This is a genomic window from Phycicoccus ginsengisoli, from assembly GCF_054779295.1.
The window spans coordinates 338013-395320 of record NZ_BAAGYN010000003.1; the positions used below are offsets into that span (position 1 = coordinate 338013).

Annotated in this window: 45 protein-coding genes, 2 tRNA genes and 1 riboswitch (2 of these 48 cut by a window edge); of the genes, 23 read left to right on the plus strand and 24 right to left on the minus strand. The window is 73.4% G+C overall.

Going from position 1 to position 57308, the window contains the following annotated elements:
- A protein-coding gene (locus ACYVDO_RS06760; RefSeq protein WP_460934040.1) for a hypothetical protein crosses the window boundary here: on the plus strand, positions 1 to 6 show its end. 231 nt of this gene lie to the left of the window's left edge; only the last 6 of its 237 coding nucleotides appear in the window; its start codon lies beyond the left edge, outside the window; the stop codon is at positions 4 to 6.
- A 133-nt stretch (positions 7 to 139) separates the two neighbouring features.
- Here ACYVDO_RS06760 and ACYVDO_RS06765 read toward each other — a convergent pair whose 3' ends face one another.
- The 4 genes from ACYVDO_RS06765 to ACYVDO_RS06780 form a co-directional block, all read right to left on the minus strand.
- Positions 140 to 337 (minus strand): hypothetical protein, encoded by a 198-nt coding sequence (locus ACYVDO_RS06765; protein WP_460934042.1) that lies wholly within the window; start codon positions 335 to 337, stop codon positions 140 to 142.
- 164 nt (positions 338 to 501) lie between these two features.
- Positions 502 to 1479, minus strand: coding sequence for a pirin family protein (locus ACYVDO_RS06770; protein ID WP_460934044.1), 978 nt, complete (start codon positions 1477 to 1479; stop codon positions 502 to 504).
- Positions 1480 to 1615: 136 nt separating this feature from the next.
- Positions 1616 to 2227 carry a hypothetical protein gene (locus ACYVDO_RS06775; protein ID WP_460934046.1) on the minus strand — a complete coding sequence of 204 codons (612 nt, stop codon included), beginning with the start codon at positions 2225 to 2227 and terminating at the stop codon, positions 1616 to 1618.
- 134 nt (positions 2228 to 2361) lie between these two features.
- On the minus strand, positions 2362 to 2859 hold the full coding sequence (locus tag ACYVDO_RS06780; RefSeq protein ID WP_460934048.1) for a MarR family winged helix-turn-helix transcriptional regulator: 498 nt from the start codon (positions 2857 to 2859) through the stop codon (positions 2362 to 2364).
- Positions 2860 to 2882: 23 nt separating this feature from the next.
- Between ACYVDO_RS06780 and ACYVDO_RS06785 the strand changes: the two genes are divergently transcribed.
- Complete coding sequence (locus ACYVDO_RS06785) at positions 2883 to 5084, plus strand: MMPL family transporter (RefSeq protein ID WP_460934050.1); 2202 nt, start codon at positions 2883 to 2885, stop codon at positions 5082 to 5084.
- 144 nt (positions 5085 to 5228) lie between these two features.
- On the opposite strand, the gene ACYVDO_RS06790 is transcribed toward ACYVDO_RS06785, so the two are convergent.
- The 5 genes from ACYVDO_RS06790 to ACYVDO_RS06810 all read right to left on the minus strand — a co-directional run bounded on the left by ACYVDO_RS06790 (position 5229) and on the right by ACYVDO_RS06810 (position 10958).
- Positions 5229 to 6848, minus strand: coding sequence for an AMP-binding protein (locus tag ACYVDO_RS06790; RefSeq protein ID WP_460934052.1), 1620 nt, complete (start codon positions 6846 to 6848; stop codon positions 5229 to 5231).
- A 43-nt stretch (positions 6849 to 6891) separates the two neighbouring features.
- Positions 6892 to 7719, minus strand: coding sequence for an SDR family oxidoreductase (locus tag ACYVDO_RS06795; RefSeq protein WP_460934054.1), 828 nt, complete (start codon positions 7717 to 7719; stop codon positions 6892 to 6894).
- Positions 7720 to 7871: 152 nt separating this feature from the next.
- Complete coding sequence (locus tag ACYVDO_RS06800; protein ID WP_460934056.1) at positions 7872 to 8762, minus strand: ABC transporter permease; 891 nt, start codon at positions 8760 to 8762, stop codon at positions 7872 to 7874.
- Positions 8749 to 9744: an ABC transporter ATP-binding protein gene (locus ACYVDO_RS06805; protein WP_460934283.1), complete on the minus strand. Its 996-nt coding sequence runs from the start codon at positions 9742 to 9744 to the stop codon at positions 8749 to 8751. Before ACYVDO_RS06805 ends, ACYVDO_RS06800 begins: the two co-directional genes overlap by 14 nt.
- 5 nt (positions 9745 to 9749) lie before the next feature.
- On the minus strand, positions 9750 to 10958 hold the full coding sequence (locus ACYVDO_RS06810; protein ID WP_460934058.1) for a LolA family protein: 1209 nt from the start codon (positions 10956 to 10958) through the stop codon (positions 9750 to 9752).
- 105 nt (positions 10959 to 11063) lie between these two features.
- Between ACYVDO_RS06810 and ACYVDO_RS06815 the strand changes: the two genes are divergently transcribed.
- Together ACYVDO_RS06815 and ACYVDO_RS06820 are read left to right on the plus strand one after the other, a co-directional pair.
- Entirely contained in the window at positions 11064 to 11720 is a 657-nt protein-coding gene (locus tag ACYVDO_RS06815) for a response regulator transcription factor (RefSeq protein ID WP_460934060.1), read from the plus strand.
- A gap of 52 nt (positions 11721 to 11772) precedes the next feature.
- The gene (locus tag ACYVDO_RS06820; protein WP_460934062.1) at positions 11773 to 13212 is read left to right on the plus strand and encodes a sensor histidine kinase; all 1440 of its coding nucleotides are present in this window, start codon (positions 11773 to 11775) and stop codon (positions 13210 to 13212) included.
- 29 nt (positions 13213 to 13241) lie between these two features.
- On the opposite strand, the gene ACYVDO_RS06825 is transcribed toward ACYVDO_RS06820, so the two are convergent.
- The 5 genes from ACYVDO_RS06825 to ACYVDO_RS06845 all read right to left on the minus strand — a co-directional run bounded on the left by ACYVDO_RS06825 (position 13242) and on the right by ACYVDO_RS06845 (position 19097).
- The gene (locus ACYVDO_RS06825; protein ID WP_460934064.1) at positions 13242 to 14942 is read right to left on the minus strand and encodes an MDR family MFS transporter; all 1701 of its coding nucleotides are present in this window, start codon (positions 14940 to 14942) and stop codon (positions 13242 to 13244) included.
- Positions 14942 to 15490 carry a MarR family winged helix-turn-helix transcriptional regulator gene (locus ACYVDO_RS06830; protein WP_460934066.1) on the minus strand — a complete coding sequence of 183 codons (549 nt, stop codon included), beginning with the start codon at positions 15488 to 15490 and terminating at the stop codon, positions 14942 to 14944. The genes ACYVDO_RS06825 and ACYVDO_RS06830 overlap by 1 nt, the downstream gene beginning before the upstream one ends.
- A gap of 251 nt (positions 15491 to 15741) precedes the next feature.
- Entirely contained in the window at positions 15742 to 16185 is a 444-nt protein-coding gene (locus ACYVDO_RS06835; protein ID WP_460934068.1) for a MarR family winged helix-turn-helix transcriptional regulator, read from the minus strand.
- Positions 16186 to 16194: 9 nt separating this feature from the next.
- A complete protein-coding gene (locus tag ACYVDO_RS06840; protein ID WP_460934070.1) occupies positions 16195 to 17622 on the minus strand; it encodes a pyridoxal phosphate-dependent decarboxylase family protein in 1428 nt (475 codons plus the stop codon).
- Positions 17622 to 19097, minus strand: coding sequence for an MFS transporter (locus ACYVDO_RS06845; protein ID WP_460934072.1), 1476 nt, complete (start codon positions 19095 to 19097; stop codon positions 17622 to 17624). The genes ACYVDO_RS06840 and ACYVDO_RS06845 overlap by 1 nt, the downstream gene beginning before the upstream one ends.
- A 196-nt stretch (positions 19098 to 19293) precedes the next feature.
- On the opposite strand from ACYVDO_RS06845, the gene ACYVDO_RS06850 reads away from it, so the two are divergent.
- The 5 genes from ACYVDO_RS06850 (at position 19294) to ACYVDO_RS06870 (ending at position 23926) form a co-directional block, all read left to right on the plus strand.
- Positions 19294 to 20838, plus strand: coding sequence for a DHA2 family efflux MFS transporter permease subunit (locus ACYVDO_RS06850; RefSeq protein ID WP_460934285.1), 1545 nt, complete (start codon positions 19294 to 19296; stop codon positions 20836 to 20838).
- 703 nt (positions 20839 to 21541) lie between these two features.
- Positions 21542 to 22771 carry a pyridoxal phosphate-dependent aminotransferase gene (locus ACYVDO_RS06855; RefSeq protein ID WP_460934074.1) on the plus strand — a complete coding sequence of 410 codons (1230 nt, stop codon included), beginning with the start codon at positions 21542 to 21544 and terminating at the stop codon, positions 22769 to 22771.
- A 109-nt stretch (positions 22772 to 22880) separates the two neighbouring features.
- The gene (locus tag ACYVDO_RS06860; protein WP_460934076.1) at positions 22881 to 23294 is read left to right on the plus strand and encodes a fluoride efflux transporter FluC; all 414 of its coding nucleotides are present in this window, start codon (positions 22881 to 22883) and stop codon (positions 23292 to 23294) included.
- Complete coding sequence (locus ACYVDO_RS06865; RefSeq protein ID WP_460934078.1) at positions 23291 to 23647, plus strand: fluoride efflux transporter FluC; 357 nt, start codon at positions 23291 to 23293, stop codon at positions 23645 to 23647. Before ACYVDO_RS06860 ends, ACYVDO_RS06865 begins: the two co-directional genes overlap by 4 nt.
- An 87-nt stretch (positions 23648 to 23734) precedes the next feature.
- Positions 23735 to 23926 (plus strand): hypothetical protein, encoded by a 192-nt coding sequence (locus ACYVDO_RS06870; RefSeq protein WP_460934080.1) that lies wholly within the window; start codon positions 23735 to 23737, stop codon positions 23924 to 23926.
- A gap of 64 nt (positions 23927 to 23990) precedes the next feature.
- Here the strand turns inward: ACYVDO_RS06870 and ACYVDO_RS06875 are convergent, their stop codons facing one another.
- Positions 23991 to 25523: an MFS transporter gene (locus ACYVDO_RS06875; protein ID WP_460934082.1), complete on the minus strand. Its 1533-nt coding sequence runs from the start codon at positions 25521 to 25523 to the stop codon at positions 23991 to 23993.
- An 88-nt stretch (positions 25524 to 25611) separates the two neighbouring features.
- Between ACYVDO_RS06875 and ACYVDO_RS06880 the strand changes: the two genes are divergently transcribed.
- Together ACYVDO_RS06880 and ACYVDO_RS06885 are read left to right on the plus strand one after the other, a co-directional pair.
- Positions 25612 to 26580 (plus strand): helix-turn-helix transcriptional regulator, encoded by a 969-nt coding sequence (locus tag ACYVDO_RS06880; RefSeq protein WP_460934084.1) that lies wholly within the window; start codon positions 25612 to 25614, stop codon positions 26578 to 26580.
- 109 nt (positions 26581 to 26689) lie between these two features.
- Positions 26690 to 28384 (plus strand): glycoside hydrolase family 13 protein, encoded by a 1695-nt coding sequence (locus ACYVDO_RS06885; protein WP_460934086.1) that lies wholly within the window; start codon positions 26690 to 26692, stop codon positions 28382 to 28384.
- A gap of 114 nt (positions 28385 to 28498) precedes the next feature.
- Here the strand turns inward: ACYVDO_RS06885 and ACYVDO_RS06890 are convergent, their stop codons facing one another.
- The 3 genes from ACYVDO_RS06890 to ACYVDO_RS06900 are packed head-to-tail and all read right to left on the minus strand — an operon-like array spanning position 28499 to position 31772.
- Complete coding sequence (locus ACYVDO_RS06890; RefSeq protein WP_460934088.1) at positions 28499 to 28831, minus strand: hypothetical protein; 333 nt, start codon at positions 28829 to 28831, stop codon at positions 28499 to 28501.
- Positions 28828 to 30564, minus strand: a complete 1737-nt coding sequence (locus tag ACYVDO_RS06895) for a DUF4389 domain-containing protein (protein WP_460934090.1) — start codon at positions 30562 to 30564, stop codon at positions 28828 to 28830. Before ACYVDO_RS06895 ends, ACYVDO_RS06890 begins: the two co-directional genes overlap by 4 nt.
- Before the next feature lie 47 nt (positions 30565 to 30611).
- A complete protein-coding gene (locus tag ACYVDO_RS06900) occupies positions 30612 to 31772 on the minus strand; it encodes a lysylphosphatidylglycerol synthase domain-containing protein (protein ID WP_460934092.1) in 1161 nt (386 codons plus the stop codon).
- Between the two features lie 160 nt (positions 31773 to 31932).
- A riboswitch (cobalamin riboswitch) is annotated at positions 31933 to 32160 on the plus strand.
- A 147-nt stretch (positions 32161 to 32307) separates the two neighbouring features.
- On the opposite strand from ACYVDO_RS06900, the gene ACYVDO_RS06905 reads away from it, so the two are divergent.
- From ACYVDO_RS06905 to ACYVDO_RS06915, 3 genes are all read left to right on the plus strand, one after another.
- Positions 32308 to 34770, plus strand: coding sequence for a ribonucleoside-diphosphate reductase subunit alpha (locus ACYVDO_RS06905; RefSeq protein WP_460934094.1), 2463 nt, complete (start codon positions 32308 to 32310; stop codon positions 34768 to 34770).
- Positions 34767 to 35813 (plus strand): ribonucleotide-diphosphate reductase subunit beta, encoded by a 1047-nt coding sequence (locus ACYVDO_RS06910; RefSeq protein ID WP_460934096.1) that lies wholly within the window; start codon positions 34767 to 34769, stop codon positions 35811 to 35813. Before ACYVDO_RS06905 ends, ACYVDO_RS06910 begins: the two co-directional genes overlap by 4 nt.
- A 251-nt stretch (positions 35814 to 36064) precedes the next feature.
- Complete coding sequence (locus ACYVDO_RS06915) at positions 36065 to 36253, plus strand: hypothetical protein (RefSeq protein ID WP_460934098.1); 189 nt, start codon at positions 36065 to 36067, stop codon at positions 36251 to 36253.
- Positions 36254 to 36316: 63 nt separating this feature from the next.
- On the opposite strand, the gene ACYVDO_RS06920 is transcribed toward ACYVDO_RS06915, so the two are convergent.
- Positions 36317 to 38449: a hypothetical protein gene (locus ACYVDO_RS06920; protein ID WP_460934100.1), complete on the minus strand. Its 2133-nt coding sequence runs from the start codon at positions 38447 to 38449 to the stop codon at positions 36317 to 36319.
- 151 nt (positions 38450 to 38600) lie between these two features.
- On the opposite strand from ACYVDO_RS06920, the gene ACYVDO_RS06925 reads away from it, so the two are divergent.
- Positions 38601 to 39464: an SDR family oxidoreductase gene (locus ACYVDO_RS06925; RefSeq protein ID WP_460934102.1), complete on the plus strand. Its 864-nt coding sequence runs from the start codon at positions 38601 to 38603 to the stop codon at positions 39462 to 39464.
- Between the two features lie 239 nt (positions 39465 to 39703).
- Positions 39704 to 40003, plus strand: coding sequence for an SHOCT domain-containing protein (locus tag ACYVDO_RS06930; RefSeq protein ID WP_460934103.1), 300 nt, complete (start codon positions 39704 to 39706; stop codon positions 40001 to 40003).
- 28 nt (positions 40004 to 40031) lie between these two features.
- Here the strand turns inward: ACYVDO_RS06930 and ACYVDO_RS06935 are convergent, their stop codons facing one another.
- Both ACYVDO_RS06935 and ACYVDO_RS06940 read right to left on the minus strand, forming a co-directional pair.
- Complete coding sequence (locus ACYVDO_RS06935; protein WP_460934105.1) at positions 40032 to 41702, minus strand: long-chain fatty acid--CoA ligase; 1671 nt, start codon at positions 41700 to 41702, stop codon at positions 40032 to 40034.
- A 175-nt stretch (positions 41703 to 41877) separates the two neighbouring features.
- A tRNA-Arg gene (locus ACYVDO_RS06940) sits at positions 41878 to 41950 on the minus strand.
- Between the two features lie 476 nt (positions 41951 to 42426).
- On the opposite strand from ACYVDO_RS06940, the gene ACYVDO_RS06945 reads away from it, so the two are divergent.
- From ACYVDO_RS06945 to ACYVDO_RS06970, 6 genes are all read left to right on the plus strand, one after another.
- Positions 42427 to 44262, plus strand: a complete 1836-nt coding sequence (locus ACYVDO_RS06945; protein WP_460934106.1) for a phosphoenolpyruvate carboxykinase (GTP) — start codon at positions 42427 to 42429, stop codon at positions 44260 to 44262.
- Positions 44263 to 44397: 135 nt separating this feature from the next.
- Positions 44398 to 45480: an alpha/beta hydrolase gene (locus tag ACYVDO_RS06950; protein ID WP_460934108.1), complete on the plus strand. Its 1083-nt coding sequence runs from the start codon at positions 44398 to 44400 to the stop codon at positions 45478 to 45480.
- A gap of 31 nt (positions 45481 to 45511) precedes the next feature.
- A complete protein-coding gene (locus tag ACYVDO_RS06955; protein ID WP_460934110.1) occupies positions 45512 to 46978 on the plus strand; it encodes a hypothetical protein in 1467 nt (488 codons plus the stop codon).
- A 191-nt stretch (positions 46979 to 47169) separates the two neighbouring features.
- Positions 47170 to 50160 carry a M36 family metallopeptidase gene (locus ACYVDO_RS06960; RefSeq protein ID WP_460934112.1) on the plus strand — a complete coding sequence of 997 codons (2991 nt, stop codon included), beginning with the start codon at positions 47170 to 47172 and terminating at the stop codon, positions 50158 to 50160.
- 216 nt (positions 50161 to 50376) lie between these two features.
- On the plus strand, positions 50377 to 51111 hold the full coding sequence (locus tag ACYVDO_RS06965) for a response regulator transcription factor (RefSeq protein WP_460934114.1): 735 nt from the start codon (positions 50377 to 50379) through the stop codon (positions 51109 to 51111).
- Positions 51108 to 52571 (plus strand): HAMP domain-containing sensor histidine kinase, encoded by a 1464-nt coding sequence (locus ACYVDO_RS06970; protein ID WP_460934116.1) that lies wholly within the window; start codon positions 51108 to 51110, stop codon positions 52569 to 52571. The genes ACYVDO_RS06965 and ACYVDO_RS06970 overlap by 4 nt, the downstream gene beginning before the upstream one ends.
- A gap of 77 nt (positions 52572 to 52648) precedes the next feature.
- Here the strand turns inward: ACYVDO_RS06970 and ACYVDO_RS06975 are convergent, their stop codons facing one another.
- The 3 genes from ACYVDO_RS06975 to ACYVDO_RS06985 form a co-directional block, all read right to left on the minus strand.
- Complete coding sequence (locus tag ACYVDO_RS06975; RefSeq protein WP_460934118.1) at positions 52649 to 53467, minus strand: maleylpyruvate isomerase N-terminal domain-containing protein; 819 nt, start codon at positions 53465 to 53467, stop codon at positions 52649 to 52651.
- A gap of 302 nt (positions 53468 to 53769) precedes the next feature.
- Positions 53770 to 53862, minus strand: a tRNA-Ser gene (locus tag ACYVDO_RS06980).
- A 78-nt stretch (positions 53863 to 53940) separates the two neighbouring features.
- The gene (locus tag ACYVDO_RS06985) at positions 53941 to 55530 is read right to left on the minus strand and encodes an LCP family protein (RefSeq protein ID WP_460934120.1); all 1590 of its coding nucleotides are present in this window, start codon (positions 55528 to 55530) and stop codon (positions 53941 to 53943) included.
- A gap of 227 nt (positions 55531 to 55757) precedes the next feature.
- On the opposite strand from ACYVDO_RS06985, the gene ACYVDO_RS06990 reads away from it, so the two are divergent.
- A protein-coding gene (locus ACYVDO_RS06990) for a penicillin-binding transpeptidase domain-containing protein (RefSeq protein WP_460934123.1) crosses the window boundary here: on the plus strand, positions 55758 to 57308 show its 5' portion. The gene runs 369 nt beyond the window's last position; only the first 1551 of its 1920 coding nucleotides appear in the window; its start codon is at positions 55758 to 55760; its stop codon lies beyond the right edge, outside the window.

The following is a 57308-nucleotide window of genomic DNA, read 5'->3' on the forward strand; positions in this document are numbered from 1 at the left end:
TCGTAGGGCCGCCGGCCCCGCGGGGGCCGGCCCCGATTCGCCGCGCACCGAGGCCCCGCCTACCGAGACCCCCACGCGACGAAGCCCTCACCCGAGCTTGTCGGGTGGGGGCTTCGCCGTGCGCCGGACCGCCTGGTCGCTAGAACAGCAGGCCGGTGACGATGAGCGTCATCAGGGCGATGAGCGTGACGGCGCCCAGGAACAGGCTGCCGCCGATGTCGCGCTGCGACTGCTCGTAGGTGCGGTCGGTGTGCAGGTAGTCGTGGGGGTAGCGCCGGGCCTCGTGGGCGGCGCGGGCGCGGCGGTCCGCGCGGGTGCGAGTCATGGTGTGGGTCATCTGTGCGCGCCTCCTCTCGTTACGATACGAACCGTATCGTATTGGATCGGAGGATGCCAGTTCAGGCTCCTACGACCGGCGCGACAGCCACGGGACACGCGATCTGGGGCTGCAGCGCGCGGTTCCCCGAACGCTCCAGCCCCCGATGCGGCTCGGACCCCGCCTCAGGCGGAGGCGCCGCCCACGTCGCCGTGCGGGACGGGCTGGCCCAGCCGTCCGGCCTGGTAGTCCTCGAACGCCTTCATCACCTCGGCCTTGGTGTTCATCACGAACGGGCCGGCCCAGGCGACGGGCTCGCGGATCGGGCGGCCACCGAGGACGATCACGTCGAGCCCCGCGGCATACCGCTCCTGCTGGGTGCGCGCGGACGACAGGCGCAGGGTGTCGCCCACCCCGAGCACCGCGAGCTGGCCGGTGCCGATCGGGGACTGGTCCGGGCCGACGAAGCCGTCGCCGCTCATGACGTAGACGAGGGCGTTGAAGTCGCTGCGCCACGGGAGCACGGCCTCGCCGCCGGGAGCGACCGTCGCGTGCACCATCGCCATCGGCGTGTGCGTCGAGCCGGGACCCGTGACTCCGGCGACCTCGCCGGCGATGACCCGCAGGAGCGTGCCGCCGTCGGCGGAGGTGAGCAGCCCGACCTCGGAGGAGCGCAGGTCCTGGTATGCCGGGGGCTTGAGCTTGTCGGCGCGGGGCAGGTTCACCCAGAGCTGGAACCCGTGGAACAGGCCGCCGCTCACGACGAGGTGCTCCGGCGGGGCCTCGATGTGCAGGATGCCCGACCCGGCGGTCATCCACTGGGTGTCACCGTCGGTGATGGTCCCGCCGCCACCGAAGGAGTCCTGGTGGTCGAAGATCCCGTCGATGATGTAGGTGACGGTCTCGAAGCCGCGGTGGGGGTGCCACGGCGTGCCCTTGGGCTCACCCGGGGCGTACTCGACCTCGCCCATCTCGTCCATGTGGATGAACGGGTCGAGGTCGCGCAGGTCGACGCCCGCGAAGGCGCGCTTCACGGGGAAGCCCTCACCCTCGAGCCCGCCGGGCGCGCTGGTGATCGAGCGCACCGGACGCTGGACCGCCGCCGGCGAGGGCGACGGGACGCGGGGCAGCACGGTGAGGTCGGAGACGGTGACGGCTGGCATGGTCCCTCCATCGGGATAGTTTCAAATTCAACTATCCACGCCAACGGCGTCCCGCGTCAAGACATTCCCTCCGGCCGACCCCGCGGCCCGCCGCCGCGGGCGGGTCAGGCTCCCGGCGGGTCAGGCTCCCGGCGGGTCAGGCTCCCGTCCGGCCGGCCTCGGTGCCCGTGGTGGTGTCGGTGGTGGTGTCGGCGACCTCGTGCCGCTCGCCCAGGGGGTGGCGGTCGACGTCGGCGGCGTCGACCTCGTGCCGCTCGCCCAGCGGGCGGCGGTCGACGTCGGCGGCGTCCTGCTGCAGCGTGTCGCGGTGCAGGGTCGTGCCGTCGTCCACCCGCTCGGTGCCCTCCGCCGGGCGCGCGGCGTCGCGCCCTGGCTGGACGTCCCGGTCGACGTCCGGCTCGACGTCGGGGTCGGTCTCGTCGGCCCGGCGCAGGTGCTCGTCGCGCACCTCGCGGACCTCCTGCGCACCCTCGCCGTGTCGCTCCGCCTCGGCCTCGAGCCGCTTGGCCTCGGCGGCCTTGCGGTCGGCCTCGGCCCGGGCGGCGCGGGCCTGCGCCTCGGTCTCCTCCGCGCGGGCCTCGCGGGCCCGCAGCTCGCGGTCGTGCTCCTGCGCCTGGGTGCGGATGCTGTCCGCCTCGGCCCGCTGCGCCTCGACCCGACGGGCCGACGAGCGCCGGGCGACGAGTGCGACGACCACCGCCACGACGATGACCGCGACGATGATCCAGATGATGGTGCTGGTGTCCATCCCGACCTCCTGGTCCCTGCGGCCGGGGTGCCGGCCGCACCTCGAACGTAGCCCCGACCCGGCCCACTGGCACGCCGAGTGCCCGGCATCGCCGCAGGTCAGCGGCCGTTCGGTCGTCAGGACCGGCGCCGTCCTCAGCGCCCGTCCGGCGCCTGGGGGCCGACCTCGGCGGCGGCGGTGGTCCGGTCCACGACCTCGGTGAGGAACCGCAGGACCACCGCGCGCTCGTGCGGCGTGAACCCGGCGATGACCTCACGGATGGCGCCACCGATGGGGGCGAAGACCTCGCGACCCACGTGCATGGCGGCGTCCGTCATCTCGATCGAGACCCGTCGGCGGTCGGTCTCGCTGTGCCTGCGCTGCACGTGGCCGACCCCCTCGAGCCTCGTGAGCAGCGCCGACGTCGCCGGGGCGCTGAGGTTGAGCGCGGCGGCCAGCTCCCCCGGCCCGAGGTCCTCGCCGCGGCGGCTGGCGTCCATGACGTGGGCCAGGGCATTGAGGTCGGTGCGGTGCAGCCCGTGCCGACCGCCATGGGCGTCGATGTAGTGGTCCATGGCGGTGGTGAACTCGCGCAGCCGGTCGATGATGGCCGCGTCCAGGGCGGCGGAGGGGTTCGGCTCGCGGTGCGTCACGGGGACAGTCTAGTATTTCCAGCATGGAAATGTTCCAGCACGGAGAGAAGCAGCCGGCTCGGGACCCGCACGGGTTCTTCTCCCCCGTCGGGCGCGCGCTCGGCCGCCTGGTGGGACCCCGGGCCAAGTGGGTCGTCGTGGTGCTCGCGGTGCTCGTTTCGGCTGCCGCCTTCGCCTTCGCCGGCGAGCCGAAGGCCGTCTCGACGACCGCGGCGTCGCTCCCCGACAGCGCCGAGTCGGCCCAGGTCAGCGCGCTGCGCGAGCAGCTGCCCTCCAGCGGCGTCGCCCCGGCGATCGTCGTCTACAAGGCGGCCTCCGGCCCGGTCGACGTCAAGGCCGTGGAGGCCTCGCGTGACCGGGGCCTCGCTGCGGTGAAGCAGTGGGCGCCCGCTGCGGGCGCCACCGGCGCGCCCGGCGCGCCCGGCGGGACGGGCGGGACCGGCACGGCCGGCGGAGGCGGCGCCCCTGGAGGCGCCATCCCGCCCCAGCTGTCGGACGACAAGGGCACCGCGCTCGTCATCGTGCCGCTCAAGGCCGACCTGCCGGACGGGCAGAACTCCGACGCGGTGGCGGCCCTGCGTGCCGCCGTCCGCGAGGGCCTGCCGCAGGGCCTCACCGCGACCGTCACGGGCGGACCGGCGTTCGGCGCCGACATCGGCGCGGTCTTCGACGGCGCCGACATCCGCCTGCTCGGCGCCACCGCGGGCGTGGTGGCCGTCCTGCTCCTCATCACCTACCGCAGCCCGTGGCTGTGGCTCGTGCCGCTGACGGTCGTCGGCACCGGCGACCAGGTCGCGAGCAAGGCCCTCACGATCCTGTCGCGCATCAGCGACGTCCGCGCCGACGGGGCGGTCACCGGCATCACGTCGGTGCTGGTCTTCGGTGCCGGGACGAACTACGCCCTGCTCCTGATCGCCCGCTACCGAGAGGAGCTGCGCCGGACCGAGGACCGCCACGAGGCCATGCGCGCCGCGCTGCGCTCCGCCGCGCCCGCCATCCTGGCCAGTGGCGGCACCGTCACCCTGGCGCTGCTCTGCCTCGGCCTGGCCGACGACCCCTTCGCGCAGTCGCTGGGCTACGCCGGCGCCCTCGGCATCGTCGTCGCCCTCCTGTACGCCCTGCTCGTCCTGCCCGCCGCGATGGTCCTGTTCGGGCGCCGGCTGTTCTGGCCGTTCGTCCCCCGCGTGGGCACCCTCGACCCCAGCCACGCCGGCGTGTGGCGCCGACTCGGGGATGCCGTGACCGGGCGGCCCGTGGTCGTGGCCGTCTCCTCGGTGGCCGTGCTCGTCGTCCTCGCCCTCGGCGGCCTCAGCCTGTCGGTGGGGCAGTCCCCGAACGAGCAGTTCCTCACCAAGCCGGAGGCCGTCGTAGGCCAGGAACAGCTCGCGGCCGCGTTCCCGGCCGGCACGAGCGAGCCCGCGACCATCATCGCGAAGGCCTCGGCTGCCGCGGCGGTCACCGACGCCGCCAAGGGCGTCCAGGGCGTGCAGGAGGTCCGGAAGACAGGAGGCGACGACCGGCTCGTCGAGCTGAGCGCCGTCCTCGACGCCTCCCCCGGGACGACCAAGGCGTTCGACGAGGTCCGCGCGCTGCGCGACGCGGTGCACGCCGTCCCGGGCGCCGATGCCCTCGTCGGCGGCAGCGACGCGGAGGCCCTGGACGCCAAGACCACCGCCGACCGTGACCGCGTGGTGCTGTTCCCCCTCATCCTGGGGATCGTCGTCGTGGTGCTCCTGCTCCTGCTGCGCTCCGTGGTCGCCGCGCTGGTCCTGGTGACGACCGTCGTCGCGACCTACCTCGCGAGCATGGGCGCGAGCTGGTTCGCGTTCCAGCACCTCCTCGACTACCCACCGTTGGCGGTCAGCACCCCGCTGCTGGCGTTCCTGTTCCTCGTGGCGCTGGGCGTCGACTACAACATCTTCCTCACCACGCGGGCCCGGGAGGAGGCAGCGGAGGGCGCGCCGGCGCGCGAGGCGATCGTCCGGGCGCTCGCGGTCACCGGTGGCGTCATCACGAGCGCGGGCATCCTGCTGGCGGCGGTGTTCGCCGTCCTCGGCGTGCTGCCGCTGGTGCAGCTGGCGCAGATCGGCGTCATCGTCGGGTTCGGCGTGCTGCTCGACACGCTCGTCGTGCGCAGCGTGCTCGTCCCGGCGCTGGTCAGCCTCCTCGGCGAGCGCTTCTGGTGGCCGAGCCACCCGGCGCAGCAACGACCACGTCGCGCCTGACCTCGGCGCGTCCGGCGCGACACGCCGGCCGCCGGTCGAACTGGTCGTCGGTCCGCCCGGCCTCCGGCGCCCGACCGCAGGCGAGGGAGCCCGGCACCCCACGGTGGGGGTGCCGGGCTCCGTCGTGGGTGGAGCGTGTCGGGGTCAGGCGTGCAGGCCGAGGTCGGCGACCGTCTTCTCGCGCATCTCGACCTTGCGCACCTTGCCGGTGACGGTCATCGGGAACTCGTCGACGACCACGACGTACCGCGGGATCTTGTAGTGCGCGAGCTTCCCCGTGGCGAAGTCGCGCACCGCCTCGGCGTCGAGCGGCTGCGCCCCCTCGCGCATCCGGATCCACGCGCACAGCTCCTCGCCGTACTTCTCGTCCGGCACCCCGATCACCTGGGCGTCGAGGATGTCGGGGTGGGTGTAGAGGAACTCCTCGATCTCGCGCGGGTAGACGTTCTCACCACCGCGGATGACCATGTCCTTGATCCGGCCGGTGATCTCGACGTAGCCGTCCTCGCCCATGACCGCGATGTCGCCGGTGTGCATCCAGCCGTCCTGCAGCACCTCGTCGGTCTTGTCCTGCTGCTCCCAGTACCCGAGCATCACCGAGTACCCCTTGGTGCAGAACTCCCCCGGCGTGCCGCGCGGGACCGTCTCGCCCGTCACCGGGTCGACCACCTTGATCTCCAGGTGCGGCATGACCCGACCGACCGTGCCGACCTTGTGCTCGAAGGAGTCGTCGGTGCGGGTCTGGGTCGACACCGGCGAGGTCTCGGTCATGCCGTAGCAGATGGTCATCTCGTCGATGCCGGCGTCGATGAGCTTCTGCATCATCGAGGCCGGGCACGGCGAGCCGGCCATGATGCCGGTGCGCACCGTGGACAGGTCGTACGCCGCGTGGTCCGGCAGCGCCCACTCCGCGATGAACATCGTGGGGACGCCGTAGAGGCTGGTGCACCTCTCGTCGGCCGTCGCCTTCAGCGTCGCCGCCGGGTCGAACCCGGGGGCCGGGATCACCATGGCCGCCCCGTGGGTGGTGGCCGCGAGGTTGCCCATCACCATGCCGAAGCAGTGGTAGAAGGGCACGGGGATGCAGATCCGGTCGGCCTCGGTGTAGTGGCACAGCTCGCCGACGAAGTAGCCGTTGTTGAGGATGTTGCGGTGGCTGAGGGTGGCGCCCTTGGGGAACCCGGTCGTGCCCGACGTGTACTGGATGTTGATCGCGTCGCCGGGCTCGAGCCCGCGCTGGACCTCGGCCACCTGCTCGGCCGTCACCTCCTCGGCCCGCGCGAGCAGGTCCTCCCACGACTGCTGCCCGAAGACCCAGGCGTCGCTGACGTCGGGACGGTTGTCCCGCACCTCGGCGAGCATCGCGACGTAGTCGCTGGTCTTGAACGAGTCGGCGAGGAACACCCGGGTGATCCCGGCCTGGCCGAGCACGTAGTCGAGCTCGTGCGTGCGGTAGGCCGGGTTGATGTTGACGAGGATCGCGCCGATCTTGGCCGTCGCGTACTGCACGACCGTCCACTCGGCCCGGTTCGGCGACCAGATGCCGACCCGCTCGCCCTTCACCACACCCACGGCGAGCAGCGCCCGCGCGAGCCGGTCCACCTGGCCGGCGAACTCGGCATACGTCCAGCGGATCCCCTGATCCACGTCGACGAGCGCCTCGCGGTCGGCGAACCGGGCCACGGTGGCGTCGAGGTTGTCGGGGATGGTCTGCTCGAGCAGGGCCGGCTCGGTCTCGCCCACGGCGTGCGACAGCGATGTCATGGGCCCATCCCACCGCGCCCGGCCCGGCCGGACAAGACCCGTGTCAGGACAGGAAGAGGTCCGGCGCCAGGCCCTCGTCGCGACCGGTCATGGAGTAGGCCGCGAAGTCGGTGACGCCGCGCTCGCGCAGCAGGTCCTCGTCGACGAGCGTCTTCCCGTTGAGCGCCTGGCCCTCGGTGGTGAGCACCTCGTAGGCGGCGTCGGCGACGATGTCGGGCTTGCGGCTGACGCGCACCATCTGGTCGCCGCCGGGCAGGTTGCCGATCGCGTCGGTGGCGACGAGCGTCGCGGGCCACAGGCAGGTGGAGGAGACCCCCTTCTGCCCCAGCTCGTGGGCGAAGCCGAGCGCCGCCATCGTCATGCCGTACTTGGCCATCGTGTAGGCCGGGTGCCCGGCGAACCAGCGCGGGTCCAGGTCGACGGGCGGGCTCAGGGTGAGGACCTTGGGGTCGGGGCTCGCGAGCAGGTGCGGGATCGCCGCGCGGGTGAGCATGAACGTGCCGCGGACGTTGACGTCGTGCATCAGGTCGTACCGCTTGGGGTCGAGGTCTGCGGTCGGGCTGAGGTTGAGGACGCTGGCGTTGTTGACGACGACGTCGATGCCGCCGAACTCGGCCACCGTGCGCTCGACCGCCTCGGCGATGGTGGCGTCGTCGCGGATGTCACCGACGATGGGCAGCGCGTGGCCTCCGGCCTCGCGGATCGCGTCAGCGGCGGTGTGGATCGTGCCGGCGAGGCGCGGGTCGGGCCGGTCGGTCTTGGCGACCAGGGCCACGTTGGCGCCGTCGCGGGCGGCGCGCACCGCGATCGCCAGGCCGATGCCGCGGCTGCCGCCGGACATGAGGATGGTCCTGCCAGCGAGGGTCGTCATGGTCGGGGAGCCTAGTTACCGATCGGTAGTGGCGGAACGGCCGAGCCGGGTGTCCCTCGTCACCACGCTCCACGGCGGGCGAGCAGACAGGGCAGGCCCGCGGCGGCCCCCCGGCACACCGCGAGCCCGCCCCGGGCTCCTCGCACCTGGCGTCAGCTCGTGATGTCCTTGCCCGCGAACCGGGCCCACGAGGCGGTCCAGAACACGACGGCATACGCGGCCGCCAGCGCGAGACCCGTGCCGACCTCGCCGCCGCCCCCGATCGGGTCGCGCAGCAGGTCGCCGAAGGCGAGCCAGTGGTCGACGACGAGCCAGGGGTGCAGCCACGCCAGCTGCGGCACCGCGTCGAGGATCCACGAGACGATCGTGAAGATCATCAGCGCGATGGCGGCCGCGATCGGCTGCTCGGTGAGGGTCGAGATGAACAGCCCGACGGCCGCGAGCGCGGCCAGCCCCGCGGACAGGTAGAGCATGACGAGCAGCAGCCGCCAGAGCGCCTGGCCGAAGGTGATCTGGCTCCCGGACAGCGTGGTCAGCGGACCGGTCCCGAAGATCGCGATGCCGACGACTGCCCCGGGCAGGACGACGGCCGTGATCCCCCAGAAGGCCCCGATGCACAACGAGACGTACTTGACCAGGAGCAGCCGCGTCCGGCCCACGGGGACGGTGAGCAGGTAGCGCAGGGTGCCGATGTTGGCCTCGCCCGCGATGGCGTCGCCGGCGAGCATCGACATGGCGAGCGGCAGGAACATGCCCATCTCGACGCTGAGGGCCGCGAGCGGCACGAACAGGCCGTTGCTCGTGATCGAGGACAGGAAGTCCGGGCCCTCGCCGGCGCGCGGGGCCGACATCTTCACGGCGATGGCCATGACGACGGGGACCGCCGCGAGCACGGCCAACCCCGCCTGGTTGCGCCGCCGGCCGGCGATGAGCCGCAGCTCGGAGCGCAGCAGCCGGGTCGAGAGAAGGCGGTGCGGAGCCGGCCGGGCCATGGTGCGTGGCGTGCTGCGTGGCGTGCCGGTCGAGACGTCAGCCGCTGACATCGAAGCCCTCCCCCGTGAGCGTGACGAACAGGTCCTCGAGACTGGGCCGGTCGAGGGCGAACCCGCGCACCCCCACGCCGGCCCGCACGAGCTCGGCCACCACGGCCTCGGGCTCCAGCGTGCCGGCGTCGGCCCGCACCCCGGTCGGGCTGATGCTGACCGACGTGGCGCCGAGCCGGGTGAGCACCTCGGCCGCCTGGGCGGGCTGGCCGGTGTCCACCCGCACCGTCACCACCCCCGCACCGCGGACCTGCGCCGTGGTGCCCTGCGCCACCACCCGCCCCTCGCGCATGACGCCGAGGTGCGTGCAGATCTGCTCGACCTCCGAGAGCAGGTGGCTCGAGACGAGCACCGTGGTGCCGTCCGAGGCGAGCGAGCCGATGAGGTTGCGGACCTCGCGCGTGCCCTGCGGGTCCAGTCCGTTGGTGGGCTCGTCCAGGACGAGCAGGTCCCGCGGCGCGAGCAGGGCCGCGGCGATGGCCAGCCGCTGGCGCATGCCGAGGGAGTACGCGCGGTACCGCTTGCCCTCCGCGGCGCGAAGGCCGACCCGGTCGAGCGCGTGGTCGATCCGCTCGGCGCTGGTCCGTGGGTCGGCGAGCAGGTCGGCGGCGTCGAGCCGGACGAGGTTCGCCCGGCCGGAGAGGTAGGGGTGGAACGCCGGCCCCTCGACGAGCGAGCCGACCCGGTGCAGCGCCTCGGTGGCACCCTCGGGCATCGGCAGGCCGAGGAGCGCGCGGCTGCCCGCGGTCGGCTCGACGAGTCCGAGCAGCATCCGGATGGTCGTGGTCTTGCCCGACCCGTTGGGGCCGAGGAAGCCGTAGACGGCGCCTCGCGGGACCCGCAGGTCGAGGGAGTCCACAGCCACCTGGTGGCCGAACCGCTTGGTGAGCCCGTCGGTGCGCACCGCCAGGTCGGGTTCGGCGTCCCCCCGACCCCACGCAACGGGCTCCCCCCGGGGCGCCCGCTGCGTGGGGTCCGCCAGCTGGGTCACTTCGCCGCCAGCGCCGCGTACAGGCGGTCCGGCGAGACCGCGCCCACGGCATACCGGCCGTCGCTGGTCACGACCGCGGAGAAGAGGGTCCCGGCGAGCAGGTGCCCCGAGCCCCACGAACCGGAGACCTTGGGCAGCAGGGCGAGCAGGCGCTGGAGCTGGGCCTGGCTGTCCGCACCGGACCTGCTCCCGGTCTTGTCACCCGTCGCACCGGCAGCGGGTGGCGTCGACTCGGGAAGCTTCCCGACGAGCACGGTCGTCCAGCCCTTCCCGACGACGGTCGGGCGCACGGCGGCAGCCCTGGCGCGGTCGGCCGCCGTGCCCTTGACGAGGTCGGCCTTCGCCGGGAGCGCCTGCTCGGTGACCTTGGTGCCGGGCGGCGGGTTGAACGCGAACTGCGACGCAGCGGGCGTGGCGAAGTCGACACTCGTGAAGCCCACCTCGAAGGCCGGGTTGGCGACCTTGGTCGAATAGACCTGGACGCGCAGCGGAACGTGCTCGGCGGCGTCGATCGAGATGCGGACCGAGGCGACCAGGCTCTGCGCGTCGCGGGGCTTGAGGACGAGGTCGTACGCCGAGCGGCCCGCCACCGAGGAGGTGCCGCTCGTCGTCACCGCGGTGGTCGGGTCGACGGCCGCGAGCGCACGCTGGGCGGCCTCCTGCGGCGTCTTCGGCAGGTCGGTCGCCGACGGGGTGGGCCCGGACGCACCCGGCGCCGACCCACCGCTGCGGGAGTGGTCGCCCGTCGCCGACTCCGCGGGCAGGACCGTGTGGGTGGCGGTCTTGTCCTTGCTCGACCACACCCACACGTTGCGACCGTCGCGGATGACGTCGGACTCGCCGAGGCTGCCGACCAGGGCCAGGCGCTGCTTGTCCTGTCCCGCCAGCCACACCCGCCAGGTGTGGGTCCCGGCGATGGTCGAGGAGAGGGCGGCGGACCCGCCCGAGCCGCCCTCGGCACCGCCCGCACCGCCGAGCCCGGCGATCGCCGGCAGGCCGAGGTTCGAGGTCTGCACGACCGTGCCCGACAGGCCGGCCAGCCGGGCCTGCTGGACGTCGACGAGCAGCTGGGCCGCCGACCGGGCCGGCAGGCTGGGGTCGGCGCTGGCCCGGTGGTTCGCCGCGAGGGCGACACCACCGACGAGGACGACGGCCGCGCCGGGGGCGAGCCAGCGGGTGGCGGGATGGGTCGAGAAGACGCTCATGGGGACAGCGTGCGCCCCTCCACCTGAGAGGACTCTGAGAGCCGGCGGCCACGCGGTCACCGGGAGCGGGCCTGCCGCGGGCCGGGCCGTGCGAGAGTGGGCGCCGTGCGGGTACTGGTGGTCGAGGACGAGCGACGGATGGCTGCGGCCCTGGCCAAGGGTCTCGGCGCCGAGGGCTTCGTCGTGGACCTCGCCGCCGACGGGCCGTCGGGGCTGGAGTCGGCGCGGTTCGGCGGCTACGACGCCGTGGTCCTCGACGTGATGCTGCCGGGGCTGTCGGGGTACACCGTGGTGCGGACCCTGCGTGAGGAGGGCAACGGCGTGCCCGTGCTGCTGCTGTCGGCCAAGGACGGCGAGTACGACCAGGCCGACGGGCTCGACTACGGGGCGGACGACTACCTCACCAAGCCGTTCTCGTTCGTCGTGCTCGTCGCGCGGCTGCGCGCCCTCCTGCGCCGGGGCCCGGCCCCCCGGCCTCCCGTGCTCGATGCCGCCGGGATCACCCTCGACCCGTCCTCGCGCCGGGTCGAGCTCGACGGCGCTCCCGTCGAGCTGTCGCGGCGGGAGTTCCTCGTGCTCGAGCACCTGCTCCGTGCGCACCCGAGCGTGGTGTCCAAGGAGTCGCTGCTCGACGACGTCTGGGGGGCGGGCGAGCGCGGCGACCTCAACGTGGTGGAGGTCTATGTCGGCTACCTGCGGCGCAAGCTGGGCCGCGAGCGGATCGAGACCGTGCGGGGCAGCGGCTACCGCCTGCGGGCGTGAGGGCGCGAACGTGAGGGCGCGGGCGTGAGGGCGCGGGCGTGAGGGCGCGGGCATGACCTCGGTGGACGCGGTCCGCGGCCGGTCGGGCTGGTTCGCCCGTCGCACCCTGCGGGTGCGGCTCATGGCCATCGGGCTCGTGGGCATCACCGGGGCGCTGCTGCTGGGGGGCTGGGTCCTGTATGCCGCGACGGGCGCCTCGCTCGACCGGGCGGTGCGCAACGAGGCGAGGTCGAGCGCCCAGGACGTGGCCGCCCTCGTCAACGACGGGCGCCTGCCCGACCCGGTCCCGGTGAGCGGCGCCCAGCTGGTGCAGGTGCTCGACGCGCAGAACCGGGTGCTGGCCGGCTCGGTGGCCGCCGACCGGCTGACCCCGATCGTCACCGAGCAGGAGCGGGGGCGGGTCCTGCGGGGCGAGCCCGTGCGGGTCCCGGGGTCCCGCGCAGGGGTGGCCGGGCCGCTCGAGGTCGCGGGGGTGCGTGCGGGCCCGGCCGAGGCACCCGTGCTGGTCGTGGCGGCAGTCCCGACCGCCGACCTGGAGACCAGCCTGCGGGTGGTGCGCACGCTGCTCCTCGTGGCCTTCCCCGTCTTCCTCGTCGTCATCGGGGCGATCGCCTGGCGGGTCATCGGCTCGGCGTTGCGCCCCGTCGAGGCGCTGCGGCAGGGCGCCGAGCGGATCGGCGAGTCGGCCGACCCGGGCGAGCGGCTGCCGGTGCCACCCACCCGCGACGAGGTGCAGGCGCTGGCCACCACCCTCAACGGCATGCTCGCGCGCCTGGCCGAGTCCAGCGCCCGGCAGCGCACCTTCGTCGCCGACGCCGCCCACGAGCTGCGCAGCCCGCTGGCCACGATGCGTACGCAGCTCGAGGTCGCGCAGCGGCTCGGTGAGGACGACGGGATGGCGGCCGACCTGCTGCCCGAGGTGGAGCGGCTCGGGCGGATCGTCGACGACCTGCTCGTGCTCGCGCGGTCGGGCGCACCGAACGCCGCACCGCGCGTGGAGTCGGTCGACCTCACCGACCTGGTGGGCGTCGTGGTGTCGCGGTATGCCGCGGCCCGCGTCCCGGTGTCGGTGCGCCTCGCGGGGCCGGTGCGCGTCCCCCACCCGCACGCCGGCAGCGCCGCCGGCCCGGCCGCGCCGGCCATGGTGCGGGGGCGGCCCGAGGAGCTCGACCGGGCACTGTCGGCGTTGCTGGACAACGCGGTGCGGCATGCCGCCTCGGCCGTGGTGGTCGAGGTCTCCGCGGGACCGGCCGCCGGTGGCTCATGGGTCCGCGTCACGGTGGGCGACGACGGGAACGGCATCCCCGAGGCCGACCGCGAGCGCGTGTTCGACCGGTTCGCCCGGCTCGACGACGCTCGGGACCGCGACAGCGGTGGCAGCGGGCTGGGGCTGGCGATCGTGCGCGAGCTGGTCACCCGGCACGGCGGCCGCGTCCGGCTCGAGGACGCGGCCCCGGGGGTCCGGGCCGTGGTCGAGCTGCCGCCCGCCTGAGCCGGTCGCGGACCCGCGACCTCCTCGGGTCAGTCGCCGCTCGAGCGGGGCGCCGCGCCGGCGGTCGCCAGCGGGGCACCGGTCGAGGTCACCAGGCCGGTGGCCTCGGGGGCGCCGGTCCCCGTCGTGGCCGCGGTGGCCGCGGCCGCGGCGACCGGGGCCTCCTGCGTCATCGCGACCGTGGTCCGCAGAGGGGTCTCCTTGACGAAGAGCACCGCGAGGAGGGCGATGACGCCGAACGCCGCGGCGATGGCGAAGATGTGGCCCGTCGAGTCGCCGTAGGCCGCCCGGACGATCTCCCGGATGGGCGCCGGCATGTCCTTGATGTCCAGCGTGCCGGTCCCACCGCCGGACTGCGCGGCGGCAGCGGCCTTGGGGCCCAGGGCCTTCAGGCCCTCGACGATGTGGTCGCGCACACCGTTGGCCAGCACCGCACCCAGGACCGAGACGCCCATCGCGCCACCGAGCGTGCGGAAGAACGCGATGCTCGCCGAGGCGGCACCGATGTCCCGGACGTCGACCGAGTTCTGCACGGCGAGGACGAGGTTCTGCATCATCGCGCCCATGCCGACGCCCATGAGGGCCATGGCGACGCCGATCTGCCACAGCGGGGTGACGTGGTCCAGGCGGCCCAGCCACACGAGGCCGGCCACCAGGAAGGCGCCGCCTCCGATGATGATCCCCTTCCACTTGCCGGTGTTGCTGACGTACCTGCCGCCGAGGGTGGAGGAGAGGAGCAGGGCACCCATGAGCGGGATGGTGAGCAGGCCCGCGTGGGTGGGGCTGTAGCCCCGGGAGACCTGGAAGTACTGGGTGAGGAAGGTCGTGCCCCCGAACATCGCGACCCCGACGGCGACGCTGGCGACGATGACCAGGCCGGTGGTGAGGTTGCGCAGCAGGCGGATCGGGATGATCGGCTCGGCCGCCCGCAGCTCGACGACGACTGTCAGCGCGAGGCCGACGAGCGTGCCACCGAGGTAGAGCACGGTCTGCGTGGACCACCACGGGAAGTCGTTGCCCGCGAAGGTGACCCACAGCAGCGGCAGCGACGAGGTGATCGCGATGAGCACCGCGCCCAGGTAGTCGATCCTGGGCATCCGCCTGGGGGTGCTGATGTGCAGGGTCGACTGCAGGACGAACATCGCGATGATCGCCAGCGGCACGCAGACATAGAACGTCCAGCGCCAGCCCAGGCCGCTGTCCACGATGAAGCCGCCGAGCAGCGGGCCGCTCACGGTCGAGACGGCCATGACGGCGCCCATGTACCCGGCATACCGGCCGCGCTCACGCGGGGCGATCATCGCGCCCATAATCGACTGGGTCAGGGCCGTGAGGCCGCCCATCCCGAGTCCCTGGACGACCCGGCAGGCGATGAGGAAGCCGACCGTGTGCGACTGGCCCGCGGCGACCGACCCCAGGACGAAGACCGCGAGGGACAGCTGGACGAGCAGCTTCTTGCTGAACAGGTCGGAGAGCTTGCCCCAGATCGGGGTGCTGACCGTGGTGGCGAGGAGGGACGCGGTGATCACCCAGGTGTACTGGCGCTGGGTGCCGTGCAGGTCGCCGATGATCGTGGGGAGCGCGGTCGAGACGATCGTGCTGCTGATGAGGGCGGTGAAGAGGCCGGCGAGCAGCCCCGTCATCGCCTCGAGGATCTGGCGGTGCGTCATCTCCCCCGGCTGTTCGGGGTTCGCGGCGGCGGCGGTCGCGGCGGTCGTGCTGGCTGACATCAGTGGGAGTCCTGGGGGGTCGGGGTGGGCTGGTGGTGCCGCGTCGTTGCGGGGTGGTCGGTGGCGCGCACGAGCGCGCGGTCGAGCTCGGAGAGCAGGCCGGGCAGCCGGTCCAGGTCGCCGCGCGGTATGCCGTGCAGCGCCGGCGCGAGCAGCGCGGCCGTCTGGCGCTGGACCCGGGCGAGGTGCGCCACCCCGGCGTCGGTGAGGGCGATCCGGCTCGCCCGGGCGTCGCACTCGTCCGGGCGCCGGCGCACGAGCCCGTCCTCCTCGAGCCTGGGCAGGACGCGGCTGACGACCGACGGGGCGACCCCCGCGGCGACGGCCAGGTCGCCGGGGCGGTCGTGACCGTCGGCGCGGGCCAGGGCCTTGAGGACCGCCACGGGCGTGCCCGAGGCGCCGGCTCCCTCCTCCTGGAGGCGGCGGCCGATGGCACGGCTGGTGCGGATCAGGCCGGTCAGCGCCGACAGTACCTCCACGGCACGGTCGACCTCCGCCTCGGTGGGCGGCGTGGTCGTCGGGACCGGTGCGGTGGCCGTGCTGGTCATGGCGTGCTCCTTTGGTTGCGGAACACAACATAAATCATTTAGTTGCTGAACGCAACTTGATTCTCCGGGGCGGTGGTGGACTGCGCGCCGCCCCGGCCGCCCGGGCAGGACCGGCAACCCCGGCAGCCCGGCGACCCGCGCAAAACAACGGTTGTCCGGCATACCGCGGGTTGGCATCCCGCGGGACGTCGAGCAACCGTTGTCTTGCGGAGGGCCGGGGGTGCGGAGGGCCGGGGCGGGGGGCGGCAGGGTCAGGGGGCTGAGTCGTTGAGCTTGCGCAGCAGCCGGGCCAGCGCGGCGATGTCCCCGCCGTCCCACTCCTGGAGCTGGGCGCGGAGCCGGGCCCGACGACCGACGACCGACGACTCGAGCGCCTCGGCGCCCTGTGGCGTCAGCCGCACCTGGCGGGCCCTTGCGTCGTCGGGGTCGGGGATGCGCTCGACGAGACCGAGGTCCTCCAGCGTCGTGAGGTTCCGGCTCGTCGTGGACTTGTGCAGGCCCAGCACCTCGGACACCTCGCCGCCCCGTGCTCCCCCGGCGGTGGCGGCGAGGTCGCGGACGGCGACCAGCACGGCATACCCGGCGGAGTCGAGGTCGGGGTGCACCTCGGCAGCGGTCCGCTGCTGGGCGCTGCGGGCCCGCCGCATGAGCCGCGTGAGCTCGACCTCGAGCTCACCGAGGGGTGATCGGGACATGGCCGCAGCCTACGGGCGCGACAGGCGGTCGAGGAACGCCACGAGGAGGGCCTCGCGCAGCCGCGGCGGCGCGAGGTCGAGCAGCGCGTTGACCGGCGCCATCCGGGCGGGCAGGTCCAGCGCGCCGTCGGCTCCCGCGAGGCCGGCCACCTGGAGCAGCCCGTCGAACGCCGCCTCGTCGAGGGTGGCCGGGTCGATGGCCCCCACCACCGCGGCCAGCTCCGCCGGGACGGGCACCGGCCGGGCCTCGACGGCTGCCGCCACCGCCTCCCGCAGGGCGTCGAGGAACTCGCCCACGACGGGTGCCGTGGCGGCGCTGAGGCTCAGGTGCAGGGTCGGCGGCCGGCCCCGGTAGGACATCTGCGGCTGGACGAACCAGCCCCGCTCCCGCATCTCGTCGGCGACGGTGAAGACGTCGCAGCTGCCGTCGGTGCGGACCGCGACGAGGGTCGAGTCCGGCTCCGCCTCCAGCGCCAGCTCCGGTATGCCGCGCAGCCCCTCGACGAGCGCGCGGATCCCGTCGCGGACCTGCTCGGCGAGCGCGGCGTACCCGTCGTCGCCGAGGTGCTGGACGACCGCCCACGCGGCGGCGAGGGGGCCGCCGGACTTGGTGGACTGGGTGGTGGAGTTGAGCATCGTGTACCCGGGCCAGTCGGCGGAGGCGAAGAACTGCGGGCGACGCAGCTCCGCCGTCCGGTGCAGCAGCAGCGAGATGCCCTTGGGCGTGTAGGCGTACTTGTGCAGGTCGACCGAGATGCTCGCGACGCCGTCGACCGCGAAGGTCCACGCAGGGACCTCGTCGCCGAGCCGGGACAGGTACGGGAGCACCCAGCCGCCGATGCAGGCGTCGACGTGGCACCGGACGCCCCGGGCGGCGGCCGCTGCCGCGATGGGCCCGACCGGGTCGACGACCCCGTGCGCGTACGAGGGGGCGCTCGCCACGACGAGGACCGTGCGGTCGTCCGTCGCCCGGTCCATCCCGGCCGGGTCGGCCCGGCAGGTGAGCGGGTCGACGTCGACGAGCACCGGCTCGACGCCGAAGTAGTGGGCCGCCTTGTGGAACGCCGCGTGCGCGGTCGTGGGCAGCACCATGGCCGGCCGTTCCACGTCGGGCCGGGAGTCGCGGGCGGTCTGCACGGCGAGCAGGATCGACTCGGTGCCACCGCTGGTCGCCGTGCCGACGAACCCGTCGGGCGCGTCGAGCAGCCGGCCGGCGAACCGCACGAGGTCCTGCTCCATCCGCAGCAGGCTCGGGAACGCCGTGGGGTCGAGCCCGTTCGTCGACGCGAAGGCCGCCAGCGCCCTGCAACCGAGCTCGTCGGCCTCGTGCAGTCCCGAGTCGTAGACGTACGCGAGGGTGCGGCCCCCGTGGGTCGGCAGGTCTGCGGCCCGCAGCTGCTCGAGCCGGGCCAGCACCTCGTCGGCGGACGGTCCCATCAGGGCTCCTCGGGGGTCACGGGCGTTCGGATGTCGTCAGCGGGAAGGGGGCCGGGTTGGCTGTCGCCAGCGGGGCGGGGACCGGGTCGGCTCCCGTGGGTGCCGGGCAGGGCGGGGCCGGCGTCGCCGGAACGTGCTGCGTCGGCCACCGAGGCGGCCACCGAGGCGGCCACCGCGGACTCGTCGAGCCGGTAGCGGGCCAGCAGCAGCAGGCTCAGCGCCACGAGCACGGCGGGCACGACCGAGAAGCCGAGGGCGATCGCCCTCACCGCCGAGTCCGGCTGCGCCGCAGCGGAACCCGTCGAGGAGACGTAGCCGCCGGCCGCGAGGACGAGGGCGTACAGGCCGGGCCCGAGCGCCAGCCCGAGGGTCTCCCCGGCAGTCCAGACGCCGGTGAAGACGCCGGTCCGGTTGCCGCCGGTGCGCGCGGCGTCGACGGCGGCGACGTCCGGGAGCATCGCGAGCGGGAAGACCTGCGCGCCGGCGTAGCCGACCCCCACCACCGCGACGGCCAGGTAGACGACGACCAGCGGCAGCGACCTCGACCCGGCCAGCGCCAGAGCCCCGCCGCCGAGCAGCACCGACGCCACGGCATACCCCCAGCGCTTGCCCCGCGCCGCACCCACCCGCTGCCACAGCGGGGTCACGAGCAGCGCGGGACCCACGAAGCACACGAACAGCACGGTCGACGCGGACGCGCGCCCGAGGACGTGCCGGGCGACGTAGTCCACCCCGGCGAGCATGGCGCCCGTGGCCAGGGCCTGGAGCACGAACGTGCCCAGCAGCAGCCGGAAGTCGCGGACCGCGGCCACCACCCGCAGCTGCGCCGCCAGCCCGCCGGCGGACGCGGCGACCCGCCCGACCGGCGCGGACGCGGTGCCGCGCCAGGCCCCGAGCACGCCGACGAGGATCAGCGCCGCCACGACCAGGCCCATCACCCGGTAGCCCTGCTGCGGCCCCACGGCGTCACGCACCGCAGGGGCGGAGGCACCGCTGACGAGGATCGCGAGCGCGAGCACCGCGACCCGCCACGTCATCAGCCGGGTCCGTTCGCCGTAGTCCTGGGTCATCTCCGCGGGCATGGCGACGTACGGCACCTGGAAGAACGCGTACGCGGTGGCGCAGGCGACGAAGGCCACGACCACCCAGGCGGCGGCCAGCGGCTTCGGCCCCGACGGTCCGGCGAAGAGCAGGGCGAACCCGAGCGCGAGCAGCAGGCCACCCCGCAGCAGGAACGGCCGGCGCGGGCCCTGGGGCGAGGTGGAGGAGTCGCTGATCCGCCCGGCCACCGGGTTGAGCACGACGTCCCAGGCCTTGGGGAGGAAGACGACGAGCCCGGCCAGTCCTGCGGCGATGCCGAGCCGGTCGGTCAGGTAGGGCAGGAGCAGCAGCCCGGGCACGGTCCCGAAGGCGCCCGTGGCGACCGAGCCCAGCGCGTAGCCGCGGACGACCCGGCCCGGCAGCGGTGCGCTCATGCGGCGACTCTAGGGGCGCCGCCGCGCCGCGTGGTGGTGTTCAGCGTGGGTGCCGCGCGCGATACTGGCGCCACCGCGCCCGGCCGCCTCCGTCGACGCGTGCACCCTCGCCAGAAAGGCGCCTCCCGTGGCCGCAGCCGCTCCCGCCCGCACCGACCTGCCCCCCGGCTACCGCCCGTGGCCGGCGTTGTGGGCCATGGTGATCGGGTTCTTCATGATCCTCGTCGACTCGACCATCGTGTCGGTCGCGACCCCGGCGATCATGCGGGGCCTGGACGCCGACGTGAACGCCGTCATCTGGGTCACCTCCGCCTACCTGCTCGCGTATGCCGTGCCGCTGCTCATCACGGGCCGCCTCGGCGACCGGGTGGGGCCCAAGTACGTCTACCTCGCGGGCCTGGCGCTGTTCACCGTGTCGTCCCTGTGGTGCGGGCTGACCGGGTCGATCGGCATGCTCGTCGTCGCCCGCGTGGTCCAGGGCCTGGGCGCCTCGCTCATGACGCCGCAGACCATGGCGGTCATCACGCGGACCTTCCCGGCGGCCACCCGCGGTCGGGCGATGGCACTGTGGGGAGCGACGGCCGGCGTCGCGATCCTCGTCGGGCCGCTCGTGGGCGGGCTGCTCGTCGACGGCCCCGGCTGGGAGTGGATCTTCTTCATCAACGTGCCGGTCGGCGTCGTCGCGTTCGTGCTGGCGATGCGGCTCGTGCCCACGCTGGCGACCCACAGCCACAGCTTCGACTGGGTCGGGGTGGCACTGTCGGCGGTCGGCATGTTCCTCGTCGTGTTCGGCATCCAGGAGGGCGAGACCTACGGCTGGGGCACCATCACCGGGATCGTCTCGGTGCCACTGCTGATCGTCCTGGGCGTCCTGGTGTTCGCGGCGTTCGTGTGGTGGCAGGGCCGGGTCCGGCGCGAGCCGCTGGTGCCGCTCAGCCTGTTCCGTGACCGCAACTTCTCGCTGTCCAACATCGCGATCAGCTCGGTGGGCTTCGCCATCACGGCGATGGCCTTCCCGTTCATGCTCTACGCCCAGGTCGTGCGCGGCCTCAGCCCCACACGCGCGGCCCTCCTGCTCGTGCCGATGGCGGTGCTGTCGGCGGCCTTCGCGCCGTTCGTGGGTCGGCTGACCGACCGCGCGCACCCCCGCACCATCACCGCGTTCGGCCTCGCGCTGTGCTCGGCATCGCTGTTCTGGCTCAGCCGGCTCACGACCGTCGACAGCGCGACCTGGACCCTGCTGCTGCCGATGGCGACGATGGGGGTGGCCAACGCGTTCATGTGGGCGCCGCTGGCCGCCACCGCGACGCGCAACCTGCCGCTCTCCTCCGCGGGCGCGGGGTCCGGCATCTACAACACCACCCGCCAGGTCGGAGCGGTGCTCGGCAGCGCGGCGATCGCCGCCCTCATCGAGGCGCGCCTCACGGCGAACCTGCCCGGGGTCCCGACGACCGGCGGTGCGGGCGCCCAGATGTCCGGGCGCAGGCTGCCTCCGCAGATCGCGGACGGGTTCGCCGCGGCCATGTCGCAGTCCCTGCTGCTGCCCGCCGCCACGCTGCTCATCGGGCTGGCGGCCGCCCTGCTGTTCACCCGCCCCACGCACGCGACCGAGAGCTCGCCAGCGGTCGTCGGCGAGCCTGCCGCGACCCCGGCGCCCGGCGGCGAACCCTCAGCGACCCCGGGGCCGGCCGCGCCGCCCGCCTCGACCACGCCTGCCTCGGCCAGGCCTGCGTCCGGGTGACCCTGCTGCGGTTCACCGGGGCGATCGCGGGCGTCGGGACGACCTCGGGCGTGCGACTCGTCGTCGGGCGCTGGGCCGACTCGCCGTTCGGGGCGTTCTGCGACGTGATGGTCCAGGACACCACCGGGCACCGGACCCTGCTGGCACCGAGCCCGGCAGTCGCCGAGTTCGTCGCGCAGACCTACGCCTTCGACGAGGTCGACGTGGCGCCGGTCACCGCCGTGGACGACGACGGCACCGGGGAACGCCTCTGGCAGGTCACGGCGCGGGACCTGCTGTCACTGCGGCTGGGGCTCGGGCGCCGCGCCCCGCTCGGGTGGCTGCTGCGGACCGTCCCGCGTCCCGTGGCGACGAGCCCGGGGTGGGCCACCGCGGTCGACCCGGTAGCGCGGACGCTCGTGCGGGGCGTGCGCACCCGCGGCGCCGCCCTGGAGGGACGACGCGAGTGGTACGGCGCGACCGACCTGCACCGCGTCTCCTCGGCGTCGGGCACGTGGCGGGGGGACGGACCTCGGCAACCTCGCCCCGGTCGAGCCGCCCTGCGACTTCGGCTTCTCCTCGACCCCGCGGACCCCCGGCGTCACGAGCGTCGTCACCACGGTCGAGCTCCTCGAGCCCGCTGGGCGCCCCTGACCCGGGGCTACGCCCGTCCGGCAGGTGGCGCTTCCCCGCCCGACCCAGCGGGGTTTGGCACACTGCACGGGTGCGCCGCATCACCCAGTCCCGAAAGCTGCACCAGGTCCGCTACGACGTGCGCGGGCCGATCCTCGTCGAGGCGCAGCGGCTCGAGGCCGAGGGCCACAAGATCCTCAAGCTCAACATCGGCAACCCCGCCCCGTTCGGCTTCGAGGCCCCCCAGGCCGTGCTGCAGGACATGGTCCACCACCTGCCGAACGCCCAGGGCTACAGCGACTCCCGCGGCATCTACTCGGCCCGCACGGCCGTCGCGCACTACTACCAGTCGCGCGGCCTCACCGACACGCACGTCGACGACGTCTTCATCGGCAACGGCGTCTCCGAGCTCATCTCGATGGTGCTCACGGCGTTCGTCGACGAGGGCAACGAGATCCTCGTCCCGGCCCCGGACTACCCGCTGTGGACCGGTGCGGTGACGCTCGCCGGTGGCACGCCAGTGCACTACCGCTGCGACGAGTCGAACGGCTGGAACCCCGACCTCGAGGACATCGAGGCCAAGATCACCCCGAACACGCACGCGCTCGTCGTCATCAACCCCAACAACCCCACCGGCGCTGTCTACAGCGAGGACACCGTCCGTGGGCTCGTCGACATCGCGCGCCGGCACGACCTCGTCCTCATGTCCGACGAGATCTACGAGAAGATCCTCTTCGCCGACGACCAGCACCAGCCGGTGCACCACCACACCGCGACGTATGCGGGCGACGACGTCCTGTGCCTCACCTTCAGCGGGCTGTCCAAGGCGTACCGCGTGTGCGGCTACCGCGCCGGCTGGGTGATGGTCTCCGGTCCCAAGTCCCTGGCCTCCGACTTCCTCGAGGGCCTGACCCTGCTGGCGAACATGCGCATGTGCGCCAACGTCCCCGGGCAGCACGCCATCCAGACGGCCCTCGGCGGCTACCAGTCGATCGAGGAGTACATCCACCCGGGCGGCCGGTTCTACGAGCAGAGCAAGACGGCCTGGCGGCTGCTCAACGAGATCGAGGGCGTCTCGTGCGTCGAGCCGCACGGCGCGCTCTACTGCTTCCCGCGGCTCGACCCCGAGCAGTTCCCGATCGAGGACGACCAGGCGTTCGTCATCGAGCTGTTGCGGGAGAAGAAGATCCTCGTCACCCACGGCACCGGCTTCAACTGGTTCGAGCCCGACCACTTCCGGCTCGTGACCCTGCCCGACGTGGAGGTCCTCACCGAGGCGATCGGCCGCATCGGCGAGTTCCTCGACACCCGTCGCCGCTGAGCCCCCACCTCACCCCATCACGAGTCGAGGCGCGGGCGCGCCCCGCCACGTGGTCCGGCCCGGTGGTCGCCGCGCGAGGTGGCCAGCCACCTTTGACAGACTGGGGCACGTGCCCGCCCCCCGGACGTCCGCGACGCCTGCGCTCGTGGGGGTCGTGGCCCTGGGCGGACTGACCGGGTCGCTGGGCCGGTATGCCGTGGGCCTCGCGCTGCCGCACGCCCCCGGCGGCTGGCCGTGGGGGACGTTCCTGGTCAACGTCACGGGCTCGTTCGCCATGGGCGTCCTCGTCGTCTGGGTGCTGTCGATGGACCGGCCGCACCCGTGGCTGCGGCCCTTCCTCGGTGTCGGGGTGCTCGGCGGGTGGACGACGTTCTCCTCGTTCGCCCTCGACGTGCACGTGCTCTCGGGCGCGGGGCAGGGAGGGCGGGCCGCGGCATACCTCGTCGCCTCCTTCGTGGTCGGGCTGGTCGCCGTCGGGCTCGGGATCAGCGCCGGCGAGCGGCTCCTCGGGAGGCGCCCGTGACCTGGCTGCTGGTCGCGGCCGGCGCCGCCGTGGGTGCCCCCGTGCGCTTCCTCGTCGACCGCTGGGCCCGCGCGCACTCCTCGGCCGGGACGATCCTCGGGACCCTCGTGGTCAACGTGGCCGGCTCCTTCGTGCTGGGGCTCGTCGCGGGGTGGCAGGGTGCCGCGTCGTGGGTGCTCCCCCTCGTCGGGATCGGCTTCTGCGGGGCGCTGACGACCTTCTCCACCCTGGCTTTCGAGACCTGGGTGTTCCTCGAGGAACGCGCCTGGCGCCCGTTCGCCGCCAACCTGGCCCTGAGCCTCGGCCTCGGCCTCGGAGCCGTCTGGCTCGGCTTCGCGATCTCCTCCACCTGACCCCGGCCCACTGTCGTCCCGCCCACGGTCGGTGTGGGGTCGCCGGCCCGAGCTCGTGCTGGCGGCCGTGGCGGCTGCGGGATGCTCGTGGCTGCCGCCTGGTTCGACGTGACCACCGCAAACTCCGCCGACCGCCTCGGTTCGGTCCCCAGCCCCGCGCTCGTGGAGCTGCCGCTGGCGCTCGCCCTCGTCGTCGCGGCCGCCCGGCGGGTGCACCGACCGCCGGGGCCACCGTTCTCGCGGGTCCGGGCAGTGCGTCGAGGTGACGCGACACGCTGAACTCCAGGGAGCCGCATCAGCGTGTCGCGTCCTGTCGACCGCGGGCGCCGGTCGGCGGTCGTCCTCAGTCGCCGGCGTCCGCCTGGGCGCCGATCGCGACCTGGTGCGGTGGCAGCGCCCGGGCGACGACGGCGGCCGCGACCATGAGGCCCACCAGGACGGCCAGGGCCGCCTCGAGGGCCGGCCGGAACACCTCCACGGGCGAGGCCGAGGCGTGCGCCTGCGCCACGGAGAAGAACAGCGAGCCGACCGCTGCGACCCCCGTCGCCCCGGCGAGCTGGCCCGTCGTGCTGAACAGGCCGGAGGCGGAGCCGGCCTTGTCGAGCGGGACGTCGGCCAGGGTGAAGACGCCGATCGGCGAGACCATGAGCCCGAACCCGGCGCCAGCCACGACGAACCCCGGCAGGAACGTCCACAGCGAGGTCGACGCATCCGCCCCGCGCACCGCCACAGCGATGAGCACCGCCCCGGCGGCCCAGGTCAGCGCGCCGATCTGCAGCACCCGCCGACCGATCCGTGGGGCGAGGACCGCGACCCCGAGCCCGGCGAACACTGTGGTCGTGAGGGCGAACGGCACGCCCGCCAGCCCGGCTCGCAGCACCGACCAGCCGAGCCCGGCCTGGAGGTAGATGGTCTGGCACAGGAAGTAGGACGACATCGCCATGAACAGCAGCGCGTTCATCGTCGACCCGGCCGCGAAGCCGCGCCCGCGGTACAGGCTCACGGCGACCAGCGGCTCGCGCCCCGCCCGCTCGGCCCTCCACTGCGCCCGGCCGAAGGCGAGGAGGACGGCGACACCGGCGGCCATCGCGGCGTACACCCAGGCCGGCCAGCCCAGCTCCCGCCCGAGCGTCAGCGGGTACAGCACGCCGAGCAGCCCGGTGGCCAGCACCACCACGGCCCGCAGGTCGATCCGCGGACGTCGCGCCGTGACGGACTCCGGCACCCAGCGCAGTGCGGCCACGACGGCCGCCAGCCCGAGCGGGACGTTGACGAGGAAGATCGAGCGCCACCCGAGACCGGCGAGGTCGGCCTGGGTCAGGACCGCGCCGATGACCGGCCCGAGCACCGCGGACAGCCCGGCGAGGCCGGTGAACAGCCCCATCGCCTTCGCGCGCTCCTCCGGCCGGTACATCACCTGCAGACTCGAGAGCACCTGCGGGATCATCGCCGCCGCCGCGACGCCCTGGAGGGCACGGAAGGCCACGAGCGCCTCGGCGTTCGGCGCGAGGCCGCACGCGGCCGAGGTCGCCGTGAAGCCCACCAGCCCGGCGACGAAGACGCGCTTGCGGCCGAGCAGGTCGCCCAGGCGCGAGCCGGTGATGAGGGCGAGCGCGAAGGCGAGCGGGTATGCCGCGACCATCCACTGCAGCTGCGTGTCGGTCGCGCGCAGGCCGGACTCGATGGTCGGCAGGGCGACGTTGACGATGGTCGTGTCGAGCAGCTCCATCGTCGAGGCGAGGAACAGGCTGAGCAGGGCGATGGTGCGCGCCCGGCCGACCGGCAGGGCGCCGCGGGTCAGCGCACCGTCCGGGGCGGTCGCGGTGGGGAGGTCGTCGGCGTCGGTCTCGAGGCCGGGGTCCAGCGTGGTGCTCATGGGTCTCTCCTTGTCGGTGGGTCGTCCGTCCCGACGCTAGGGAGCATTCCGGTCACTTCCTGACCGGATGGTGCGAGACTCTGGGTCCATGGCCAACACGAGCTCGCGCACCCTGCGGCTGCTGTCCCTCCTGCAGACCCACCGGTTCTGGCCGGGTGGGGAGCTCGCGGGGCGGCTCGAGGTGTCCGAGCGGACCCTGCGCCGGGACATCGAGCGGCTCCGCGAGCTCGGCTACCCCGTCGACTCGGTCCGCGGCGCCGACGGCGGCTACCAGCTCGGGGCCGGGGCCGCCATGCCGCCGCTCACGGTCGAGGAGGACGAGGCGATCGCCATGGTCGTCGCGCTCAACGGCGCCGCCCAGCTGACCAGCGGTGAGCTGGCGGAGGCCTCGGTGAGCGCCCTGTCCAAGGTCGTCCAGGTCCTGCCGCCGAAGCTGCGACGGCGGGCCGAGGCGCTGCGGGCCGTCACCGACGACTCGCCCTTCTCCCAGGCGCCGACCGTGCGGGCCGACGTGCTCGCCGTCATCGCGCAGGCCGCCAGGGACACCGAGCGCGTCCGGTTCACCTACCGCGCCAAGGGCGGCCAGGCGGCAGGGTCGGACCTGCGCCGGCACGTCGAGCCGCACCGGCTCGTGACGGTCGGGCGCCGGTGGTACCTCCTGGGCTACGACCTCGACCGGCAGGACTGGCGGTCCTTCCGGATGGACCGGCTCTGCGAGCCGCAGGGCACCCGAGCCCGGTTCCGGCCGCGCGAGGTGCCCGGCGGCGACGCCGCGGCCTACGTGCGAAAGGGCCTGTCCCGCAATGAGGTCCGCACCACCGTGCGGGTGCTGGTGCACGCACCGGCAGCCCAGGTCGAGCCGCGGACCGGGCCGTGGGCCACGCTCACGCCGGTGGACGAGCACTCGTGCCGCATCGAGATGGACGCCCTCGAGCCCCGCTGGGCCATCTTCGGCCTCGGGGTGGTCGGTGCGCCGTTCACGATCGAGGAAGCCACGCCGGAGGTGCGCGCCGAGCTCGCCGACTGGTCGGCGCGGTTCGCCGCGGCCGTCGGCTGAGGCCCCGGCGGCGGCCCCTCGCCGGCCGGGTCGCGGTCAGCGGGTGCACACGGACGACTGGGCGCACTAGGTTCGGATCGCCCCACCGGCGCGGCCCCAGGAGCGCAGCATGAGCGACACCGTCCCCAGCGCGTCCACCGACGCGGCCACGGGCGGCTCGGGCGGCCCGGCCGGTGCCTGGTGGCGCGACGCGGTCGTCTACCAGGTGTACCCGCGCAGCTTCGCCGACGGGAACGGCGACGGCGAGGGCGACCTGCCCGGCCTGCTGGAGCACCTGCCCCACCTCGCCGACCTCGGGGTGGACGGCATCTGGATCTCGCCGTGGTTCCCCTCCCCCATGGCCGACGGCGGCTACGACGTCAGCGACTTCCTCGACATCCACCCGATGTTCGGGACGCTCGCCGACGCCGACGCCGTGATCGCCCGGGCGCACGAGCTCGGGCTCAAGGTCATCATCGACGTCGTCCCGAACCACACGTCGGACCAGCACCCGTGGTTCCGCGCGGCCCTGGCGGCCGGGCCCGGGTCGCGCGAGCGGGCGCGGTACCTCTTCCGCGACGGCCGCGGACCGGACGGCGACGAGCCCCCGAACAACTGGATCAGCTGCTTCGGCGGCTCGGCCTGGGAACGCGTCACCGAGGCCGACGGCCGTCCCGGCCAGTGGTTCATGCACATGTTCGCGCTCGAGCAGCCTGACCTCGACTGGACCAACGCCGACGTGCTCGCCGACTTCGACGACGTGCTCCGGTTCTGGCTCGACCGCGGCGTCGACGGTCTGCGGATCGACGCGGCCCCGGCGATGGGCAAGGCGGCCGGGCTGCCCGACGCCGACTACGGCGACGTCGCCGAGTTCCGCACCCTGGAGTGGACGGACAACCCGCACTGGGACGTCGACACGGTGCACGAGGTCTTCCGCCGGTGGCGCCGGATCGCCGACACCTACGAGGGCGACCGGGTCTTCGTCGCCGAGGCCGTCGTCAACGGGCCCGAGCGGCTGGCGAAGTACCTGCGGCCGGACGAGATGCACTCTGCCTTCAACTTCCCCTACATGAAGTCGGCCTGGGACGCGGCGGCCCTGCGGTCGGTGATCGACGCGACGCTGGCCTCGTACGAGCCGATCGGGGTGCCCTCCACCTGGGTCCTGAGCAGCCACGACGAGACCCGGCTCGTGACCCGCTACGGCCGCGGGACGACGAGTTCGGTCTTCATCACCGACGGCGCCGGCGAGGAGTCCGACCTCGAGCTCGGCACCCGCCGGGCCCGGGCCGCGGCGCTGCTCATGCTGGCCCTGCCGGGCGGCGCCTACGTCTACCAGGGCGAGGAGCTCGGCCTGCCGAATGTCGACGACCTGCCGGACGAGGTGCTCCAGGACCCCATGTTCGCCCGCAGCGGCGGGACGATGCGCGGCCGCGACGGGTGCCGGGTGCCGCTCCCGTGGAGTGGCGACCGTCCTCCGTATGCGTTCAGCCCGGCGTCGACGTCGACCTGGCTGCCGCAGCCCGAGGGATGGGGGCGCTACACCGTGGAGCGCGAGCGCGCCGACCCCGGCTCGATGCTCAACCTCTACCGGGATGCCCTGCACCTGCGGCGCGGCCTGCAGGGGCTGGCGGCCGAGGGCCTGCAGTGGAGCGAGGCGCCCGAGGGGGTGCTGGACTTCCGCCGCGGGCCGGTCCTGCGCTGCGTCGTCAACATCTCGGCGTCCCCCGTGCCGCTGCCGCCGGACGCCGAGGTGCTGCTCGCCAGCAGCCCCCCGCAGCACGGAATGCTCCCGGTCGACGCCGCCGTCTGGCTGCGGCCCGCCTGAGCTCCGGCTCGCCGGCCGCGGCGGTCGGGACCGGACGAGCCGGGACGGCCTCGGTCCTGGATGACCTTGGGCCGGAACGGGCTCGGGCCGGAACGGTCTCGAGACGGGACGGCCTCAGCGCGGGCGACGGTCCCGGGAGGTCGCCCGGGCCGCGGCCGCACCAGAGCGAGCGCTGCCGCCGAAGAAGATCGAGACGCCCAGCATGAAGCCGAAGTCGTACCAGGCCCCGCTGTTGCGGACGGCGTAGATGCCGACGTCGTCGCGGAACAGCGACACCAGGAACGTGATCGGGCTGATCAGCCCGTGCCACAGCCCGAGCCAGAAGCCGGGCACGTCCGAGCCGGAGGCCACCATGGTGTTGCCCTTCGCGGCGCAGGCCGTGCTGACCAGCAGGACGACCACACCCACGGCGAGCGCCCTGGCCGCCATACCCCGCCGGCCGGTCACGCCGCACCCACCGGCGGTGGAGGCCCACCTCCGGGCGGTGGAGCCGCACCCACGGGCGGTGGAGCCGCACCCACCGGCGGTGGAGCCGCACCCACCGCCGGTGGAGCGGGCGGCCCGCGGTGGGTGGACGCGCGCTGCACCATCACCACCACCAGCACGCCACCGGCCACCAGGAGCAGGACGCCGATCACGATGAGCACCACGCCGGCCGTGCCGAGCCAGGGCAACCCGGCACCGGCGACGACCGCGGCGGTGACCCCGGCCGAGGCGTCGGAGTTCATGACCACGACGGACCACGTCCCGTTCGTCGGTCGCCACCGCAGGTCCAGCGTGCCGGTGCCCTCGGCCTTCGCCGTCCAGATGCCGAGGGTGTCCGGGGCAGCCACGGGGGCCCCACCAGCCACGTCGCGGTCCCCGCTGGAGCGGGAGTCCGGCTCCGTCCGGGCGACGCCCCCGAGGTACCGGTCGATCGCGGAGGCCGGGGCGATGCCGACGAAGACGGAGCGGCCGGGCGTGGTCGGCGTCACGCGGATCCGGACGTCCCCGACGATCCTCGCTGCCCAGTCGGTGCCGCCGGCACGGGTGTCGACGACCGCCGAGGGCGCCACCACGGCATACCCGGAGGAGCGCACCGTGCGGTCCACGACGGTGACCAGGCCGCCCTCGCGCATCGTGTTGTCCATGACCACCAGGGCGAGCCCGCCGGTGAGCACCCCCAGGGAGAGCATGACCGCGACCGACCCGGCGATGACGCCGACGACGCGTCCGGCGACCCACCCCGAGCGCCGCGCCGGGCCGGCGCCCGGACCCGGTCCCGCAGCGCCGGGGTAGTCCCCGGCGGGGCCGCCGGGGGAGCCGCTGGAGGCTCCCGGGTAGGGCACGGGCGGGGCGGCGCCGGGCTGCACGCCGGGCGAGGTCGCGTCGCCGTACGTCGGCGCGCCGGGTGGGGCCGCGACGCCGTATGCCGGCGCACCGGGCGAGGCCGCGCCGCCGCCGGACGTCGGTGCGGAGGGCGGCGTCGAGAACGCCATGGCGGACGGCTCGTGCGGGCCCTGGTCGAGCCGGAACGGCGGGTAGGCGTCGGTCATGAGGCCGACGTACGCGGCCACCCGGATCACCCAGCGGTTGAGCCCCAGGAGCAGGTCGTAGAGCGCCTGCGGGTACCGGCCCGTCGCTGCGAGCAGGACACCGGCGACGAGGGCGAGGACGCCGATGAGGCCCGTCTGCGCGCCGATGGTGCGCCAGCGGTCGATGGTGTGCACGGCATAGGAGCCGGAGCCCACGAGGAGGGCCACGACCACGTAGTGCGGGATGGCGAGCAGCCACCACTTCACGAGCACGAGGCCGCGGGAGAGGTGCTGCGGGTAGTCGATCTCCAGGTGGGCCGGGTAGTCCGGGACCTCGTCGAGCGTGAACGGCGGGTACCGGTCGGTGCCCAGGGCGCCGTAGGACCAGTACGCCACCCGCCAGCTCCAGCGGAGCACCCCGGCGTTGAAGTCGAACAGCGCCCGCGGGTACTCACCAGTGACGAGGATCGCGAAGAACGCCACGATGCTCAGGAGGACGAACGCCACCCAGAGGAAGGCGAGCACGAGCACGTGCGGGACCGCGAGCAGCCACTTGACCAGCCACAGCCAGCGCGAGGCGTGCGGAGCCGAGTCGGCCTCGAGGTGCACGGGGTACGCGACCGGGCGGGGCGCGAGCGTGGGCGGGGCGGCGGAAATGGCAGCCATGACGGACCTCCTGTGTCACCTCGACGGTCGCGCCGACCAGCGCCTGGTCACAGGGACGTTGGGCCCGGGTCCGCCCGGTCCGCCCCGTCCAACCCGTCCGCCCCGTCCAACCCGTCCGTCGCGTCGGCGGCAGACTCGCCGCGCCGCAGGCGTCGCCGCAGCCGCAGCCGGCCCAGCAGCCACCAGCCGAGGAGCGCGCCCCCGACGGGCACCTCCATGCCGATGACGAACAGGCGGTAGAGCAGGACGCCGGCCGCCGCGGACGCCGGGTCGGTGCCGAGCGCGACGAGCAGCCCGGTCATCCCGAGCTCGACGATCCCGGTCGCGGCCGGGGAGATCACCGCGAGGGACAGCACCCGCTCCACCGCGAACGCCCCCGCCACCACGACGAGGGCCGGCCGGGCCCCGAGCAGCAGCAGGCAGAGCCAGAGCAGGAGGCCCTGCAGGACGGCATACCCGAGCTTGCCCACCGTGAGCCGCACCCAGGCCACGCGGACCAGGTCGGCGACCGATGCCACGGCCGCGACCACGCGGTCGGTGTACGACGTCCCTGCCGGGGGCGGGTGGTGCACGAGCGTGCCGACGCGGTCCAGCAGCCGGCCCACCCAGGCCGATCGTCCGGGCGTGCGGAGCACCACGACGGTGACCGCGACCAGGCCCAGCAGGGTGGCCGCAGCACCCAGTCCGGCGGTGGTCAGCGCCTCGGACTCGGTGCCGGACGCGGCGAACCAGCCCAGGACGAGCGCGGGCACGGCCAGCCGTCCCAGCACGTCCCAGATGTTGGTGAGCAGGGCCCACCGAAGGAAGGCGGGGGTGCTGAAGCCCCAGCCCCGCACCGCCCAGTAGTTGACCGCGGACCCGGCGGCGCCCCCGAGGGGGAGGAGGTTCGACACCGCGCTGCCGGTGATGTTGAGGAAGAACGCCCTCGGGTGGCTCAGGCCGGGCAGTGCGGCCGACAGCGCCACGGTCTGCACCGCGAGCCCGGCGAGCCAGACGACGGCGAGCAGGCCCACCTGCGGCGCGGTGAGCCGGCCGAGCACCGCGCCGACCTGCCCCCAGCCGACCCCGGCGACCCGGGGCAGGCCGAAGACGAGGAGCGTGACGGCGAGCGCCGCCGCGGCGACGGCCTCGCCCTCACGGCGCCAGCGGGCCCCCCTGGAGGCGGGCAGCGGCGACCGCACCTGCCGGACGGGACCGGTCACGGACATACCCCCATGGTGCGGACCGCTCCCGCGGGCGGACAGGGACCTAGGCCCCGCGCACCCGGCGGGGCGGTGGCCCCGTGGGTGGACGTACCGGCCCGGCGCCCACCGACACGCCGGGACACGCGGGTCCCACATGTGGTGCCGAGAATGCCGGCGACCACCCCATATGGTGGTGGCAGCTGGTCCGGGGCCGAGATCCATCGGCTCCGGGGCAAGAGGGAACCCGGCGCGAATCCGGGACTGCCCCGCAGCGGTGACCGGGAACGACCGCCGTCAACCAAGCACTGCGCCCCCGGGCGTGGGAAGCGACGGCCAGTAGGAACCGTGGTCGGCACCTGCCGTCCACGGCACGCCCGGGAGTCCGAAGACCTGCCAGCGGCCACGCGCACCCCGCGCGTGGTGGAGTCGTGGCCTCGAGGGCGGGTCCAGCGGCAGCGGTGCGACGTGCGTGGCGGTATGCCGCGGGCGCGCGACCGCGTCGTCGTCCCCTCCCCGCGTGGCCCGCCTCCCTCCGGTACAGCTCGCGAGGAGAGAGCAGATGACCCAGGTCGAGGACCGGGCGCCCGACGCCCCCGGCAGCACCACAGATCCCGACACCACACCGCGCCGCAGCACCATGCAGGTGCGCAAGCGCAACGGCGACGGCGAACCCGTCGACGTCATGAAGATCGTCCGCGCCGTCGAGCGCTGGTGCGACGACCTCCCCGAGGTCGACCCGATGACCGTCGCGACCCGCACCATCAGCGGGCTCTACGACGGCGCCACGACGGCCGAGCTCGACCGGCTGTCGATCCAGACGGCGGCCGAGATGACCGCGAGCGAGCCCGAGTACAGCCGCCTCGCGGCCCGGCTGCTGTCCAACTACATCGACAAGGAGGTCCGCGGCGCCCAGGTGGCGTCGTTCAGCCAGGCCGTGCGGCTCGGGCACCTCGAGGGCCTCATCGGCGACGAGACGGCCGCCTTCGTCGAGGCGAACGCGCGCAAGCTCGACCACGCCGTCGACCCGTCCGCCGACCGGCGGTTCGAGTACTTCGGCCTGCGCACCGTCTACGACCGCTACCTGCTGCGCCACCCGCAGACCCGCGACGTCATCGAGACCCCGCAGTACTGGCTGCTGCGGGTCGCCTGCGGCCTGGCGCACACGCCGCAGGAGGCGATCGACTTCTACCGGCTCATGTCGAGCCTGGCCTACCTGCCGAGCTCGCCGACGCTCTTCAACTCCGGCACCCGGCACACCCAGATGAGCTCGTGCTACCTCGTGGACAGCCCCCGCGACGAGCTCGACTCGATCTACGACCGGTACGCGCAGGTCGCCAAGCTGAGCAAGTTCGCCGGCGGCATCGGGATCTCGTGGTCGCGCGTCCGCGGCCGCGGTGCCCTGATCCGTGGCACCAACGGCCACTCCAACGGCATCGTCCCGTGGCTGCGCACCCTCGACTCCTCGGTCGCAGCCGTCAACCAGGGTGGCCGCCGCAAGGGCGCCGCCTGCGTCTACCTCGAGCCGTGGCACCCCGACATCGAGGAGTTCCTCGAGCTGCGCGACAACACCGGCGAGGACGCCAGGCGCACGCACAACCTCAACCTGGCCAACTGGGTCCCCGACGAGTTCATGCGCCGGGTCGAGGCCGACGAGCCGTGGTCGCTCATCGACCCCAGCGAGGTGCCCGAGCTGCCCGACCTGTGGGGGCCCGCCTTCGAGCAGGCGTATGCCGCCGCGGAGCGCGACGGGCGGGTCGTGCGCACCGTGAGCGCCCGCGAGCTGTACGGGAAGATGATGCGCACGCTGGCGCAGACCGGCAACGGCTGGATGACGTTCAAGGACGCCAGCAACCGCACCTGCAACCAGACGTCGGACGAGCAGGGGCCGGGCGCTCCCGTCGTCCACCTGTCGAACCTGTGCACCGAGATCATCGAGGTCAGCAGCGACGGCGAGACCGCGGTCTGCAACCTCGGGTCGGTCAACCTGGCCCGTCACCTCACGCCCACCCGGGACGGGGTCGACTGGGCCGCACTGCGGTCCACGGTCCGGACCGCGGTGACCTACCTCGACCGGGTCATCGACGTGAACTACTACCCGAGCACCGAGTCGGCCGCCTCCAACCCGCGCTGGCGCCCGGTCGGCCTGGGGATGATGGGGCTGCAGGACGTCTTCTTCGCGCTGCGGCTGCCGTTCGACTCCGACGAGGCGCGCGAGCTGTCGACCCGCATCGCCGAGGAGGTCTACCTCTCGGCCCTCGAGCGGTCGGCCGAGCTGGCGGCGGAGCACGGCGCGCACCCGGCATACGGGCAGACGCGGGCGGCCCGGGGCGACCTCCAGCCTGACCTCTGGGGGGTGACGCCGACGCAGACGGAGCGGTGGGGCGCGCTGCGCGCGGCCGTCGCCGACCACGGGCTGCGCAACAGCCTCCTCGTGGCGATCGCGCCGACGGCGACGATCGCGTCGATCGCCGGCTGCTACGAGTGCATCGAGCCGCAGGTGTCGAACCTGTTCAAGCGCGAGACGCTCTCCGGCGAGTTCCTCCAGGTCAACACCGCCCTCGTCCGCGAGCTCAAGGACCGCGGGCTGTGGACGCCGGAGGTGCGCGAGGCGGTCAAGCGCAGCGAGGGGTCGGTGCAGGGGGTCCTCGACCTGCCGGAGGAGGTGCGGCTGCTGTTCCGGACGGCGTGGGAGCTGCCGCAGCGGGCGCTCATCGACCTCGCGGCCGCGCGCCAGCCGTACGTCGACCAGAGCCAGTCGCTCAACCTGTTCCTGGCCGCCCCGACCATCGGCAAGCTCAGCTCGATGTACCTCTACGCGTGGAAGGCCGGGCTGAAGACGACGTACTACCTGCGCTCTCGCCCGGCGACCCGCATCCAGCAGGCGACCGTCTCGGTCACCGGCACCGCGCCCGCCACCACCCCGACGGCGGCGCCCTCGTCGGCGCCGGTCACCACCCCGACCGACCAGGAGGCCATCGCGTGCTCCCTGGAGAACCCCGAGACCTGCGAGGCCTGCGAATGACCATCGACCAGACCACCACCACCGCCAGCGACCACACGACCACCCGGATGCTGCTCGACCCGGGGATGAACCTCACCCTGCGGCCGATGCGCTACCCGCACTTCTACGAGCGGTACCGCGACGCCATCCGGAACACGTGGACGGTCGAGGAGGTCGACCTGCACTCCGACCTCGCGGACCTCAAGCGGCTGACCGACGCCGAGCGGCACCTCGTGTCGCGGCTCGTCGCGTTCTTCGCGACCGGCGACACGATCGTCGCCAACAACCTCGTGCTCAACCTCTACCAGCACGTCAACTCCCCCGAGGGCCGGCTCTACCTGAGCCGGCAGCTGTTCGAGGAGGCGGTGCACGTGCAGTTCTACCTGACCCTGCTCGACACCTACGTGCCCGACGAGAAGGAGCGGGCGGAGGCGTTCGCGGCCGTCGACACCATCCCGTCGATCAAGCACAAGGCCGACTTCTGCTTCCGGTGGATCGACTCGGTGTTAGAGCTCGACCGGCTCGAGACCCGCGAGCACCGCAAGACGTTCCTGCTCAACCTGATCTGCTTCGCGGCGTGCATCGAGGGGCTGTTCTTCTACGGCGCGTTCGCCTACGTCTACTTCCTGCGCAGCCGTGGCCTGCTCAACGGGCTGGCGTCGGGCACCAACTGGGTGTTCCGCGACGAGTCGATGCACATGGCGTTCGCCTTCGACGTGGTCGAGACGGTGCGGGCCGAGGAGCCGGACCTGTTCGACGACGAGCTGAAGGCCCAGGTGCGCGCCATGCTGCGCGAGGCGGTCGACGCCGAGGCGCAGTTCGCCCAGGACCTGCTGGGGGGAGGCGTGGCCGGGCTGTCCACCGCGGACATGCGGCTCTACCTGGAGAACGTCGCCGACCGCCGGCTCCAGCAGCTCGGGCTCGAGCCGGAGTACGGGTCGGCGAACCCGCTGGCGTTCATGGAGCTGCAGGACGTGCAGGAGCTGTCGAACTTCTTCGAGCGCAGGGTCTCGGCCTACCAGGTGGGCGTCACGGGGCAGGTCGGCTTCGACGACGACTTCTGACCGGGTCCCGCCCCCGGTGCACGGTCGTGTGCCGGGTGGTCCTACCGCGAAGACCACCCGGCACACCCCGCCCCGCGTCGGCGACCCCGCCCCCCGGCCGGTCGCGCGCAGGCTCGGGCTCGTCCGGGACGCTCCTCCTGCGGATGCCTGTGGTCAAGAGCGTCGGGTCCGTATGCCGGTGATGTCCGTGAAATCCCGTGGGTCGGCCCCGTTCTCGTGGCCACGCGTCCACGACGGCATACGGTGGACGCATGTCCCGACCCCTCGCCCTCGCCCTCGGTGGCGCGGTCTTCGCCATCGGGGTCCTGTGGACCCTCCAGGGGCTCGGCGTGGTGGGTGGCAGCCCGATGACAGGCGTGACCCTGTGGGCCGTGGTCGGCCCCGTCGTCGCCCTCGTCGGTGTCGTGCTCGCGCTGCGCGGAGCCCGGCTGCGCCGCTGAGGCCGGCGCCCCCCTCCCCGCTCGAGGCGCCCGGCCTGCTGGGGCGGCCGTGCGCGGCTGCGGTCAGCGTGAGACGTCGACGAACGCGTCGACCACAGCCTGCGCGCCTGCCTTGACCCGCTCGGTGTTGGTGGCGCGGTTCCAGGCCTCCCAGTGCAACCGCAGGTCCGCCCTGCCGGCGGGGCCGCCGTCGACCACGATCCCGATGCCCTGCACGGGGACGCCCTTCGGCTTCCCGTGGGAGGGCACCACGGCCGTCCTCGACGACGGGTCCCCGAGGCCCAGCATCGACCACGGCAGGCGCAGGGTGAGCCGGGTGCCCTGGAGCTGCCACGTCGAGCGGTCGTCGTAGCCGGGGGTGCCGGGGTCCCAGGAGCCACGCCGCAGCCGACCGACCTCGAGGAACTCCGCGGGGGCAGGGCGACGGGTGAGCGGCAGGACGAACGGCCGGTTGGTGGTCAGCCGCTCCAGCGACCAGCCGTCGGGCCCCGGCTCCGGAATGGCGGAGGCAGGCAGGCCGTCCAGGAGCACCGGGTCGATGGCGCCGTCGACGACCATGGTGGCCGTCTGCGCCGCGGGGTCGACGCTCACCGCGTAGTCGTTGACCCCGACCGACCTCGTCGAGCCGCCGGGCAGTGCGAGCCCGCCGGGCACGACGTCGAAGCCGATGCTCACCGGCGCACTCGGGGCCTTCTCGAGGTCGACCGTGAGGTACACCCACGACGCGTCGTGGTCGAGGGCGACCCGCTGCACCCCCGTGCGCGACTCCCACGGGACGCGCTGGCCGACCCGCGCCGGGTCCTCGGCCACGAGGCCGAAGTGCTGCTCGTTGGTGAGCGGGTCGTGCCACACCGCCCGCCGCTCACCGTCGACGACCGCCTGGCGCTCGATCGTGTTCCAGGTGAACTTGAACCACTCGTCGACCCACGCGAACAGCAGGCCGCCCGCGAGCCCCGCCTCCTTGAAGGAGCGCAGCATGGCGGCGTCCATCGCCAGCGCCTCCTGCTCGCTGTGGTCGCCCTGGTCCCGGCCCTTCGTGCCGGTGTGGGCCGAGCCCAGCGAGGAGGGCACGCCGAACTCGCTCACGAGCAGCGGCATGTGCGGCGCGTAGTGCCTCAACAGGTCGAGCAGGTAGGCGAGGTAGGGGTCGTCGGCCCCGGCGTAGGACGACTGGTGCCGTAGGAAGTCCGGGTAGTAGGGGTAGGCGTGGAAGCTGGCGAAGGTCCCGCCGGGCCACGCCGCCGTCGGCAGCACGTGGTTGGCGTCGACGCCCACGGCGTCCTCGCTCGTGAGCGGCTCCGCCGGGTGGCGCAGCGGGTCGGTGGTCGGCCAGTTGACGAACGCGATGGGTGCGCTGACCCCCCGGGCCGCCTCGTGCGTCGCGAGCTCGTCCATCCGGGCCGCGAGCCAGCGCTCGGTCGGGCTGGCGTCGGGGGTGTTGGCGAAGTACCGGCCCCGGTGGAGCGGACGGCGGACGTTGCGGGTGTCCGAGGCCCGCGTCGCGTACCCGTCCCACTCCACCCCCACGATCCACGCGGCCACCCACGGCGACACGTCGGCGGTCCAGGTGCCGCTCGCGCGCCCGGTCCGCGGGGCCCGCACGAGGTCCCCGTGGACGGCTGCCGAGGCGTCGCGCAGCTCGGCCGACATCGCGGCCGTCGGCGCGGCAGCGAACAGGTCGTGGCTGCGCAGGTAGGACTCGTCCGGAAGGTAGACGCCCTGCACGAGGTAGATCGGCGCGTCCCGGTGCGCCTCGTTGTAGGCCACCAGCTCCTCGTACATCGCCGGCGGGTGGATCGTGTAGATCCGCAGCGTGTGCACGCCCATCTGGCCCATCTGGGCGAACCAGCGGCGGTACTCCTCGCGGCTGATCGCGAGCTCCCCCGGGCTGTGGCCAGGAGTGGTGCTGCCGAGGTTGACCCCGGACCAGAAGTCGACCTCACCGTGCCGGGTGTGGAGCAGCAGCCGCCCACCCTGTGCGGCCGCGACGGTGGACAGCCCCCGGGTGGTGGTCGGCCGAGGCGCCCAGGACCTGGGGTCGGCAGGCACCGCGCTCCAGCTCGCGGGGGCGGCCGCCGCAGCCGAGGTCGCCTTCGTGGGCGCGGGCTCCGAGGTGCAGGCGGCCAGCGAGCCGAGCGCGAGCACGCCGACGAGGGCGGTGGACCTGGTCAGTGCCCGTCGCGGGGCAGGCGTCATCGTGCGTCTTCCTTCGGGCTGTGGGGTCGTGCCCGACCGTAGGCCGCCTCGGTGCCGGAAACTGCCGGATCTGTCCGTTTCCGTCCGTTCGGCCGAGGACGGACCAGCCGTAGGGCGGCATACAACGCCCGACGCGGGGTAGGACCGGGCCATGACCGAACGCGCAGACCTCTCGTCGATCCCCGCCCAGGGCCAGCAGTGGCCGGGAAGTCTGGCCGCGCTGGACCCGCGGCCCGACCACGGGGAGACCTCGTGGCAGGGCCGCGGCCGGCTCGCCGGTCGCCGGGCCCTGGTCACCGGGGGCGACTCCGGTATCGGCCGCGCCACGGCGATCACCTTCGCCAAGGAGGGTGCCGACGTCGCGATCGCCCACCTGCCGCAGGAGCAGGCCGACGCCGACGACACCGTGGCGGCCATCCGGGCCGAGGGCCGCACGGGCCTCTCGGTCGCCACCGACCTGCGCGAGCACCAGGCGAACGTCGAGCTTGCCGCGGAGGCCGTCTCCGCCCTCGGGGGGCTGGACGTGCTCGTGTGCAACGCGGCGTTCCAGATGTCGCACGACGAGCTCGCCGACTTCCCGCCCGACCAGGTCCGGCGGACGTTCGAGACGAATGTCTTCTCGACCTTCTGGCTGGTGCACGAGCTGGCTCCGCACCTCGCCGACGGCGGCAGCATCATCGTGACCACGTCCGTGCAGGCGTACCAGCCGAGCTCGCACCTCGTGGACTACGCCGCCACCAAGGCCGCGCTGACCAACATGGTGGTCAACCTGGCCCAGGAGCTCGGCAGCCAGGGCACGCGCGTCAACGCCGTCGCCCCCGGACCGATCTGGACACCGCTCATCCCGGCGACCATGGCCGCGGAGAAGGTGGAGGGGTTCGGCGCCGACACGCCCCTGGGCCGGGCCGGGCACCCGGTCGAGGTCGCCGCGGCCTACGTCTTCCTCGCCTCGGACGAGGCCAGCTACGTCTCCGGGACCGTGCTCGGGGTGACGGGGGGCAAGCCGGTCTTCTGACCGGCCCGTGGCCACGAGAGCCCTCAGCCCCACCCCCAGCCCCACCCCCGATGGAACCCGCCGGCGCTCGGACCCCGCCCCCAGCCCCACCCTCCGATGGAACCCTCCGGCGCCCGCCCCACGCTGGGACCGGGCCGGCCGACCCGGGCCCTTCGGCCCTGTGGCGGCCGCCGCTCGCCGGGCACCGTGGGGGCAGGACGCCAGCGTCGCGTCCACGGCGCGAGGGAGCGGAGACCCCGATGATGTACGACGACCGCGGCTGGGGCTGGGGCTGGTGGATGATGGGCGGCGGCCTGCTGCTGCTCCTGCTGGTGCTGGTGGCGGCGGTCGTGGCCATCGTGGTCGCCGGCCGGAGGCCCGAGGAGCCCCGCAACCCCGTCGCGCGGGGTCAGGGCACCCAGGCACCGCCGACGCAGGCGTACGCCCACCCCTCCGACGAGGCACTGCGCGAGCTGGACCTGCGCCTGGCGCGCGGCGAGCTCGACGAGGACGCCTACCGCAGGACCCGAGAGCTGCTCACGCAGCACCGCACCGGCTGACCACGGCCGGTCCTGACCAGGGCCGGGCTCAGTCCAGGGTCTGGACCGCGAGCCCACCCTCGGCGTACCGGCGGCGCAGCACCTTCTTGTCGAACTTGCCGACACTGGTCTTCGGCACCTCGTCGACGAGCGCCCACCGCTCGGGCAGCTGCCAGTGCGCGAGCTTGTCCTCGAGGAACCCGCGCAGCGACTCCGGGGTGGCGGCGGCTCCCTCCCTCAACACGACCGTGGCCAGGGGTCGCTCACCCCAGCGCTCGTCCGGCACTCCGACGACGGAGGCCTCGAGCACGTCCGGGTGCGCCATGATCGCGTTCTCGAGGTCGACCGAGCTGATCCACTCGCCGCCGGACTTGATCACGTCCTTGGCGCGGTCGGTGAGCCGGAGGAAGCCGTTCGGAGTCAGCGTGCCCACGTCTCCGGTCCGCAGCCACCCGTCGTGGAACTTGTCGGCCATCTCTGCGAGCTCGTTCTCCGACTCCCCGCCGAAAGCGTTGTAGGAGCCGGTGATCCACGGTCCTCGGACCTCGAGCTCGCCGACGCTCTCGCCGTCCCACGGCACCTCACCCCCGTCCGGGCCGATGAGCCGACCCTGGACGCCGAGGACGAGGCGTCCCTGGGAGGTCGCATAGTCCCAGTAGGCGTCCGACCCCTCCTCCACCGCGGCCGGGGGCACCGCCGCGGTGCCGATCGGGGACATCTCGGTCATCCCCCAGGCATGCAGGATGGTGATGCCGTGCCGCTCCTTGAACGACTTCATCATGGCCGGGGGCGGGGCCGACCCGCCGACGATGAGGCCGCGGCACGTCGAGACGTCGACCGTGTTCTCCTCGAGGTGGTGGAGCAGGTCCAGCCAGATCGTCGGCACACCAGCGCCGTAGGTGACCTTCTCGCTCTCGATCATCGTCGCGAGCGGGGCCGCCTGGAGGAAGCGGTCCGGCATGACGAGCGAGGCGCCCACCGCCATCGCGAGGTAGGGAAAGCCCCACGCGTTGGCGTGGAAGAGGGGCACCACCACGAGCAGCCGGTCACCCTGGCGGGTGTCGGCCGTCATCGCGGTCGTCACGGCGTGGAGGTAGTTGGAGCGGTGGGAGTACGCGACGCCCTTGGGGTTACCGGTGGTCCCGGAGGTGTAGCACAGCGACGAGGCCGAGTTCTCGTCGAGGTCCTCGGGCCACTCGTACGTCGTCGGCTTCCCCTCGAGCAGCGTGGACCACTCGTGCACCCCCTCGACGTGCTCCGGCGCCGCGAGCGCGGCGCGGGTGTCGTCGTCGACCTGGCCGTTGACCACGACGTGGCGGACCTCGGGCAGGTGGGCCAGCAGCTTGGCGAACGGGGCTGCGAGGGTGTTGTCGACGATGACGACCTTCGCGCCGCCATGGTTCGCGACGTAGATGATCTGCTCGGGGAACAGCCGGATGTTCAGGGCGTGGAGCACCGCTCCCATGGACGGCACCGAGAAGTAGGCGATGAAGTGCTCGGCGTTGTTCCACATGAACGTGGCGACCCGGTCGTCCCCCTCGACGCCGAGGTCGTGGAGGGCATGGGCCAGCTGCGCCGCCTGCCGGCCGACTTCCGCGTAGGTGGCGCGGCGCGGACCGTGGTCGGTCCAGGTCACGACCTCCTGGTCGGCGTGCAGCGTCGTCCCGAACCGCAGGACCTGGCTGACGAGGAGGGGAGTCGGCTGCATCGTGCTGTCCATGAGGACAGCAAACTCTCTGGCCCCGCGAAGCGGAAGCCCTCGTCCGGCTCGGCCCTGCCCGCCCGCGCCCTCGTGACCGGCTCGCCGGGAGGCAGGACCACCCGTCCGCCGGACAGCACAAGGCCCCGACCGCGGTTCCGCTGGCCGGGGCCCGTCCTACTGTCTCAACACAGTGCGCGCCCGAAGGGATTCGAACCCCTAACCTTCTGATCCGTAGTCAGATGCTCTATCCGTTGAGCTACGGGCGCAGCTGTCGCCCCGGTCGGATCCGGATGTCCGTGCGCGGAGCAACGACGGGAAAGACTACCGGCTCCCCCCACCCCGAACGAAATCGGGTCCCTGGCCGACCGCCCTGCCACCGGCAGGCCCCCTCGTGGCGCCGACGCCCCGGCGCGCACACCGGGCCGACACACCACGACCGAGGCGCCGCCCCCACGCCTCGCGGACCGCGGCGGGCGCGGACGAATCCGCAAGGACCGCAGGACAATTCGGCAAGCTTCTTGCAGCCTCTGCAAGAAGCCGTCAGGCCGGCTCAAACATCTTGGAGGTTGTGAGGCTTTTCACGAGCGCTGCCGTGCATCTGCGGTACCGACCCCCTCCGCCGTGGGCGTACCTTGGCCGGATCAGCAGCGTTCACCATGTGGACACCACCCGGTGTCGCGTGGACGCACCACCGCACGAACCGCGGCGAGGGATCTGCGGGACGAAAGGGACGGCCGATCACATGACGACCGAGGCGACTCAGACCGACCAGCGCGCAGGGGGGACGACGCACGCCAGGCTGCAGGCGTGGGTCGACGAGGTGGCCGCGCTGACCACCCCCGACTCCATCGAGTGGGTCACCGGCTCCGACGCCGAGTGGACCCGCCTCACCGACAAGCTCGTCGAGGCCGGCACCTTCGTGCGCCTGGACGAGTCCAAGAAGCCGAACAGCTTCTACGCCGCGTCCGACCCGATCGACGTCGCCCGGGTCGAGGACCGCACCTTCATCTGCTCCGTGGATGAGAAGGACTGCGGGCCCACCAACAACTGGATGGACCCGGAGAAGATGAAGGACCTCATGCGCGGGCTCTACGCCGGCTGCATGAAGGGCCGGACGATGTACGTCATCCCGTTCGTCATGGGCCACCTCAACGCCGAGAACCCGATGTTCGGCGTCGAGATCACCGACTCGGAGTACGTCGTGGTGTCGATGCGGGTCATGGCCCGCTGCGGCGTCAACGTGCTGCGCCGGATCGAGGAGCTCGGCGAGGACGCGCGCTACGTCCCCGCGCTGCACTCCCTCGGCGCCCCGCTCGAGCCCGGCCAGGCCGACGTGCCGTGGCCGTGCAACGACGAGAAGTACATCGTCCAGTTCCCCGAGGAGCGGATGATCTGGTCGTACGGCTCCGGCTACGGGGGCAACGCCCTGCTGGGCAAGAAGTGCTACTCGCTGCGCATCGCCTCGGTCATGGCCCGCGACGAGGGCTGGCTCGCCGAGCACATGCTCATCCTCAAGCTCATCTCCCCCGAGCAGCAGGTCTACTACGTCGCGGCCGCGTTCCCCTCGGCCTGCGGCAAGACCAACCTGGCGATGCTCGCCCCGACCATCCCCGGGTGGAAGGTCGAGACCCTCGGCGACGACATCGCGTGGATGCGCTTCGGCGAGGACGGCCGGCTGTATGCCGTGAACCCCGAGTTCGGGTTCTTCGGCGTCGCCCCGGGCACCAACGAGCACACCAACCCCAACGCGATGAAGACCATCAACAAGGGCAACTCGGTCTTCACCAACGTCGCGCTCACCGACGACGGCGACGTGTGGTGGGAGGGCTTGGAGAACACCCCCGCCCACGCCACCAGCTGGAAGAAGCAGGACTGGACGCCGGACTCCGAGGAGCTGTCGTCGCACCCGAACAGCCGGTACTGCACCCCCATCGAGCAGTGCGACATCCTCGCCGAGGAGTACTACGACCCCAAGGGCGTGCCGATCTCGGCGATCTTCTTCGGCGGCCGCCGCCAGACGACCGTGCCGCTGGTGACCGAGTCCCGCGACTGGGTCCACGGCACGTTCATGGGCGCGACCCTCTCCTCGGAGACCACCGCCGCCGCGACCGGCCAGGTCGGCGTCGTCCGCCGCGACCCGATGGCGATGCTGCCGTTCATCGGCTACAACGCCGGCGACTACTTCCAGCATTGGATCAACCTCGGCAAGGACGCCGACGCGGCGAAGCTGCCGAAGATCTTCTACGTCAACTGGTTCCGCCGCGACGACGAGGGCAAGTTCCTGTGGCCAGGGTTCGGGGAGAACAGCCGGGTGCTGAAGTGGGCGATCGAACGGATCGAGGGCAAGGCCGCTGCGGTCGAGACGCCGATCGGCCACGTCCCCACGCCGGAGTCGCTCGACACCGACGGCCTGGACCTGACGGACGCCGAGCTCGAGCAGGCGCTCGCGGTCGACGCCGAGGAGTGGAAGGCCGAGATCCCGCAGATCGAGGAGTGGTTCGCCAAGTTCGGCGAGAACCTCCCGACCCAGCTGCAGGTCGAGCTCGACGGCCTCAAGGCGCGCCTCGGCGTGGAGTGACGTCCGGGGTGTAGCAGGACGGCCGACGACCCAGGGGCTCGGGACCGACGAGGTTCCGGGCCCCTCGGCGTGTCCGGGGCCCTTCGTCCCTGCTGCGCCCGCCCGGGGTGGACGCAGCCTGTGGTCGGAGGTGTCATGACCGCACGCCACGGCTCGCTGGACCGCATCGGTGTGCTCGCGCTGCTCGCGAGCGCTGTCGTCCTGCTCTCCCTCGGGGTGGGCATCGGTCTGGGCTGGGCGCGCGAGGGCTGGTCCGTCCTGGCCGTCGTCGGCTGTGCGGCCCTGCTGCTGGGGGCCGTCGAGTGGGTGCTCGCGGCGCGCGCGGTGGTCCGCGCCGGTGGCGGTGTGCGGCGCTGGGTCGGCCTCCCCCTGGCGGGACTGCTGTCCCTGGTCCTGGTGTACGTCCTGGCGGTGCCGTTGGCGGCCGCGGTCTCGGCACCGGTGGCCGTCGGTGCCACACCGGCCGGCCTTGGCCTGGCCTACCGCGACGTCCGGATCCCGGCCGGTGGCTCAGCCACCCTCGCGGGGTGGTGGCTGCCGTCGCACAACGGCGCCGCCGTGGGCGTGCTGCACGGTTCGGGCTCGACGCGCTCCTCCACCCTGGCGCAGGCAGCGGTGCTGTCCCGCCACGGGTACGGCGTCCTGCTGGTGGACGCGCGAGGCCACGGTGACAGCACAGGGCGCGGCATGGACTGGGGCTGGTTCGGCGACCAGGACGTCGCTGCCGCCGTCACCTTCCTGCGGTCGGCGCCCGGGGTGGACCCGCGCCGCGTCGCGCTGCTGGGCCTGTCCATGGGCGGTGAGGAGGCGATCGGCGCGATGGGCCGGGACCCACGCATCCGTGCGGTCGTGGCCGAGGGCGTGACGGGGCGGTCGGCGCGCGACCTGGGCTGGCTCTCCGACGCCTACGGCTGGCGTGGTGGGGTCACAGCCTGGGTCCACTCGGTCCAGACGTCCCTCGCGGACGTGCTCAGCCCGGCCCGCATCCCCCCGCCGCTGGGCGACGAGGTCGCTGCCGCCTCCCCACGACCGCTCCTGCTCGTCACGGCCGGGACGCGACCGGACGAGGGGCACGCCGCCACGGCGCTGGAGCAGCGGTCACCGCGGACGGTCGAGGTCTGGACGGTCCCGGGCGCCGGGCACTGTGAGGCACTCGCCACGGAACCGGAGGCCTGGGAGGCGCGCGTCACCGGGTTCCTGCGCAAGGCGTTGGGGTGAGGCGCCCGCGGGCACCCGGCATACTCGCGCCATGGCTTCCAGCGGCGTGGTCTTCCCCGAGGTCGACGGCAGGCGCAGCACCTCGGCCCTGGGCCGGGCCGTCGTCGCCGACGCGCTGCGTGAGGTCGACCCTGTCGGTGCCGCGGCGGCCGAGCGGGAGACGAACTGGCGCCAGGCCTACCTGACCCACTTCCGCCGGCTGGTCGAGGCGGGCCTGCTGCGTGACGGGGAGGCCGCCGTCGACATCGCCCGCGCCGGCCTCGAGTCCCTGCACGCCCGCATGCGCGCGACCGGTCCCGGCGGGGAGGTGGCGCTCGACGCCGTGTTCGACCAACCGGTCGACGTCCCGTTCGAGACCGCCACGGTGCGCGGGACGCAGCACCCGGCACGCGAGCTCACCCTCCCGCTGCACGGCCGCCGGATCGGGGGCGACGAGCTGCGCCGCCAGCTCGACGACTGGCTCTGGCGCGGGATCATGGAGCCGTCGGCGACCGAGGCCGTGCACGAGGTCCTCGCCAACCCCGACTGGCTCGACCTCTCGGACCTGCGCCTCGTCGTGCTCGGGGCGGGTGCGGAGATGGGTCCCCTGCGCAGCGTGCTCTCGTGGGGCGGCGACGTCGTGGCGGTCGACCTGCCCCGGCCCGACCTGTGGCGCCGGGTCCTCGAGGCCGCCGGGGGCTCGGCGGGCACCGTGCACCTGCCCGTGGCGGCCGGGACCGCGTGGTCCGCGGACGACCTCGCCGAGCACGCCGGTGCCGACCTGCTCCATGCGCTGCCCGCGGTCGCCCAGTGGCTGGGCGGCCTGGAGGGCCGCCTCGTGCTGGGCAACTACGTGTATGCCGACGGCGCCACCAACGTGCGCGTGTCCACCGCGGTGGACGCGCTGACCCAGGAGGTCCTGCGCCACCGTGCCGACACCGCGCTGGCGTTCCTGGCCACGCCGACGGACGTCTTCGCGGTGCCTCGCGACGCGGTCGAGCACTCGACCCGCGCCTACCAGGAGCCGTCGTCGGGGATGCGCCTCGTGCGTCCGGCGGTCCGTGCGGCCAGCGCCGGGCGCCTCCTGCGCCGCAACTACGCACCGGGCTCGGACCCGGGGATCAACGACAGCTTCATCCCGCAGCAGGGGCCCAACTATGCCCTGGCCAAGAGGCTGCAGCGCTGGCGTGCCACGACGGCGCGCCGCGACGGCCTCACGGTCTCGCTCAACGTCGCCCCGCCCACCCGCACGCGGTCGGTGGTGAAGAACCGGGCGCTGGCGAGCGCGTACGCCGGCGCCCACCGGTTCGGGATCGAGGTGTTCGAGCCGGCGACGAGCAACACGCTGATGGCGGCGCTGCTGGTCCACGACCTGCGGACCGCCCCGGCCGCGCCCGAGGCACCGTGGCGCGAGGAGGCCCGGGCCGCCGTGCACGGAGGGCTGTGGCGTACGGCGTACGACCCGCGCAGCGCGCTCGGCCTCGCTGTGGTGCTCGGACTCGGGGGCGCCCGGGGCTGACGGGCCGGGGCCTGGTCCTCGGGGCGGGCGACGCCCGGGGCCGAGGGGCGCCTGCCCGGTCTGTCCTTTCCTGACCCAACCCAGACCGCGCCCAGAACCACGAACCGGCCGGTAGGCCTTGGGGTGGGGGCACGTGTGGCGACCCCTGGCGTACCGCAACGCCGTCGACGCACGCCGAAGGGAGATCGACCATGACCCACAGGGGACACCGGTGGTCCGCCGCTGCGGCCACCGCCGCACTCGCCGTGACCGTCACGGCGGCACTGCCCGGGCAGGCCGCGCCTCCGGCCGGACCACCGGCCGCGCAGGGATCGGCGTTCGGGGGTGACCACACCGGCCAGCTGCCCGACGTGGACCGGCGTGCGGCACGGGAAGCGCCGTCCGCCGCGCAGCGGTCGGCGGCCGAGCGGCTGCGGGGGACGGGTTCGCGCGGCACGGCGCCCGCGACGGTGACCTGGAACCGCTACGGCTCCGCCGCCACCATCACGGCGGAGGGGGACGCCCCGCTGGCCACCGGGCTCGGCGCGGACGCCGTCGCCGCCGCCCGGGCCTACCTCGTGCGTGAGGCAGCCGTGCTGGGCCTCACCTCGGCCGACGTCGAGGCGATGGAGCACGTCACCACCAACCGGGTGGGCCGGGCGGACGTCGTGACGCTCCGGCAGACCGCGTACGGCGCGCCCGCCGGCCTCGACGGCCTCGTCGTCGTGGCCGTGCAGGGCGGCACCGTCCGCCACCTCACGTCGAGCCTGTCACCCAGCCGGGGCACCACGGCGAGCCGGACGGCAGCGCCCCGGCTGACGCCCGAGCAGGCCCTGGAGCGGGCGGCGGACGACATCGGCAAGGGCGTCTCGCAGGTCCGCCGCACCTCCACGGGCACGACCCGCAGCGGGGCTGCCGCCTGGACGACCCTGACGGCCACCGGGCTGGTCGGTGACCAGCACGTGAAGCAGGTCTCGGTGCCCGTGCCCGGGTCCGCGCCCCGCGTGGCGTACCAGGTCGTCACCCGGGACGCGCAGGACAGCGGCTACTCGACCTGGGTCGACGCCGCGACCGGCGAGGTCCTCGCCCGCGACGGCCTGGTCGACCACGACTCCGACAACCCGCGCTGGTCGGTCTTCACCTCGGTGCCCACCGTCGGTCCCAGCCCCGCCGACACCCGCGCCCAGTGGTGCTGGACCGCGGCGGCCGGGTGCTCGGAGACGCTCGCCAACCCCGCGTCACCGCTGGCGTGGGACATCGACCCGGCCACCAAGCAGGCGACGGCCACGACGAGCGGGAACAACGCCACGAGCGGTGAGCGCTGGACCAGCTCGACGGTCACCCCCGCGACGCCGCGGCCCGATCGGACGTATGCCTACCCGTTCACCGGCCAGTGGACGAAGGAGAAGTGCAACCCGGCCAACTACACCAGCGCCGCTCGCAACGACATCGACGCGGCGACGGCCAACCTGTTCGCGATGCACAACCGGATGCACGACTGGTCCTACCAGCTCGGCTTCACCGAGTCGGCCTGGAACTTCCAGCGGGACAACTTCGGCAAGGGCGGCCTCGGCGGCGACCCCGAGCTCGGCTACAGCCAGTCCGGCGCGCAGCGCGGTTCGCGGAACAACGCCAACCAGGGCACCCCGCCCGACGGCATCAGCGGGTACAGCAACATGTACCTCTGGCAGCCGCTCGCCGGCTCGTTCTACGCGCCCTGCGTCGACGGCGACTACGACATGTCGGTCATCGGCCACGAGTACGGCCACGGCATCAGCAACCGCATGGCCGGCGGCCCCGACCGCGGCCTCTCCGGCCTCCAGGCGGGTGCGATGGGCGAGAGCTGGTCGGACCTCATGGCGACGGAGTACCTGCAGGAGCAGGGCTACGTGCCTTTCAGCCGCACGGCCACGCCGATGGGCTCCTACGTCACCGGCAATGCCGACCACGGCATCCGCAACTACAACTTCAGCAAGAGCCCGCTCAACTACAGCAACGTCGGCTACGACCTCACCGGCCCGCAGGTCCACGCTGACGGCGAGATCTGGTCGGCCACCCACAGCGACATCCGCAGCGCGTTCATCGACCGGTACGGCGCCGGCGACGCGGCCCTGCAGAAGAGCTGCGCCGTGGGCGCGACCCCGGTCGACCAGTGCCCGGGCAACCGGCGCTGGATCCAGCTGGTGTTCGACGCCTGGCTGCTCATGCCCAGCGGCGCCGTGAGCATGGTCGATGCCCGCGACGCCATGCTCGCCGCCGACCAGCTGAGGTTCGGCGGGGCCAACCAGGACCTGCTGTGGAACGCGTTCGCGGCCCGTGGGCTCGGTCGCGGCGCGTCCTCCAACGGCAGCGGTGACAGCACACCCACCCCCGCGTTCGACTCGCCGTACGCGAAGAACGCCACGCTGCGGTTCGTGCCGAGCGGTGACACCGGTCGCTCCCTCGAGGGCGCCAAGCTGTACGTCGGGGAGTACACCGCCCGCTCCCGCCCGGTCGCGGACCTCGACCCGGCGACGGACCTGGGCGACTCGTTCGAGACGGTCCCCGGCACGACCAGCTACACCGTGACGGCACCCGGGTACGGCCAGAAGACGTTCACCTTCACCGCCAAGCCCGGCCAGACCCGGGACCTGCCGGTCTCACTCGTCACCAACCTCGCCAGCCCCGAGGCCGGCGGCACCGTGACCGGCGTCGGCACCGCGGTGCCGGCGATGACCGACGGCGACGAGGGGACGACGGCCACGACCGTCGACGCCCCGACCGACGCGCAGAAGGTCTTCACCATCGGCCTCGCCGGCGGCCGCCAGGTCGTGCGCACCGTGCAGGTCAGCGCACTGCCCCAGCCGGGATCGGCGGGCCGGTTCCAGAACCTGCGGCAGTTCCGGGTCCGGGCCTGCGACGCCAAGGGCACGGTCACCTGCGACCAGGACGCCGACTACCGGGTGGTCTACACCTCGGCACCGGACGCGTTCCCCGGGGCGGCACCCCGGCCGGTGGCACCCGAGCTGAAGATGCGGTCCTTCACGATCCCGCAGACGGCGGCGACGCACCTGCGGTTCGAGCTGCTCACCAACCAGTGCCAGGGTGGGCCGCAGTTCCAGGGCGAGCAGGACGATGACCCGGCCAACGCCACCGACTGCCCGACCGCCTACAGCGGCAGCCGGAAGATGGCCGTCTCCGAGGTCCAGGTGATGCGCCACTGACCGGCCACGTCCCGGGGGTGCAGGCCCCCTGACATGCGCGGGTGCCGCGTGGCCGACGCCACGCGGCACCCGTGTGTCCGGGGGGTCCGTGGCACCCGTGTGTCCCGGGGGGTCGCGGCACCCGCGTGTCCCGGGGGTCCGCGGCACAGAGGGTTCACAGGAACCGCACAGGGTTCGCCGCGCGGGCTCCCATGTTTCGGGTGTTTCCTTGGTGCCATGAACACGCAGCAGCAGACGAACCCGCGCCTCCAGCGCCTCGACGGCTCCCCGGTGCGCGTGCTCGTCGTCGACGACGAGAGCAACCTCACCGAGCTGCTCTCGATGGCGCTGCGGTACGAGGGCTGGGAGGTGCGGACCGCCTCCAACGGCCAGCAGGCGGTGCGGGTGGCGCGGGAGTTCCAGCCCGACGCCGTCGCCCTCGACATGATGCTGCCCGACTTCGACGGCCTCGAGGTGCTGCGCCGGATGCGTGGTGACAACGCCAACATCCCCGTCCTCTTCCTCACCGCCAAGGACGCGGTGGAGGACCGCGTCGCGGGGCTGACCGCCGGCGGCGACGACTACGTGACCAAGCCGTTCAGCCTCGAGGAGGTCGTCGCCCGGCTGCGTGCCCTCATGCGCCGTACCGCCGTCGTCGCGGACGAGTCCTCCTCGATGCTCGTCGTCGGCGACCTCACCATGGACGAGGACAGCCACGAGGTCACCCGCGGTGGCGAGCAGGTGCAGCTGACTGCCACCGAGTTCGAGCTGCTGCGCTACCTCATGCGCAACCCCAAGCGCGTCCTCTCCAAGGCCCAGATCCTCGACCGGGTCTGGAACTACGACTTCGGCGGCCAGGCGAATGTCGTCGAGCTCTATATCTCCTACCTGCGCAAGAAGATCGATGCCGGTCGCGAGCCCATGATCCACACCATGCGCGGCGTCGGGTACGTCCTCAAGCCGACCGCATGAGCCCTGGTGCTGCCGTGGGCGCGGCCCGCGCGCGGGTCCGGCCCTCCACGTGGTCGCTGAGCACCAAGCTGGTCGCCACGGTCGTGGGCCTGTGGCTCGTCGTCACGCTCACGACGTCGGCCCTGACGGTGCTGCTGCTGCGCGACTACCTCCAGAACCGGCTCGACAACGACGTGCGCTCCAGCGCCCTCCGGCTCGGCGGCGGCCCGGACGACCGGGACGGCGACAACCGGGGCCGGCCGTTCGGCGCGCCGCCCGGCGGCGGCGAGTTCCTCACCCTGACCCTCGCGGGCGGGACGGTCACCGGCAACCGGGTGGTCGCCGGCAACACCTACGGCCAGCTCACCGACGCCCAGGTCCGCCAGGTCGAGGCGGCAGGGGTCGGCGAGCAGCCGCAGACGGTCGACGTCAAGGGACTGGGCGAGTACCGGCTCATCTCCCGCCGCACGCCCAGCGGGACGACCGTGATCACCGGTCAGCCCCTGGCGGTGGTCACCGAGACGGTGACCAAGGTGCTCACCCTCGTCGTCGGCGGCACCATCATCGGCTTCGTCCTCGTCGGCACCGGCGGGCTGTGGCTCGTACGCCGCAACCTCGCGCCGCTGCAGCGGGTCGCCCACACCGCCACGAGCGTCTCGCGGCTCAAGCTCGACTCCGGTGACGTCGCGGTGGCCCAGCGGGTGCCCGACGCCGACACCGACCCACGCACCGAGGTGGGCCAGGTGGGCCTGGCCCTCAACAACATGCTCGACAACGTCGAGGGCGCCCTGCAGGCGCGGCACGAGAGCGAGCAGCGGGTGCGCCAGTTCGTCGCCGACGCCTCGCACGAGCTGCGCACGCCACTCGCCTCCATCCGGGGGTATGCCGAGCTGTCCCGTCGCGAGCGCGAGTCGGTGCCGGCGTCGGTGAGCCACGCCCTGGCGCGCGTCGAGTCCGAGGCGCTGCGGATGCAGGGGCTGGTCGAGGACCTGCTGCTGCTGGCCCGGCTCGACGCCGGCCGGCCGCTGGAGCGCAAGCCGGTCGACCTGACCCTGCTGGCCATGGACGCCGTCAGCGACGCCCACGCCGCCGCTCCGGACCACCGGTGGGTGCTCGACCTGCCCGACGAGCCCGTCGAGGTGAGCGGCGACCAGGCCCGGCTGCACCAGGTGGTCGCCAACCTGCTCGCGAACGCCAGGACCCACACACCGGCCGGGACCAAGGTCGTGACGTCGGTGCACCCCGACGACTCCTGGGTGCGGATCAGTGTCGCCGACGACGGCCCCGGCATCCCCGAGTCACTGCAGCGCCACGTGTTCCAGCGCTTCACCCGCGGTGACGACTCCCGCAACCGGGCCGCCGGGTCCACTGGCCTGGGGCTGTCGATCGTCGACGCGGTGGCGAAGTCGCACGGCGGCCGGGTCGAGCTGGCCAGCCGGCCGGGAGAGACCAGGTTCTCGGTGCTGCTGCCCGCGGGCTGAGCCGCAGGGGCTGGGCCTGACGCCTACTCGGGGACCCAGGCCTACTCGGGGACCCAGGCCTACTCGGGCACCCAGGCCTACTCGGGCACCCAGGCGATCAGCTGGTCGAACACCTCGACGTCGCCGTCGATCGGCAGCTCGTCCACGCGCCGACGGCCGTACATGAAGAGGACGACCTCGGCCGCCGAGGCGTGGGCCGACACGTCCGCGGGCTCCTGCGGCCCACCCTGCCCGGCCGGTGCGGCCAGTCGCTCCGCGCGTGCGCCGTCGCCGGACAGGGAGAGCCGCCACGCGCGCCCCTCGCTCACGACGTAGTCGACGGTCGCCGGGTCGTGCGGCCACGGGCTGGTCGTCGCGTTGCAGGTCGCGAGGAACTCCTCGACGCCGTCGAGCGCCACCTCCGTCGGCAGCGACGCCGTGCCGTGGACGGTCAGCTCGGCGTCGTACGTGTGGACCGACACCTCCTGGAGCTGGTGGCGGGCCACGGCCCCGCAGGTGCTCGGGGACTGCGAGTCGCCCCACCAGGTCCAGCAACCCCGGTCGGGGCCGGCCTCGGCGAGGGCGTCGAGCAGCAGCCGGGTCGACTCCGCCAGCCACTGCCCGAGGGCCCCGTGGTCGCGCGGTGCGGGCGTGGGGTCGGCAGGAGCCGCCTTGCCGGTCGCGCCGGGGCCGGCGGTGACGGTGGCGGCCCAGGCCCGCCGGCCGGTACCGATGTGCTCGGCCAGGTCGAGCAGCGTCCACTCCGGACAGGTGGGCACCTGGGCGCCGAGGTCGGGCGCGGCCTCGACGGCGGCGCGGAAGGCCACGGACCGCTCGTCGATCAGCCGCAGCAGGTCGCCGAAGTCGAGGTCCCTGGACGAGAGGTCGGTCGACGGGAGGTTGGGGTCGTTGCGCACGGTGCTGTCTACCAGCCGCGGGCGCCTGCGGCCCAGCGAGTTTCCCGGGTCGGATGAGTGCCGACCCCTGGGGACCAGGATCCTGTCCCAGGTCCGGGCGCCGGCGCCGGCACGGGCACGACCGACCTCGCGGGGGTTGTCCCTGCCGCAGACCTTCGACGTCAGCCTGCGGCAGGCGGAGGGACGCCGTCGCGGGCGGACGGGTTTCGTTCCCCACCCGGCCGCCCGATCCTCCCAGATCCCGCGCGTTCGATACACGACGAAGGACCCCGACGGAAAGCGTGTCGGGGTCCTTCGTCGTGTGGCGGAGGCGGAGGGATTTGAACCCTCGATGGGCGATTAACCCAAACCGCATTAGCAGTGCGGCGCCATAGACCGGACTAGGCGACGCCTCCACGCCCAGGTGCACGCACCCGAGCCCGCACAGGGTATCCGGACGGCCCGGAGCGGAGCAAAGCGGCCCCGGCCACCGCTCAGCTGCAGATGTCCTGGTTCGCCGTGCGGGCCTTGATGGTCTCGGTCGACGAGCTCGGCGGCGTCGCCGTCACCGACTCCTTCGGCAGCGGCTGGGTGCCGAGGCGGTTAGGGACCTCGACGGCCTTCGGCGCCCCGACCCCCATGCTGAGCTCGAGCGTCGAGCCGAGCAGCGAGTCCTCGCGCACCTGTGCGCCCGGGTAGGCCGCGGCGACGGTGCGAGCCGCCTCCTGCATGCCGGGGCCGTAGCGGACGACGACGCCACGGGTGGGCGTCCCGGTGCCGGAGACGTAGCTGTCGACGTGGAACCCCTGGACCTTCAGCTCGCCCGCGGCCTGCTTGGCCAGGCCCGGCACGCCGGAGTCGTTGGTGACCCGCACGTGGATGTCGCCGGGGCTGACGGTGAGCGCCGGCGCGGACGTCGCGGGCGTCGTGGCCGAGGTCGTCCCGCCGGGGACCTTCGTGCCGGGCAGCGGCTTGTCCTCGCGCATCGCGGCCCAGATCGTCTCCGCCGCAGGGGTCCACTGCACCCGGTTGGGGTCCGGTGCGTACGTCTCGGTCGGCAGCTTCACGAAGCGGATCTGGTCGGTGCCGATCCGGGCCAGGCTCTGGGCAATGTCCTTCATCTCGCCGACGTCGAGCCCGGTGTCGGTCGTCATGGCCTGGGTCGCCGCGTCGAGGAAGCGGAAGAGCTTGTCCGGGCGCAGCAGCAGCGACGACTTCGTCGCCTCCTGCACGACCGAGGACATGAACGCCTGCTGGCGGTCGATCCGGCCGAGGTCGGAGCCGTCGCCCAGCGTCTTGCGCACCCGGACGTAACCGAGGGCCTGCGTCCCGTTGACCTTGGTCCGCCCCGCCTTGAGGTTGAGGTGGCTGTCCTTGTCGTTGATCGGGACCGGGGTGCACACGGTGACGCCACCGAGCGCGTCCACCATCTTGCTGAATCCACTGAAGTCGATGACGACGAAGTGGTCGACGTAGATGTCGGTGAGACCCTCGAACGTGCGGATCGTGCACGCCGGTCCGCCGAGGGTGAAGTTGGAGTTCCACTGCCGGACGACACCGTCGGAGACCTTGTCACTCGGGTTCTTGCAGTCGCGCGGTGCCTTCGTCATCGAGTCACGCGGGATGGAGACGACGATGGCTGACTTGCGGTCGGCCGACAGGTGCACGACGAGGTTGGTGTCGGACCGCGCGCCGTAGATGCCACGCTCGGTCTGTTGCTTGCCGAGGTCGGTCCCCTGCCTGCTGTCGGAGCCGATCACGAAGATGTTGAGCGGCTTGAGGTTGGTCTGGGCGTCCGTGGTCACCTGCTGCTTCGGCCGCTCGCCCAGCGCCTTGGTGATGTCCACGCGCTGGATGTTCCCGTTGAGCTTCACGTAGGCGGCGATGCCGAGGACCAGTGCCGCCACCGTGAGCGCGGCCACCACGAACAACCCGCGGCGCACCCAGGGGTGGCGGTGGTCCTGCCGGACCCGGTCCGAGCGACGGGTGACGGCAGACACCTCGTCCGTGCCGCCCCGCGAGGCTCCGGCGTCTCCTGGCTGGGGCTGGTCGCCCGCTGTGGAGCCGTGGGTGGGCTCGCTCACATGCACCTCTCTGGTCCGGAAGGGCCACCCTCCGGGGCGGCTGAGGCGACCGATCGCCTCCGGGAGTGTACGGGCGCAACCTGAGAACCTCCTCGGGATGCTTCCCACTCGTGGACGCCGCAGCCGGCCCCCCGGTTGGGCCGAACCGGCCCTTGGTCGGGCTCCCCGGCCGGGCCGACGGGCCCCGTGGTTCCGTTTGCCTGTCGGTGGTGGGGTTTGATGGGGTCATGGACAGACGAGGGGTCGTGGGGGCAGTGGCGGCGGTGGCCGTGGTGGCGGCCGGCGGTGCCGGGTTCTGGTGGTGGCGGCACGACCAGGCCGAGCAGGAGGCGGACCGGGCCGCACGAACCGAGGTCACGGCATACGCCTCGGGGTGGTCCCAGCGCTCCTTCGCCAAGGCCGGCGCCGACTTCACCACCCCCACCGAAGCGGTCCAGACCGACTTCACCCGGGCCACCTCAGGTCTCGGCGGGGGACCCGTCACCGTCGCCGCCGGGTCCGTGCGCCGGTCCGGCGAGCGGGCCACCTCGACCCTGCACGTCACGTGGAACCTGCCCGGTGGCGTTCCCTGGAGCTACGACGTCCCGGTGACGGTGGTGAGGCAGCAGGACGGGTCCTGGGCCGTCAGCCTGCCCGCCGACCGGTCACCGTGGCACCCCAAGCTGGCGAAGGCCGACGCGCTCAAGGCCTCCCGCACCTGGGGCGCGCGGGGCGACCTGCTCGACCGCAGCGGGACCGCGCTCATGCCGCTGGGCAAGGTGTACCCGGTCCAGCTCGACCCGGGCCGCGCGACCGCCGAGACCGCGAAGGCGCTCGAGAAGATCGTCGACGAGCCGGCCGGCAGCCTCGTGGCCAAGCTCGCCGCCGCCCAGAAGGCGGGGTCCAAGGCGCCCATCGCCGTCATCACCTACCGGCAGGCCGACTTCGACGCCCGGCGCGACGCCCTGGACGCCCTCAAGGGCGTCGTCTACCCCGCGCGCGAACAGCCCCTCGCCCGGACGCGGACGTTCGGCCAACCGCTGCTGGGCTCGTTCGGCCCGGTGAGCGCGGAGAAGGTCGCGGCCGGCAAGGGCCGCTACACCGCGGGTGACTACGCCGGGGTGAGCGGCCTGCAGGGTCAGTACGACACGACACTCGGCGGCACCGCGGGTGTCACGGTCACCTCCAGCGGCGCACCCGACACCCCGCTGTTCCAGAAGGCCGCGGTCGACGGCAAGGACGTGAAGACCACGCTCGACCCGACGGTGCAGGCGGCAGCCGAGAAGGCGCTGACCGGCACCAAGGACGTGCCCTCGGCGCTGGTGGCGGTCGACGTCAGGACCGGTGACGTGCTCGCCTCCGCGAACTCCCCCGAGCTCGGCCTCGACCGGGCGATCACGGGTCGCTACCCGCCGGGGTCGTCGTTCAAGGTCGCGACGACCTACGCCCTGCTCACCGGGAAGAAGGTCACGCCGACGACCACCGTCACCTGCCCGAAGACGTTCGTCGTCGACGGCCGCTCCTACAAGAACTTCGAGGGCGAGGAGCTCGGCACCCCCGACTTCGCCGACGACTTCGCCCACTCGTGCAACACGGCCTTCGTCCAGCTGTCGTCCCGGCTCGGTGACGACGACCTCGCGGCCGCAGCCAAGGCGCTGGGGATCGGCGCCGGGTGGGCGAAGACGCTCGGGGTGGCTGGTGCCTTCGACGGCAGCATCCCCACGAACAACGGCAAGACCGACAAGGCCTCGGCGTCGATCGGGCAGGGACGCAACCTCGTGTCCCCGCTCGCCCTGGCC

Excerpts from the sequence above, each read along its gene's own strand:
- ACYVDO_RS06765 (WP_460934042.1), bottom strand. The coding sequence starts at position 337 with ATGACCCACACCATGACTCGCACCCGCGCGGACCGCCGCGCCCGCGCC.
- ACYVDO_RS06770 (WP_460934044.1), bottom strand. The coding sequence starts at position 1,479 with ATGCCAGCCGTCACCGTCTCCGACCTCACCGTGCTGCCCCGCGTCCCG.
- ACYVDO_RS06775 (WP_460934046.1), bottom strand. The coding sequence starts at position 2,227 with ATGGACACCAGCACCATCATCTGGATCATCGTCGCGGTCATCGTCGTG.
- ACYVDO_RS06785 (WP_460934050.1), top strand. The coding sequence starts at position 2,883 with ATGGAAATGTTCCAGCACGGAGAGAAGCAGCCGGCTCGGGACCCGCAC.
- ACYVDO_RS06790 (WP_460934052.1), bottom strand. The coding sequence starts at position 6,848 with ATGACATCGCTGTCGCACGCCGTGGGCGAGACCGAGCCGGCCCTGCTC.
- ACYVDO_RS06795 (WP_460934054.1), bottom strand. The coding sequence starts at position 7,719 with ATGACGACCCTCGCTGGCAGGACCATCCTCATGTCCGGCGGCAGCCGC.
- ACYVDO_RS06800 (WP_460934056.1), bottom strand. The coding sequence starts at position 8,762 with ATGTCAGCGGCTGACGTCTCGACCGGCACGCCACGCAGCACGCCACGC.
- ACYVDO_RS06810 (WP_460934058.1), bottom strand. The coding sequence starts at position 10,958 with ATGAGCGTCTTCTCGACCCATCCCGCCACCCGCTGGCTCGCCCCCGGC.
- ACYVDO_RS06820 (WP_460934062.1), top strand. The coding sequence starts at position 11,773 with ATGACCTCGGTGGACGCGGTCCGCGGCCGGTCGGGCTGGTTCGCCCGT.
- ACYVDO_RS06825 (WP_460934064.1), bottom strand. The coding sequence starts at position 14,942 with ATGTCAGCCAGCACGACCGCCGCGACCGCCGCCGCCGCGAACCCCGAA.
- ACYVDO_RS06830 (WP_460934066.1), bottom strand. The coding sequence starts at position 15,490 with ATGACCAGCACGGCCACCGCACCGGTCCCGACGACCACGCCGCCCACC.
- ACYVDO_RS06835 (WP_460934068.1), bottom strand. The coding sequence starts at position 16,185 with ATGTCCCGATCACCCCTCGGTGAGCTCGAGGTCGAGCTCACGCGGCTC.
- ACYVDO_RS06840 (WP_460934070.1), bottom strand. The coding sequence starts at position 17,622 with ATGGGACCGTCCGCCGACGAGGTGCTGGCCCGGCTCGAGCAGCTGCGG.
- ACYVDO_RS06845 (WP_460934072.1), bottom strand. The coding sequence starts at position 19,097 with ATGAGCGCACCGCTGCCGGGCCGGGTCGTCCGCGGCTACGCGCTGGGC.
- ACYVDO_RS06850 (WP_460934285.1), top strand. The coding sequence starts at position 19,294 with ATGGTGATCGGGTTCTTCATGATCCTCGTCGACTCGACCATCGTGTCG.
- ACYVDO_RS06875 (WP_460934082.1), bottom strand. The coding sequence starts at position 25,523 with ATGAGCACCACGCTGGACCCCGGCCTCGAGACCGACGCCGACGACCTC.
- ACYVDO_RS06880 (WP_460934084.1), top strand. The coding sequence starts at position 25,612 with ATGGCCAACACGAGCTCGCGCACCCTGCGGCTGCTGTCCCTCCTGCAG.
- ACYVDO_RS06885 (WP_460934086.1), top strand. The coding sequence starts at position 26,690 with ATGAGCGACACCGTCCCCAGCGCGTCCACCGACGCGGCCACGGGCGGC.
- ACYVDO_RS06895 (WP_460934090.1), bottom strand. The coding sequence starts at position 30,564 with ATGGCTGCCATTTCCGCCGCCCCGCCCACGCTCGCGCCCCGCCCGGTC.
- ACYVDO_RS06900 (WP_460934092.1), bottom strand. The coding sequence starts at position 31,772 with ATGTCCGTGACCGGTCCCGTCCGGCAGGTGCGGTCGCCGCTGCCCGCC.
- ACYVDO_RS06905 (WP_460934094.1), top strand. The coding sequence starts at position 32,308 with ATGACCCAGGTCGAGGACCGGGCGCCCGACGCCCCCGGCAGCACCACA.
- ACYVDO_RS06910 (WP_460934096.1), top strand. The coding sequence starts at position 34,767 with ATGACCATCGACCAGACCACCACCACCGCCAGCGACCACACGACCACC.
- ACYVDO_RS06915 (WP_460934098.1), top strand. The coding sequence starts at position 36,065 with ATGTCCCGACCCCTCGCCCTCGCCCTCGGTGGCGCGGTCTTCGCCATC.
- ACYVDO_RS06920 (WP_460934100.1), bottom strand. The coding sequence starts at position 38,449 with ATGACGCCTGCCCCGCGACGGGCACTGACCAGGTCCACCGCCCTCGTC.
- ACYVDO_RS06925 (WP_460934102.1), top strand. The coding sequence starts at position 38,601 with ATGACCGAACGCGCAGACCTCTCGTCGATCCCCGCCCAGGGCCAGCAG.
- ACYVDO_RS06930 (WP_460934103.1), top strand. The coding sequence starts at position 39,704 with ATGATGTACGACGACCGCGGCTGGGGCTGGGGCTGGTGGATGATGGGC.
- ACYVDO_RS06935 (WP_460934105.1), bottom strand. The coding sequence starts at position 41,702 with ATGGACAGCACGATGCAGCCGACTCCCCTCCTCGTCAGCCAGGTCCTG.
- ACYVDO_RS06945 (WP_460934106.1), top strand. The coding sequence starts at position 42,427 with ATGACGACCGAGGCGACTCAGACCGACCAGCGCGCAGGGGGGACGACG.
- ACYVDO_RS06950 (WP_460934108.1), top strand. The coding sequence starts at position 44,398 with ATGACCGCACGCCACGGCTCGCTGGACCGCATCGGTGTGCTCGCGCTG.
- ACYVDO_RS06955 (WP_460934110.1), top strand. The coding sequence starts at position 45,512 with ATGGCTTCCAGCGGCGTGGTCTTCCCCGAGGTCGACGGCAGGCGCAGC.
- ACYVDO_RS06960 (WP_460934112.1), top strand. The coding sequence starts at position 47,170 with ATGACCCACAGGGGACACCGGTGGTCCGCCGCTGCGGCCACCGCCGCA.
- ACYVDO_RS06965 (WP_460934114.1), top strand. The coding sequence starts at position 50,377 with ATGAACACGCAGCAGCAGACGAACCCGCGCCTCCAGCGCCTCGACGGC.
- ACYVDO_RS06970 (WP_460934116.1), top strand. The coding sequence starts at position 51,108 with ATGAGCCCTGGTGCTGCCGTGGGCGCGGCCCGCGCGCGGGTCCGGCCC.